45 protein-coding genes (1 of these 45 running past the window's edge) are annotated in these 57,671 nt (G+C 71.4%); 34 read left to right on the forward strand and 11 right to left on the reverse strand.

The genetic code is table 11. From position 1 onward, the window contains the following. The first annotated feature begins 136 nt into the window (after positions 1–136). Together ACGFZS_RS15535 and ACGFZS_RS15540 are read left to right on the forward strand one after the other, a co-directional pair. Positions 137–490, forward strand: coding sequence for a hypothetical protein (locus ACGFZS_RS15535; RefSeq protein WP_393795475.1), 354 nt, complete (start codon positions 137–139; stop codon positions 488–490). After that, positions 487–1,146 carry a nucleotidyl transferase AbiEii/AbiGii toxin family protein gene (locus tag ACGFZS_RS15540; RefSeq protein WP_393795476.1) on the forward strand — a complete coding sequence of 220 codons (660 nt, stop codon included), beginning with the start codon at positions 487–489 and terminating at the stop codon, positions 1,144–1,146. Before ACGFZS_RS15535 ends, ACGFZS_RS15540 begins: the two co-directional genes overlap by 4 nt. 144 nt (positions 1,147–1,290) lie before the next feature. On the opposite strand, the gene ACGFZS_RS15545 is transcribed toward ACGFZS_RS15540, so the two are convergent. Then, positions 1,291–1,620, reverse strand: a complete 330-nt coding sequence (locus ACGFZS_RS15545; RefSeq protein WP_393796010.1) for an integrase core domain-containing protein — start codon at positions 1,618–1,620, stop codon at positions 1,291–1,293. Positions 1,621–2,372: 752 nt separating this feature from the next. Between ACGFZS_RS15545 and ACGFZS_RS15550 the strand changes: the two genes are divergently transcribed. From ACGFZS_RS15550 to ACGFZS_RS15565, 4 genes are all read left to right on the forward strand, one after another. Then, positions 2,373–6,926, forward strand: a complete 4,554-nt coding sequence (locus tag ACGFZS_RS15550) for a sacsin N-terminal ATP-binding-like domain-containing protein (RefSeq protein ID WP_393795477.1) — start codon at positions 2,373–2,375, stop codon at positions 6,924–6,926. Between the two features lie 515 nt (positions 6,927–7,441). Beyond that, positions 7,442–7,861, forward strand: a complete 420-nt coding sequence (gene panD, locus ACGFZS_RS15555) for an aspartate 1-decarboxylase (protein WP_393795478.1) — start codon at positions 7,442–7,444, stop codon at positions 7,859–7,861. Between the two features lie 20 nt (positions 7,862–7,881). Then, positions 7,882–8,226, forward strand: a complete 345-nt coding sequence (locus tag ACGFZS_RS15560; protein ID WP_355711135.1) for a GNAT family N-acetyltransferase — start codon at positions 7,882–7,884, stop codon at positions 8,224–8,226. A gap of 10 nt (positions 8,227–8,236) precedes the next feature. Continuing rightward, positions 8,237–8,878, forward strand: a complete 642-nt coding sequence (locus tag ACGFZS_RS15565; protein ID WP_393795479.1) for an aspartate/glutamate racemase family protein — start codon at positions 8,237–8,239, stop codon at positions 8,876–8,878. A 492-nt stretch (positions 8,879–9,370) separates the two neighbouring features. Here ACGFZS_RS15565 and gndA read toward each other — a convergent pair whose 3' ends face one another. Then, on the reverse strand, positions 9,371–10,813 hold the full coding sequence (gene gndA, locus ACGFZS_RS15570; protein WP_393668930.1) for an NADP-dependent phosphogluconate dehydrogenase: 1,443 nt from the start codon (positions 10,811–10,813) through the stop codon (positions 9,371–9,373). A 386-nt stretch (positions 10,814–11,199) separates the two neighbouring features. Between gndA and ACGFZS_RS15575 the strand changes: the two genes are divergently transcribed. Then, positions 11,200–12,360, forward strand: a complete 1,161-nt coding sequence (locus ACGFZS_RS15575; protein WP_393795480.1) for a transglycosylase family protein — start codon at positions 11,200–11,202, stop codon at positions 12,358–12,360. Here ACGFZS_RS15575 and ACGFZS_RS15580 read toward each other — a convergent pair. Then, positions 12,350–13,537 (reverse strand): DMT family transporter, encoded by a 1,188-nt coding sequence (locus ACGFZS_RS15580; protein WP_393795481.1) that lies wholly within the window; start codon positions 13,535–13,537, stop codon positions 12,350–12,352. The genes ACGFZS_RS15575 and ACGFZS_RS15580 overlap by 11 nt on opposite strands. A gap of 228 nt (positions 13,538–13,765) precedes the next feature. On the opposite strand from ACGFZS_RS15580, the gene ACGFZS_RS15585 reads away from it, so the two are divergent. From ACGFZS_RS15585 to ACGFZS_RS15610, 6 genes are all read left to right on the forward strand, one after another. Beyond that, positions 13,766–14,533, forward strand: a complete 768-nt coding sequence (locus ACGFZS_RS15585; protein ID WP_393795482.1) for a (2Fe-2S)-binding protein — start codon at positions 13,766–13,768, stop codon at positions 14,531–14,533. A gap of 38 nt (positions 14,534–14,571) precedes the next feature. Further along, entirely contained in the window at positions 14,572–15,723 is a 1,152-nt protein-coding gene (gene glgA / locus ACGFZS_RS15590) for a glycogen synthase (RefSeq protein WP_355711160.1), read from the forward strand. A 104-nt stretch (positions 15,724–15,827) separates the two neighbouring features. Further along, positions 15,828–17,048 carry a glucose-1-phosphate adenylyltransferase gene (glgC, locus tag ACGFZS_RS15595; RefSeq protein WP_393795483.1) on the forward strand — a complete coding sequence of 407 codons (1,221 nt, stop codon included), beginning with the start codon at positions 15,828–15,830 and terminating at the stop codon, positions 17,046–17,048. Between the two features lie 153 nt (positions 17,049–17,201). After that, positions 17,202–19,523: a GH92 family glycosyl hydrolase gene (locus ACGFZS_RS15600; RefSeq protein ID WP_393795484.1), complete on the forward strand. Its 2,322-nt coding sequence runs from the start codon at positions 17,202–17,204 to the stop codon at positions 19,521–19,523. Between the two features lie 149 nt (positions 19,524–19,672). After that, a complete protein-coding gene (locus tag ACGFZS_RS15605) occupies positions 19,673–21,004 on the forward strand; it encodes a wax ester/triacylglycerol synthase family O-acyltransferase (RefSeq protein ID WP_393668942.1) in 1,332 nt (443 codons plus the stop codon). Between the two features lie 347 nt (positions 21,005–21,351). Then, the gene (locus tag ACGFZS_RS15610) at positions 21,352–22,854 is read left to right on the forward strand and encodes an SDR family NAD(P)-dependent oxidoreductase (protein ID WP_393795485.1); all 1,503 of its coding nucleotides are present in this window, start codon (positions 21,352–21,354) and stop codon (positions 22,852–22,854) included. A 179-nt stretch (positions 22,855–23,033) separates the two neighbouring features. Here the strand turns inward: ACGFZS_RS15610 and ACGFZS_RS15615 are convergent, their stop codons facing one another. Beyond that, positions 23,034–23,792, reverse strand: a complete 759-nt coding sequence (locus ACGFZS_RS15615) for an SDR family oxidoreductase (RefSeq protein WP_393795486.1) — start codon at positions 23,790–23,792, stop codon at positions 23,034–23,036. 25 nt (positions 23,793–23,817) lie between these two features. Beyond that, positions 23,818–24,195 (reverse strand): hypothetical protein, encoded by a 378-nt coding sequence (locus ACGFZS_RS15620; RefSeq protein ID WP_393795487.1) that lies wholly within the window; start codon positions 24,193–24,195, stop codon positions 23,818–23,820. A 485-nt stretch (positions 24,196–24,680) separates the two neighbouring features. On the opposite strand from ACGFZS_RS15620, the gene ACGFZS_RS15625 reads away from it, so the two are divergent. Then, positions 24,681–24,854: a hypothetical protein gene (locus ACGFZS_RS15625; protein WP_189267454.1), complete on the forward strand. Its 174-nt coding sequence runs from the start codon at positions 24,681–24,683 to the stop codon at positions 24,852–24,854. Between the two features lie 58 nt (positions 24,855–24,912). Continuing rightward, entirely contained in the window at positions 24,913–25,395 is a 483-nt protein-coding gene (locus ACGFZS_RS15630; protein ID WP_393795488.1) for a GNAT family N-acetyltransferase, read from the forward strand. Positions 25,396–25,415: 20 nt separating this feature from the next. On the opposite strand, the gene ACGFZS_RS15635 is transcribed toward ACGFZS_RS15630, so the two are convergent. Then, positions 25,416–26,759 carry an amidase gene (locus ACGFZS_RS15635; protein WP_393795489.1) on the reverse strand — a complete coding sequence of 448 codons (1,344 nt, stop codon included), beginning with the start codon at positions 26,757–26,759 and terminating at the stop codon, positions 25,416–25,418. A 253-nt stretch (positions 26,760–27,012) separates the two neighbouring features. Here ACGFZS_RS15635 and ACGFZS_RS15640 point away from each other — a divergent pair, with 253 nt between their 5' ends. Genes ACGFZS_RS15640 through ACGFZS_RS15650 form a run of 3 tightly spaced genes read left to right on the forward strand, consistent with a single transcriptional unit; the run spans position 27,013 to position 32,779 of the window. After that, a complete protein-coding gene (locus ACGFZS_RS15640) occupies positions 27,013–29,388 on the forward strand; it encodes an alpha-L-fucosidase (RefSeq protein WP_393796011.1) in 2,376 nt (791 codons plus the stop codon). Then, positions 29,381–31,225: a family 20 glycosylhydrolase gene (locus tag ACGFZS_RS15645; protein ID WP_393795490.1), complete on the forward strand. Its 1,845-nt coding sequence runs from the start codon at positions 29,381–29,383 to the stop codon at positions 31,223–31,225. The genes ACGFZS_RS15640 and ACGFZS_RS15645 overlap by 8 nt, the downstream gene beginning before the upstream one ends. Positions 31,226–31,243: 18 nt before the next feature. Continuing rightward, complete coding sequence (locus ACGFZS_RS15650) at positions 31,244–32,779, forward strand: alpha-L-fucosidase (RefSeq protein WP_393795491.1); 1,536 nt, start codon at positions 31,244–31,246, stop codon at positions 32,777–32,779. Here the strand turns inward: ACGFZS_RS15650 and ACGFZS_RS15655 are convergent. Continuing rightward, on the reverse strand, positions 32,776–33,822 hold the full coding sequence (locus ACGFZS_RS15655; RefSeq protein WP_355711120.1) for a LacI family DNA-binding transcriptional regulator: 1,047 nt from the start codon (positions 33,820–33,822) through the stop codon (positions 32,776–32,778). The two genes, ACGFZS_RS15650 and ACGFZS_RS15655, sit on opposite strands and share 4 nt — an antisense overlap. A gap of 241 nt (positions 33,823–34,063) precedes the next feature. On the opposite strand from ACGFZS_RS15655, the gene ACGFZS_RS15660 reads away from it, so the two are divergent. Genes ACGFZS_RS15660 through ACGFZS_RS15685 form a run of 6 tightly spaced genes read left to right on the forward strand, consistent with a single transcriptional unit; the run spans position 34,064 to position 43,421 of the window. Beyond that, positions 34,064–35,356 (forward strand): ABC transporter substrate-binding protein, encoded by a 1,293-nt coding sequence (locus ACGFZS_RS15660; protein WP_393795492.1) that lies wholly within the window; start codon positions 34,064–34,066, stop codon positions 35,354–35,356. Positions 35,357–35,361: 5 nt separating this feature from the next. Next, complete coding sequence (locus ACGFZS_RS15665; RefSeq protein ID WP_359225693.1) at positions 35,362–36,249, forward strand: sugar ABC transporter permease; 888 nt, start codon at positions 35,362–35,364, stop codon at positions 36,247–36,249. Then, entirely contained in the window at positions 36,246–37,097 is an 852-nt protein-coding gene (locus ACGFZS_RS15670) for a carbohydrate ABC transporter permease (protein ID WP_359225696.1), read from the forward strand. The genes ACGFZS_RS15665 and ACGFZS_RS15670 overlap by 4 nt, the downstream gene beginning before the upstream one ends. Before the next feature lie 27 nt (positions 37,098–37,124). Beyond that, a complete protein-coding gene (locus ACGFZS_RS15675) occupies positions 37,125–38,375 on the forward strand; it encodes a glycosyl hydrolase (protein WP_393795493.1) in 1,251 nt (416 codons plus the stop codon). Continuing rightward, positions 38,372–40,384 (forward strand): endo-beta-N-acetylglucosaminidase, encoded by a 2,013-nt coding sequence (locus tag ACGFZS_RS15680; protein ID WP_393795494.1) that lies wholly within the window; start codon positions 38,372–38,374, stop codon positions 40,382–40,384. Before ACGFZS_RS15675 ends, ACGFZS_RS15680 begins: the two co-directional genes overlap by 4 nt. A gap of 28 nt (positions 40,385–40,412) precedes the next feature. Further along, positions 40,413–43,421: an alpha-mannosidase gene (locus ACGFZS_RS15685; RefSeq protein WP_393795495.1), complete on the forward strand. Its 3,009-nt coding sequence runs from the start codon at positions 40,413–40,415 to the stop codon at positions 43,419–43,421. Positions 43,422–43,489: 68 nt separating this feature from the next. On the opposite strand, the gene ACGFZS_RS15690 is transcribed toward ACGFZS_RS15685, so the two are convergent. Beyond that, positions 43,490–44,194, reverse strand: coding sequence for a FadR/GntR family transcriptional regulator (locus tag ACGFZS_RS15690; protein WP_393796012.1), 705 nt, complete (start codon positions 44,192–44,194; stop codon positions 43,490–43,492). Positions 44,195–44,371: 177 nt separating this feature from the next. Here ACGFZS_RS15690 and ACGFZS_RS15695 point away from each other — a divergent pair, with 177 nt between their 5' ends. Genes ACGFZS_RS15695 through ACGFZS_RS15730 form a run of 8 tightly spaced genes read left to right on the forward strand, consistent with a single transcriptional unit; the run spans position 44,372 to position 52,207 of the window. Further along, on the forward strand, positions 44,372–45,442 hold the full coding sequence (locus ACGFZS_RS15695) for a sugar ABC transporter substrate-binding protein (RefSeq protein ID WP_393795496.1): 1,071 nt from the start codon (positions 44,372–44,374) through the stop codon (positions 45,440–45,442). After that, positions 45,439–46,932: a sugar ABC transporter ATP-binding protein gene (locus ACGFZS_RS15700; protein WP_393795497.1), complete on the forward strand. Its 1,494-nt coding sequence runs from the start codon at positions 45,439–45,441 to the stop codon at positions 46,930–46,932. Before ACGFZS_RS15695 ends, ACGFZS_RS15700 begins: the two co-directional genes overlap by 4 nt. After that, positions 46,925–47,950, forward strand: a complete 1,026-nt coding sequence (locus tag ACGFZS_RS15705; RefSeq protein ID WP_393795498.1) for an ABC transporter permease — start codon at positions 46,925–46,927, stop codon at positions 47,948–47,950. The genes ACGFZS_RS15700 and ACGFZS_RS15705 overlap by 8 nt, the downstream gene beginning before the upstream one ends. A 40-nt stretch (positions 47,951–47,990) precedes the next feature. After that, complete coding sequence (locus ACGFZS_RS15710) at positions 47,991–49,340, forward strand: L-fuconate dehydratase (RefSeq protein WP_393795499.1); 1,350 nt, start codon at positions 47,991–47,993, stop codon at positions 49,338–49,340. Then, entirely contained in the window at positions 49,337–50,092 is a 756-nt protein-coding gene (locus ACGFZS_RS15715) for an SDR family NAD(P)-dependent oxidoreductase (RefSeq protein ID WP_393795500.1), read from the forward strand. Before ACGFZS_RS15710 ends, ACGFZS_RS15715 begins: the two co-directional genes overlap by 4 nt. Beyond that, positions 50,089–51,075: an aldo/keto reductase gene (locus ACGFZS_RS15720; protein ID WP_393795501.1), complete on the forward strand. Its 987-nt coding sequence runs from the start codon at positions 50,089–50,091 to the stop codon at positions 51,073–51,075. The genes ACGFZS_RS15715 and ACGFZS_RS15720 overlap by 4 nt, the downstream gene beginning before the upstream one ends. Beyond that, positions 51,072–51,386, forward strand: coding sequence for an L-rhamnose mutarotase (locus ACGFZS_RS15725; RefSeq protein WP_393795502.1), 315 nt, complete (start codon positions 51,072–51,074; stop codon positions 51,384–51,386). The genes ACGFZS_RS15720 and ACGFZS_RS15725 overlap by 4 nt, the downstream gene beginning before the upstream one ends. Further along, positions 51,383–52,207, forward strand: a complete 825-nt coding sequence (locus ACGFZS_RS15730) for an amidohydrolase family protein (protein ID WP_393795503.1) — start codon at positions 51,383–51,385, stop codon at positions 52,205–52,207. The genes ACGFZS_RS15725 and ACGFZS_RS15730 overlap by 4 nt, the downstream gene beginning before the upstream one ends. Here the strand turns inward: ACGFZS_RS15730 and ACGFZS_RS15735 are convergent. Further along, complete coding sequence (locus tag ACGFZS_RS15735) at positions 52,195–53,622, reverse strand: lipase maturation factor family protein (RefSeq protein WP_393795504.1); 1,428 nt, start codon at positions 53,620–53,622, stop codon at positions 52,195–52,197. The two genes, ACGFZS_RS15730 and ACGFZS_RS15735, sit on opposite strands and share 13 nt — an antisense overlap. A gap of 156 nt (positions 53,623–53,778) precedes the next feature. Here ACGFZS_RS15735 and ACGFZS_RS15740 point away from each other — a divergent pair, with 156 nt between their 5' ends. Together ACGFZS_RS15740 and ACGFZS_RS15745 are read left to right on the forward strand one after the other, a co-directional pair. After that, positions 53,779–55,878 carry a SpoIIE family protein phosphatase gene (locus tag ACGFZS_RS15740; RefSeq protein WP_393795505.1) on the forward strand — a complete coding sequence of 700 codons (2,100 nt, stop codon included), beginning with the start codon at positions 53,779–53,781 and terminating at the stop codon, positions 55,876–55,878. A 31-nt stretch (positions 55,879–55,909) separates the two neighbouring features. Then, positions 55,910–56,773, forward strand: a complete 864-nt coding sequence (locus ACGFZS_RS15745) for an Fpg/Nei family DNA glycosylase (protein ID WP_393795506.1) — start codon at positions 55,910–55,912, stop codon at positions 56,771–56,773. Positions 56,774–56,780: 7 nt separating this feature from the next. Here the strand turns inward: ACGFZS_RS15745 and ACGFZS_RS15750 are convergent, their stop codons facing one another. Further along, positions 56,781–57,437: a zf-HC2 domain-containing protein gene (locus ACGFZS_RS15750; protein ID WP_393795507.1), complete on the reverse strand. Its 657-nt coding sequence runs from the start codon at positions 57,435–57,437 to the stop codon at positions 56,781–56,783. A 148-nt stretch (positions 57,438–57,585) separates the two neighbouring features. Then, a protein-coding gene (locus tag ACGFZS_RS15755; protein WP_355711101.1) for a hypothetical protein crosses the window boundary here: on the reverse strand, positions 57,586–57,671 show its 3' portion. It continues 430 nt past the right edge of the window; 86 of the gene's 516 nt are visible here — the last part of the coding sequence; its start codon lies beyond the right edge, outside the window; it ends in the stop codon at positions 57,586–57,588.

A 57,671-nucleotide genomic window follows, 5' to 3' on the forward strand; every position in this document is an offset into this window, starting at 1 on the left:
CCGCTACGAGCGCAAGCCGGAACACTTCCTCGCCTTCACCGCCATCGCCGCGACCCTCATATGTCACCGCCGACTCACCAAATGAAATGGCGTCTTATCCGCCATGCTGCCGCCTCCCAGCAGCGATACTGGATGCATGGACACGACGATCGCCGCCCCCCGCGCCGAGGTGCTGCGGCTCCGCTACCGCATCCGACTGCCCGAGCGGTTGCAGGAGCTGGTCGGCCCTGTCGAGGGCGATGTGGACCTGCCGCTGCACATTGTCTGGTCCGGGCGGACGAGCTACAGCCTGGACCGTCCGAAGTCCCGTATGACGCTCTACCGGACCGTCCTTGCTGAGGGACTGAGTGAGGATCTGGTGGCCCTCCTGCACCACCGGCTGCTCACCGAGCAGTGGCCCGTGCTGCGGCGCTTGATCAGTCCCTACATCCGCGAGGTCTGGGAGGACGCCTTCCCCGAGCTGCTCCGCACCGACACGACCGCCGCGTGAAGCTCACTCCGCTCCACGAGCGGCTCCTCGCCGACATCCTCGATCTCGGCTCCCCCTACCCTCTGGTCCTCACCGGCGGATACGCCGTGCAAGCCCACGGCCTGGTCGAACGCTTCAGCCGCGACCTCGACGTCGCCACCGAGAATCCCGCTCCGATGCAGGAGATCGTCGCCTCACTCACGACAGGTCTCAGCGCGCGCGGATGGCGGACCACGCACGTCCAGACCGATCCACTCAGCGGCCGGTTCCTCGTCACCGATCCGGACACCGGCGAGGAGTGCGAGGTCGACGTCCTAAAGGAGGCGTTCTGGGCTCCGCCCGCCCAGACCCCCTACGGCCCCGTTCTTTCCCTCGACGACGTGATCGGCACCAAGGTCCGTGCGCTCGCCGACCGCGGCACCGTCCGCGACCTCATCGACGTCCAGGCTGCCTCCCGCCACCGCTCCACCGCCGACCTCGAATCCCTGGGCCGCCGTCGCGCCCACGACGAGTTCAGCCTCGAAGATCTGCGGGACCGGCTCGTCGGCGCTGACTGGTACGAGGATGAGGACTACGCCGCGTACGGGCTCACCTCCCGGCAGATCGAAGAACTCAAGGCGTGGGCGCTGGAGTGGGCGGAGGATCTGGGGGCGCGGATTCATGACGAGAACGCCTGAGATACGGTCCCACGTCCATCCCCTCTACCGCCGTTGCAACGAGAGGATGCGGTGTAGCCAGCAGGTTCCAACCCGGAGCCGTCCACGGTGGGTGGCTGCCCTGCACGGCGGATGTGTCAATCCCCTCGAATCGTGGAGACCTTCCTATGCAGCCAGCTCCTCATCGAGGCTGGCCCAGTAGTCGTGTTCGTAGTCGATCGGGCTCTTGAAGCCGCACACGCTATGTAGCCGACGGTTGTTGTAGAGGTCGGTGATCCAAGTCGCGATCCGGATCCGGGCCGCGATGCGTGTGGCGAAGGCTTGCCGGTGGACGTACTCGACTTTCAGCACGCTGTTGAACGCCTCGCTGACGGCATTATCGAAGCAGGAGCCGACCCGGCCCATGGACTGGAAGACACCCAGCCGGCGACAGGCCCGGCGGAACCTTCGAGAGCCGTACTCGCTGCCGCGGTCCGTGTGGAGAGCAATGAGCAGCGAACTGGGGGACGTCGACGTCGTAGAGACCGAACAGTTGCGGCAAGGTCATTCCTGACACTGAGGCAGAAAAAGGTACTACGTGTCGCATCTTGCGTGCAGTCCGTGACAGCTGGGGATGTTGGTCGTTGTGGCGGAGAAGTGTTGAAAGTTCACGGTCAAGCGGTAGCGACCGGCCCCGTAGGCGGCGGTGGTGTGACTGGAGCGCACCGGGATCGGTGGAGGGTCTGATGTGCCCCTGCTGTGGCGCTGTGCCGCCCCTTCCAGTACGACGAGCCTGCGGAAGCTCCAGACGAACGGCCCCGGTTCCGTACCCTCGTCGGCTGCGATCAACTTGAGCACCTGGTCCACGCTGTCGATCTCGGGGAGCAGCGGGTAGTGCGGGCCGAGCTCGCCGATGTGCCTCCTCCCATGCCTTGAGCACATAAACCGGTCCGGCCGCGTCCAGCCATTACGACCAGGTATCGCGTAGCGGCGTCGGTCACGACGGCAGGCTCGATCAGCAACGGCCCGCCCGAGCCGGTACGCCGGGTCAAGATGAGAGGGACCCATTCGCGCTCCCGTGCTGCTGCCCTGTGGGGCACCTCGTGCAACGATCCTCGTACCCGTGCGAGCGGGCTGGTACGGCAGGCGAAACGAAGCGGCCGGACGCGGGAATCGACGGGTTCACGCCGACCGCCGTTTCCGCGCCTTCCTCTTCCTCGACGATCTACGATCGGTAACCGGGGGATCACACAGCAAGGGGGGCGGGGATGACCGCTGAGCGGGGCGGGTCGACGGCGGCCGAGGTGGAGCAGGCGATCCGGGCGGCCGAGGAACTTATGGACCGCGAAGGGCTGGCGGGCGGGGCGGAGGTGGCGGAACCGGTCGGGCCCGAGGCGACGTGTGCGGCCGTCGAGTGGCTCGGACGTCTGTTCGTGGAGCTGCCCGGACAGATGCGGTACGGGCTGCGCCGACAGCGGGACAACGGCGGGGACCTGTCGACCGACCCTCTGCAGGGGCTGTCCGAAATCGTGCAGAACGCCGACGACCTCGGGGCGAACAAGGTCAGGATTTTCGTACGTGACACGGAACTTCTGGTAGCGCACGACGGGCGTCCCGTACGGCTGACCGATGTGATGGCGCTGGCCATGCCGTCGCTGACAAGCAAGGACGACGACCCCGACGCCACCGGGCGGTTCGGCATCGGGCTCATGACCCTCCGGCGTCTGTCCCCAGTCCTGGAGATCTTCTGCGGCTTCTACCGCGTCCGGATCGGGGACCCTGAGGTGTCCCTCGCCGCCCCCTTTCCGGTCCCCTCCTGGTTCGCTCAGGACGGTTGGACAGTGCTGCGTATTCCGCTCGCGTCCCCCACCGACGTTCAGGGGCAGGATGTGGACGACTGGCTTGCCGCATGGGGTGACGAGGCGTTGCTCTTCCTCGACCACGTGCGCACGGTCGAGCATCGGCGTGAGGGCGGTGACGTACACACCCGGCTCGCCTTGGAGTGGGGCGAACCCGATGCCTATAAGGCCGTCATCGGCGGCCGGGACACCATGATCGACGTGCGCACAGCCCGGTCGCCCGGTGGCATGACCTGGCAGGTCAGCCATGCCACCGTGCCGAGCCCGCCGGACGTGCCGAGGATTCGGAAGGCCGCGGGGGAATCGACTGGCCTTACCGTCGCGATCCCGCTGCACGAGGGCGCGGGCGACGAGGTTGCCGGGCAGGTGCATGTCGGACTGCCCGTGACCGAGCTGGGACTTCCGTTCCGGGTCGGCGCCCAGTTCGATCCGAACCCGAGCCGTCAGCACCTTAACGACACCCCGTGGAACCAGGCGCTGCTTCCCCTGCTGGCCGACCTCTGGGCCGCCGCCATGGTGCGACAGCTTTGGCTGAACCCGACCGCGGCATGGCAGTGCCTGCCTCTGCCGCACGATGTCCGGTCGCCCAAGGGGCCTGTACACGACCTGGAGCTGCAGTTCCTGACCCTTGCGCGAGCAAGGGTGTCGTACGCACTGCGTCTGCGGACGCCGCTCCACGGTGACCTCGGACTCGCCGACCTCGCTGTCGGCGACGAGGCGCTTCTGCGAGCGCTCTCGGAGACGGAGATCGCCCAGGTGGCCGGGCGTACGGCCGTACTGCCTCCGGCGGCGCGGGATGCGGAGGGGCGGTGGCAGGACGTGCTCGCGGACTGGGCTGAACACGACGGTGCCGCGTCCGGGACCGTCACCCTCCCGATGGCTGTGGACGCGCTCCTCGGAGATGTGTCCCGGAGCCCGGAGGCGACGGTCGCACTCGCTTCCGTTGCCATTGCCGAGGGCGCGATCTCGAAGCTTCGATGGCATAACTGGCTGGTGGACGACTCCGGAGCACGGCACCGGGTGCCCTGGTTCGGCGCCGCGGAGTTCTTCACCGACAAGGCGCAGGGGCTCTCGAAGGTGCTTGGGCTCAGCCACGTCCTGCACCCGGCCTTCGTCGCCGAGACTGGGGCAGCGGCCCGAGTCCGTTCGTGGCTGAGTGAACAGAAGGTCTTCGTCACGGGCGCGGATCCAGTGCCCGCCATCCGTCAGCTTGCCGCCCGTGGCGCCCAAAAGGACACGGCACCTCTGGTCCTGGACGATGGTCAACTGGTGGCGCTGCGCGACGGGTTCCTGAGCGTCCCTGTGAAGGAGCGCCCACGGCTGGGCAAGGACGTGGGCCGCGCCGTATTGCTGCCCGGCCGCCGGTTCGGGCCGGGTGGCCGTCGGGAGGACGTTCAGGTCAGGCCCGTGGATGCATATCTGCCAGCAGGGTTGGACAGTGTGGACCGGGAGGACAGCTTCGAGACGGCCGCAGGTACCGCTACCGGCCTGACGTGGCTGCTGCCCCGCTATGCCCAGGTCCTGCCCGGGGCGGGGACGGGTCTGGGTGCTCGGGCCTTCTTCCACCTGCTCGGTGCCGAGAAGGGACCACGGCTCCGGCCCCACCCCGGAGTCGAGCACCGGTTCACCGCCTCGTCCCCGAGCGAGGGACTGCCGGCCCGGGTCTCTGGCGGCCCTGCGGAGAGGTCGCAGGACCTCCGTGACAAGTCGGCCACCTACACCCTGGAGGACTGCGACAGCCCTGATCTGATGGCCGTCGTCCATGACATCGCGGCGGAGAAGGACGGGCGGGTACGACGCCGACGAGCCGCCGCGCTACTGCGAGTGCTGGGACGCAACTGGGGCGCCTTGTCCGAGCACCGTAGGGTCCGCGCCGTCTTGGACTACCACACTTGGAATTCCCGCGGGGAGACGGACGGTTTTTGGCTGTGGCAGTTGAAGACCACGGCGTGGCTGGACAACCAGGATGGCGCACCGACCGCTCCCTGTGGCCTGCGTGAGCGCACGACCAGTACCGTCGCCGTCTACGGTGCGGACAGTGCCGGATTCCTGCACCCCGACCTCCAGCAGGCGGTGGGCCGACGAGGAGAGGTGCTCGTTGCTCTCGGCGTCACCGGCGAACCGGGTGTCGCCGACCTCCTGGAGGCGCTGCGTCGTCTGCGCGGCCGGGCAGCCGACGCCCCCGACCATCCGGCGGCGCAGCTCCTCTACCGAGCGCTCGCCGAGCGACTGGCCGCTCACCGGAGCAAGGACGCCACGCAGGTGACCGCCACCGTCGTGCGCGCGTTCGGGCAGGGCCGCGGGCTGGTTCTCACGTCATTGGGATGGCGTCGGCCGGGCGATTGCTTCCGCGGCCTCCCGGTCTTCGGCCGGTGGGCTGCTTTTGCGCCGTCGTTCAAGGGCAGTGACGCCCTCTGGGAGGCCCTCGGGGTTCCGAAGGCCGGTGTGGAGGACGTGGTCCGGGTTGTCAGGGACGTAGCCCGTGAGGCGAGGGAGCGGGGTGTGCGGGCGCCGGTCGACGCCGAAGCCGAGACCGTGGTGCTCGAGACATTGCAGATGCTCGCCAGAGCAGTTGGCGAGCGGCCCGAGAGGGTGACAGCCTCCATGGTGGGGAGACTGCCGTTGCGCACGAGCCGGGGTTGGACCAGTAAGCGCCCAGTCTACGCGGCCGACGCGACGTTGGCGGAGGCCCTGGGCTCACGGATCCCGGTGTGGCTGCCGGGCGCGGAACTCGAACAGTTTAGGGCGCTCCTCGGACCCCTGCGGGTGACCCAGCTGGGAGCGGCGGACATTACTTTCCGTCCCGCGGAGGAGGCGCCCGTCGACAAGGAAGCGACCGACCTGGTGCGTCATGCGCTGGATCTGCTCCGCGAGGACCTACAGCGCAACGCCGTCGCCGTCGCGGGATCCCTCGACTGCCCGTGGGAGGACTTGGCCGAGGTCGAGGTGCGGATCACCTCGTCGCTGGAGTGTCTGGTCTCCCTCCCCGGTGGGGAACCAGTGCGGGGGCCGGTGCGTACCGCCCTCGACTGGGACTCCCGCACGCTGTGGACGGTGGACCGCGAGCTGTTGGGGCGACCGTCGGAGGCGGGCCGGGCCATCGCGACTCGTTTCACGGAGGACCGGCGGCAGGTCGCCCACTCCTGGGCGGCCGCCTACGAGGAAGCGGAGCGCGGAAGAGAGGCGGTGCGGCTCGAGCTGGCCGAGGAGCGGGTCGCACAGGACCAGGCGGCGACGGATGCCAAGCGTGCCCAACGCCTTGCCGCGCTGGAGACCGAAGTCAAGACGGCTCAGAACAAGGCAGACAGCCGGCCGCCCGCGTCGGTACCCCTGCCCTCGGTCACTGTCCGCCCGGCCTCGGCCGTCCCATTGTCGGCACCGCGAGAATTCGTCGATCCGGCAGCTCTCCGCATCACTGGCATCCGCCCGACCACCCAGGCGTCGCCATCCGCTGGTGGTGTGCCCGGGGCTGGCGGAGGTGTATCCCCCAGGACCCGCCTCACCCCGCCCGCCTACGCACCGGCCGTGCCCGCACCGCGTCCGGTCCCCCCTGCCCCCAACATCGGCCGCCAGGAGAAAGTGGCTCTGGACCTCCTGCGCAAGGTTCTGGGCACTGAGCAGGAACCGGAGTGGCTGCGCGATCTACGGCACCAGCACGGCGTGGGGGCCGACGCCGTGGACGCGCTCGATCGGTTCTACGAGCTGAAGACGACCTATGGCCCCGAGCAGGACACGGTGACCCTCACCGCCAAGGAATGTGAACGGGCGGCCTCGGGAGCCGAGTTCTTCCTCGTCGTGGTATCCGGGCTTGCGGCGGACTCCGATCCTGTCCTGCGCATCGTCCCGGATCCGCTGCACCGACTGCGCATCCGCCCGAACGGAAACGTCATGCTCACCGGGATCAAACAGTCCGGAAGCCTCATCGTTGAATTCGGCGCAAGGGAAGAGCCGGAGCCTTCTTGACTTTCCTGCTGCGGGGTACAGCCCTCGCCCGTTACGGACTTGAGGCAGCCGAACGGGATGCACAAGGACTGGTCTCTCCCGCATTCGCCGGTTCGGTGCCCTGGGGCAGCGGGGACCAGGCCGAGGGCGTCGGTGCTCAGGTGCCGCTTGCGTCCTTCGGACTTGTTGCCGGCGACGACGGGCATGATTTGAGGCGGTACCGGTGTTCGCTTTTCACGCAGAGCTAGGTGCTACCGGCAAGCGACTCTTCCTGCCCCTCACTTATCTGATTTGCCGTCAGGTAAGTCAGCATCTGATCAGTATCAGTCCCTCACATTCCGAGACAGCTGTCCGAGCAGACGCCTCGCCGGCGGCGTCACAACAGCCTGGTTTGCGTGGAAGTGCAGGCAGTGAGCCTTCTCCCCAGACTGAAGCGATGTTCCTTACAATCATCGACTTCGACGAGTGCCCGTGTACAGTGAAGACCGCCCTTGACCTGCATAAAGCTGGCAGGGAGCCGTCTTCCAGGAGTCCAAATGCTGCGTACTCTGTTCAAGTCCAAGATCCATCGCGCCACCGTCACCCAAGCCGACCTGCACTACGTGGGATCGGTGACCATCGACGCGGACCTCCTCGACGCCGCCGACCTGCTCCCCGGCGAGCTGGTCCACATCGTCGACATCACCAACGGCGCCCGGCTGGAGACGTACGTCATCGAGGGGGAGCGGGGCTCGGGGGTCGTCGGGATCAACGGGGCGGCCGCCCATCTCGTCCACCCCGGCGACCTGGTGATCATCATCAGCTACGCTCAGGTCACCGACGCCGAGGCGCGTACGCTTCGGCCGCGGGTCGTGCACGTCGACCACGGCAACCGGGTCGTGGCCCTCGGCGCCGACCCGGCCGAGCCGGTACCGGGCTCGGACCAGCAGCGCAGCCCGCAGGCCGTGTCGGCCTGACCGAGGACCAGGAGGGCGACATGAGCGACATCGAGATCCGCGACGACCGGGCGGCCGGCCGTCTGGAAGCGGTCGTCGGCGACGAGGTCGTCGGTCACATCGAGTACTTCGTCCTGGAGTCGCCCTCCCGGGCCCTCGTCCCCGTCCACACGATCGTGGAACCGGAGCACGAGGGGAAGGGCATCGCGGGCTCCCTCGCCCGTGAGCTGTACGCGATCTCGGAACGCGAGGACACCCCGGTGGCCCCGCTCTGCCCGTACGTCGTCAGGTGGGCCGAGCGCCACCCCGACGTGGCGCCCACCCCGGACCCCGAGCTGCTGCGCGCGGCGAAGGAGTGGCTGGTCGCCCACCCCGGCCGCTTCTGAGGATCCACCCGTGCTCGCCCTTCTCCACACCTCGCCCCTCCACATCCCCGTCTTCGACGCCCTGCGCGACGAGGACCACCCGGGTCTGGAGCTACGACACCTCGTGGCACCCGAACTCCTGGCCCGGGCCCGCCGCGAGGGCCCCGAGGCGGTGGCCGGCGACGTCGCCGCGGCCCTCCGCCGGGCGGCGGCGAACGCCGATGTCCGGGCCGTGCTCTGCACCTGCTCGACGATCGGCGAGGTCGCCGAGCGGGCCGCCGCCGAGGTGGCCGTACCGGTCGTCCGCGGCGACCGCCCGATGGCCGCCGCCGCGGTGGCGGCGGGCCCCCGCGTCACCGTCCTCGCGACCGTCGAGAGCACCCTGGCCCCCACCCTCGCCCTGATCGAGGACGAGGCCCGCCGCGCGCACCGCCCGGTCCGCGCCCGCGCCCAGCTCGTCCCCGACGCCTGGACCCGCTTCGAGGCCGGCGACACCGAGGGCTGCGCCCGCCTGGTCGCGACCACCGCGGACACCGTCACCGACACCGACGTGATCGTCCTCGCCCAGGCCTCCATGACCCCGGCCACGGACCTCGCCACCACAACGGTCCCGATCCTGTCCAGCCCCCGCCCCGGCCTGGCCGCCGCGGCGAAGGCGGTCCGCCCGGCGTGAGTGCGTGGCCCGCCGGTCGGGTAGGTGGCACATAGACCCCCAGAGGCGAAATCCAGCCACTGGCCGGAGGCCACCATGACCACCCCACACCCCCCGGACCCCTACCCCACCCCGGTACCCACCCCCGAACCCTCCCCAGCCCCCGAACCAACCCCGGTCCCACCACCCCCCGCCCCACCGACCCCCTCACCCACCCCCATCCCCCCGGACCCCGAACCAGTCCCCACCCCCGAACCAGGACCACCTCTCACCTGAGCGAGCCCTCAGCAGAAATCACATAGCGGCACCCCAACAGCCGCACCGAGACAGCCCCGCACCGGACCGCCGTCATTAGCCCGGCACCACCCCCCCAGGGGCGCGGGGAACTGCGCAAAATCCCACCACGCACCCGCACCGGACCGCCGTCATCAGCCCGGCACCCCCCCAGGGGCGCGGGGAACTGCGCAGAGCCACAGCTCACCCGCACCCATCCGACGAGCGGAACCCCCGCTGCTACGCCGAGACCTCGCTCCGGTCCCCGCCCCACAGCGTGTGGAAGGAGCCCTCCCGGTCCACCCTCCGGTACGTGTGCGCCCCGAAGAAGTCCCGCTGCCCCTGCGTGAGCGCCGCAGGCAACCGCTCGGCCCGCAGGGCGTCGTAGTAGGCGAGCGCCGCGGAGAAGCCGGGTACCGCCACCCCCTGCCGGGTCGCCGCGATGATCACCTCGCGCCAGTCGTCCTGCGCCCCCGCGATCTCCCGCGCGAACGTCTCGTCGGACAGCAGGCTCGGCAGGTCGGCGCGGGCGTCGTACGCCGCGCGGATCCGGTCGAGGAAGGCCGCCCGGATGATGCAGCCGCCCCGCCAGATCGAGGAGACGGCCCCGAGGTCGATGTTCCAGTCGTACTCGTCGCTGCCCGCCTGGATCTCGTGGAAGCCCTGCGTGTACGACACGATCTTCGACGCGTACAGCGCCTGCTCCACCCGGTCGGCGAACGCCGCCGCCTCCGCCTCGGAGAGCGGTGCCGGCTTCGGCCCGGCCAGCCCGCGGGACGCGGCCCGCAGGTCGGCGTGGCCCGACAGGGACCGCGCGAAGACGGCCTCGGCGATGCCCGACACCGGCACGCCCAGGTCGAGCGCGATCTGGACGGTCCAGCGGCCGGTGCCCTTCTGCTCGGCCTGGTCCACCACCACGTCCACGAACGGCTTGCCGGTCGCCGCGTCCACGTGCGCCAGCACCTCGGCCGTGATCTCGATCAGGTACGAGTCGAGCCGGCCCGTGTTCCAGGTGCGGAAGATGTCCGCGATCTGCGCGGGGGAGTACCCGGCGACATCGCGCAGCAGCTGGTACGCCTCGCCGATCAGCTGCATGTCGGCGTACTCGATGCCGTTGTGCACCATCTTCACGAAGTGCCCGGCACCGTCGGGGCCGACGTGCGTCACGCAGGGCGCGCCGTCCGCCGCCGCCTTCGCCGAGATCTTCTCCAGCATCGGGCCGAGCGAGTCGTACGACTCCCTGGGGCCGCCCGGCATGATGCTCGGCCCGTGCAGCGCGCCCTCCTCGCCGCCGGACACGCCCATGCCGACGAAGTGGATGCCCTGCTCGCGCAGCGCCTGCTCACGGCGCCGGGTGTCCGCGAAGTGCGCGTTGCCACCGTCGATGATCATGTCGCCGGGTTCGAGGAGCGGCGCGAACTCCTCGATCACCGCGTCCGTCGGGCCGCCGGCCTTGACCATGATGACGAGACGGCGCGGCCGCTCCAGCGCCGCCACGAACTCCTTGGCGGTCTCGGCCGCGATGAAGTCGCCCTCGTCCCCGAAGTTCTCCACCAGCTCGTGTGTCTTGGACACCGTGCGGTTGTGCAACGCCACCGTGTAGCCGTTGCGCGCGAAGTTCCGGGCGAGGTTGCGGCCCATGACCGCCAGACCCGTGACGCCGATCTGCGCCGTAGTGCTCATACCGCCTGCTCCTCAAAGATCAAGTCGATCCCGTAGCACGTGCAAGAGATGCTGCCGTCGCTCGTGCCCGCCAGTATTGCCCAAAGGCCATCCTGACTCGCCGTTCGACCGGCCGCACTTGCAGATACGGACGGCAGCGGCCGACGCCTCAGTAGCCTCACCGAACGCTTCGGAGAGGTACGGAAGAGGTACGGAGGCGGTACGGGAGAGGCGCATGAGAACGCGGCGTGTTGAAGAGGCGTCAGTTCCGGTTCCCACCGCGTCCCTTCACCACGTGACGGCCGTTTCGCCAGGGGCGAGAGGCGGCTGATTGCCCTCTTGTCATGGCCTGTTCGGGGCGCTTACTTTTGGCCTTCCTGACGCGCGTGGCGAGGGGGGCTCCAGACATGGCCGAACGCGGCCGGCACCGCCGGTACCAGCCGAACCGGATCAACCGGGCCTCGCTCACCGTCACGGCGGGCGGCGCCGGTCTGGCGATCCCGCTGGCCGCCGCCGGGAGTGCCGACGCGGCCTCCGTGTCCACCTGGGACAAGGTCGCCGCCTGCGAGTCCAGCGGCGACTGGCACATCAACACCGGCAACGGCTATTACGGCGGGCTCCAGTTCACCCAGTCCACCTGGGAGGCGTTCGGCGGCACCAGATACGCGCCGCGCGCCGACCTCGCCACCAAGGACCAGCAGATAGCCGTGGCCGAGAAGGTCCTCGACGGGCAGGGGCCGGGTGCCTGGCCCGTCTGTTCGGTACGGGGCGGGCTCACGCGCGGCGGCGACGCGCCGGACGTGCACACCGAGAGCACCCGCACCCGTCCGGCCAAGAGTTCCGTACGGGACGTACAGCCGCAGACCACGCCCCAGTCCCGGGCCGGGAAGGCCGAGATGTACACCGTGGTGCGCGGTGACACGCTCTCCGGGATCGCCGAGGAACACGACGTCAACGGCGGCTGGCACCGGCTGTACGCGGCCAACCGGGCGACCGTCGGCTCCGACCCCGACCTGATCCTGCCGGGCCAGCGGCTCAGCCTGACCGGTGAGGCAGCGGCCAAGGCGAAGGCGGGGACGAAGGCCAAGCCGAAGGCCAAGCCGAAGGCAAAGACCGAGCCCAAGCCGGCCGCCGAGACCAAGAAGGCCGCCCCGCGCACCGGCCGCACCGTCGTCGCCCCGGTCGACGCCCCGATCGGCACGCCGTACCACGCGTCCGGCTCGCACTGGTCGAAGGGCTACCACACCGGCGTCGACTTCCTCGTGCCCACCGGAACCTCGGTGAAGGCCGTCGAGGCCGGGCAGGTCGTCACGGCGGGCTGGGGCGGCTCGTACGGCTACCAGGTGGTGATCCGGCACGCCGACGGCCGCTACTCGCAGTACGCCCATCTGTCGGCGATCTCCGTGCGGGCCGGGCAGAGCGTCTCCGCCGGCCAGCGGATCGGCCGCTCTGGTTCCACCGGGAACGCCACGGGCCCGCACCTGCACTTCGAGGTGCGGACGGGGCCCGGTTTCGGCTCGGACATCGACCCGGTCGCCTATCTCCGGGCCGGCGGCGTCAGTATTTGACCCGCGTCCGGTGCCGGTCGAGGAGCGGGCCGTGCACGTAGTCGGCGGCGGGCAGCAGGACGTCGGGCACCTCCGCCGGGGACGAGGTGCGCTGCTGCGGCATCTCGATCCGTGCCGGGCCTGCCGCCGGGCCCGCCGCGTCGCCGTCCGCCGCCGCGCCGACGGTGAGCACCGCGCCGCCCACCGGCTCCGGAGCCGGCTCGGCCGGACCTGACGACCTCGCCGGGCCCGCTGCCGCGAGTCCCGCTTCCGTGAGCCCGGCCTCCGCCAGTTCCACCAGTGCCTCGACCAGCGGCTCGGGGGACGCCTCGGGCAGCGGCTCCGGGACCGTCTCCGCCGGGTGCGGGGTGTGCTCCAGGCGCTCGGTCGTCAGCAGGATCAGGCCACCCGCGGCCACCACGCCGCAGCCGAGCGCCAGCAGGGTGCCCGTCGTGCCGTAGCGGAAGGCCTCGCCGAACATCGTGATGCCGACGGCGGCCGCCAGCACCGGGTTGACCACCGTCAGGGTGGCGAGCGGGGCGGCGAGGCCGCCGCCGCGGTAGGCGGACTGGGAGATCAGCACGCCCGCGACGGCGTAGACGCCGATCACGCCCAGCCAGAGCAGGTCGGAGACGGCGATCCCGCCGTCCCAGTCGATCGCCACGACCTTGGTGAACACCGAGGACATGCCGAAGGCTATGCCGGACGCGGTGGCGAGCAGCACGCTGCGCACCGCAGGGTGCCGGTGTGCGGCCCGGCCCGCGATCATCAGCGCGACCACCGCGCCGCCGGTGACCACGGAGACCCCGATCCGCCCGGCGGAGTCGAGGGTGTGCGAGTCGGAGGTGCCGACCAGGGAGAGCAGTCCGGCCAGACCCACGGTGGCCATGATCGCGCCCCGCCAGGCGGTCGCCCCGGCCCTGCGGCCGACGAACAGGGCCGCCATGGGGAGGGCGAACACGATGGTGAGCGCGCCCAGCGGCTGGACCAGGCTCAGCGGGCCGTAGGCCAACGCCACGACGTGCAGCAGGCCGCCGAGGCCGTTGAGCGCCATCGCGCCCCACCAGCTCGGGCGGCGCAGCGGCGCGTACTGCTCGTCGGGGGAGGAGACCGCGACCTGCTCCTGCACGATCGCGCCGCCGGCGTAGGCGACGGCGGAGACGAAGGAGAGCAGGACGGACAACGCGAGGGCGCTCATGTACGGCTCCTCTGCGTCAGGCACGGCCCTGGGGCCCCGCTCGGTGATCGGTCGGCTTCCATGAGCAACACTCTGCCGTCCCCGGTGCTTCCCGTCGTCGTACCTGAGCACCCAATGAGTCGTACTACCGATGGAGTAGGAGAGGGCCCTGATCATCCCCAGGGTGGGTGACGGCGGGTGGAGGAGCGGGCAGCCGGAATCCTAAGAACCCTGGTACTACTGCTGTTCGTGGACCTCGACCCTGATCTTGCCGCGCTCCGGCCGCTCGGCGGCTTCTTCGTGCTGCGGACGGTCCGATCGGCGGCCGGAGATCCGGGTGCGGCGCTGATCGACGAGCTGCCGACTCTCGCAAAGGCCTATAAAAATCTCAGGTCGGATGTTTACCGAGATGTCCTAACTTTCCGTGTCGAGGCTGTCGCGAGGGGTTTGCGGACCTCCGAGCTCCGGGTCGCGGCCTCCATCGCCCATCAGGCGCTGGCCGCGCGGCTCTGGTCCGTGGCCCTGGGCTGTGCCGTCCGGTACGGCGGCCTCCCGGATCTCGACCCCCGCCTGCTCCGCTGGGACACCGGGGCCGGCGCCCCCGACGACCTCTGGCTCACCGAGGTGCGCCCGCTGCCCGGCGGCGCCGATCCGGCCGTGCTCGCCGAGGCCGTCGTACACGGTCATCTCGAACCCCTGGGGGAGGCCGTGCGGGCCCGCTACGGCGTGGCCGCCGGCCTGCTATGGGGCAACGCGGGCTCCGCGCTGGCCGGGGCCGCACGGGAACTGGGCCGCTGGGCGCGTGCGAACAACCGTACGGATGTGGCCGTCCGGACCCGCGCCCTCACCGACGCCCTCTTCGCGCACCCCCGGCTGAGCGCCACCGGCACCCGCACCGGCCCGGCCTTCCGGCGGCGCAGCTGCTGCCTCTACTACCGGGTACCGGGCGGCGGGGTCTGCGGTGACTGTTGTTTCACACAACCACCGCGCTCTTCCCCGCGCGCCGCATCTGGGTGACCATGGACCAACCGGGCGTGGAGAGCGAGGGGTTGCGGGTGCGAGTCGGACTGCTGACCCGGGAGTACCCCCCGGACGTCTACGGCGGTGCGGGTGTTCATGTGGAGTTCCTCGCCCGGGAGTTGCGGCCCCTGGTCGACCTGGAGGTGCACTGCTGGGGCGAGGGCCGCGGGGTCGGCGTCGTCCGGCACCGCCCCTGGTCCGCCCTGGACACCGCCAACGACGCGCTGCGCACCTTCTCCGTGGACCTCGCCATGGCCGCGGGGCTCGAAGGCCGCGACCTGGTCCACTCCCACACCTGGTACGCCAACCTGGCCGGTCATGTCGCGAAGATGCTGTACGGCGTCCCGCACGTCGTGACCGCGCACTCGCTGGAGCCGCTGCGCCCCTGGAAGGCCGAGCAACTCGGCGGCGGATACGCCCTGTCCAGCTGGGCCGAGCGCAGCGCCGTAGAGGCCGCCGACGCCGTGATCGCCGTCTCCGGGGCCATGCGGGCCGACATCCTCGGCTGCTACCCCGCCCTGGACCCGGCCAGGGTCCACGTCGTGCACAACGGCATCGACACCGCCCTGTACCGGCCGGACCGCTCCACCGACGTGCTCGACCGGATCGGCATCGACCCAGGCCGCCCGTACGTGCTGTTCGTGGGCCGTATCACCCGGCAGAAGGGTGTGCCGCATCTGCTGCGCGCCGTACGGGACATCGACCCGGCCGCGCAGGTGGTGCTGTGCGCCGGGGCGCCGGACACACCCGAGATCGACCGGGAGTTCCGCGAGCTCTTCGAGGAGCTGAGCCGGGTCCGCGAGGGCGTGCACTGGATCCCCCAGATGCTGCCGCGCGCCGACGTCATCCAACTGCTCACGCACGCGGCCGTGTTCGCCTGCCCCTCGGTGTACGAACCGCTCGGCATCGTCAACCTGGAGGCGATGGCCTGCGGCACACCGGTCGTGGCGTCCCGGGTCGGCGGCATCCCCGAGGTCGTCGAGGACGGCAAGACGGGCCTGCTGGTCGATCTCGACGACGACTTCGAGGCGGGCCTGGCGCGGGCGCTGGACGCGATCGTCGGCGACCGGGAGACGGCCCGGCGGATGGGCGAGGCCGGACGCGAGCGGGCCGTCGGGGAGTTCGGCTGGGACGCGGTGGCCCGGCGCACGGTCCGGCTCTACGAGGAGATCCTCAAGCAGGCGTAACGACAGGCGTAACGAACAGGCCGCCTGTTCGACGCGATGCCGGTGCAGGCTTAGCGGGTGTGCTCCCAGGGCAAGCATGGAGCACCAGGGTGAGGGGAGCGGCCATGCGTCGTGGTGGACCTTCGGTACTCGGGATCGTGCTGGCCGGTGGGGAAGGCAAACGCCTGATGCCGCTGACCGCCGATCGCGCGAAACCAGCTGTCACCTTCGGCGGGACATACCGTCTGGTCGACTTCGTCCTGTCCAACCTGGTCAACGCGGACGTGCTGCGCATCTGCGTGCTGACCCAGTACAAGTCGCACTCGCTGGACCGGCACATCACCACCACCTGGCGGATGTCCAGCCTGCTCGGCAACTACGTCACACCGGTCCCGGCGCAGCAGCGGCTCGGCCCGCGCTGGTACCTGGGCAGCGCCGACGCGCTCCTGCAGTCCCTGAACCTCGTCAACGACGAACAGCCCGAGTACGTCGCGGTGTTCGGCGCGGACCACGTCTACCGCATGGACCCCCGGCAGATGCTCCAGCAGCACATCGAGGGCGGCGCCGGGGTCACGGTCGCGGGCATCCGGGTGCCGCGCACCGAGTCCTCGGCGTTCGGTGTGATCAAGCCCGGCTCGGACGGGCAGACCATAGAGACCTTCCTGGAGAAGCCCGCGGACCCGCCGGGGCTGCCGGACGCCCCGGACACCGTGTTCGCCTCCATGGGCAACTACATCTTCAGCACCAAGACCCTGATCGAGTCGCTGCACCGGGACGCGGAGGACGACGACTCGGTGCACGACATGGGCGGCTCGATCCTGCCCCAGCTCACCGCCCGCGGCGAGGCCCAACTCTACGACTTCGGCACCAACCACGTCCCCGGCGAGACCAGGAGCGACCGCGGCTACTGGCGGGACGTCGGCACGCTCGACGCGTACTACGACGCCCATATGGACCTGATCGCCGAGCGGCCGGCCTTCAACCTCTTCAACCGCAACTGGCCGATCTACACGCACTCCAACCAGCTCTCCCCGGCCCGCTTCAACGCCGGCGGCATGGCGAGCGAGTCCATCATCAGCGCGGGCTGCCTGATCCGCGGCCAGGTCACCCGGTCCGTGCTGTCACCGGGGGTGCGGGTCGACCCGGGCGCGGTGGTGCAGGGGTCGATCCTGCACGACAACGTCATCGTCGGGCGCGGCGCGGTGGTGCGGGGCGCGGTCCTCGACAAGAACGTGGAGGTCCCGCCGGGCGCGACGATAGGCGTCAACCCGGAACGGGACGGGGAGCTGTACACCGTCTCCAAGGGCGGGGTCATCGCCCTCGGGAAGGGCCAGCTGGTCACGTAAACCCCCTGCTCTGGCCATGGGCCCGGCGCCGACCGCGCGCCGGGCCCGTCACGTGCGCGACGCGCTGCGCGCGAAAACCCCTCCTTGCCGGGCTTTTCGGTCTTTCCCCCTCACGATGCAGACATCGATGTCGAGCTTCGGAGGTCATCCGACATGAGAGGGACCCGGCGCACACGGCTGTGCCTGGCCGGGGTGCTGACAGCGTCCGTGCTGTCCGGCGCCCCCGCCGCAGTGGCCGCCGAACCGGCCGAAGGCCGCCTCACCGACCTGGTGAACCCCTTCATCGGCACCCAGGACGAGGGCAACACCTTCCCCGGCGCGGCCGTCCCCTTCGGCATGGTGCAGCTCTCCCCGGACACCGGGCACAGCACCGGCTACGACTACTCCCAGCACCTGATCCGCGGCTTCTCCCTGGTCCACCTCTCGGGCGTGGGCTGCGCCATCGGCGGCGACCTGCCCGTCCTGCCCACCACCGGGGACGTGACCCGGACGGACTACGCCAAGTACGCCGCCGGGTTCAGTCACGGCGACGAGCAGGCGAGCCCCGGCTACTACCGCGTCGGCCTCGACTCCGGCATCCGGGCCGAGCTCACCGCGACCGCCCGCACCGGCGTCCAGCGCTACACCTTCCCGGCCACCGACAAGGCCAACGTCCTGCTCAACGCGGCCCAGTCGCTGCACAAGCCGGTGAGCGGCGAGGTCGAGATCCTTGACGACCACACCGTCCGCACCAGGATCACCGGCCACGGCTTCTGCCGGGACACCGCCCCCTACACCGTCTACACGGTCACCCGCTTCAACCGCCCCTTCACCGCGTACGGCACCTGGAACGGCACCGCGATCACCCCCGGCTCCCGCACCGGAGCCGGCGGCGCCTACGTCCGCTTCGACGCCACCCGGGACCGTACGGTCGAGGCGACCACCGCCCTGTCGTACGTCGACCCGCACGGCGCCGAGGTCAATCTGCGCGCCGAGGGCGGACGTTCGTTCGACACGGTACGACGGCAGGCCCGGGACGCCTGGGAGCGACGGCTCGCCGACGTGCGCGTCCAGGGCGGCGACCCGACCCTGCGCCGCACCTTCTACTCGTCCCTGTACCGCACCTTCCTCGCCCCCAACGTCGGTAGCGACGCCGACGGCCGCTACACCGGCTGGGACCGCCGGATCCACCGGGCCGAGGGGTTCACCTACTACCAGAACTGGTCCCTCTGGGACACCTACCGCACCCAGGCCCAGCTGCTCGCCCTGCTCGCGCCGCGCGAGGCCCGGGACATGGCGCTGTCGGTGCTGAAGGTCGACGAGGAGGGCGGCTGGCTGCCCCGGTGGGGCTACGGCACGGTCGAGACGAACATCATGACCGGCGACCCGGTCACCCCGTTCCTGACCACCGCCTACCAGATGGGCCTGCTCAAGGGGCACGAGGAGCGGGCCTACCGGGCGCTGAAGAAGAACGCCGACGGCGTGCCGCCCGCCGCCAACCCCGGGATCGGCCGGGAGGCCAACGCCGAGTACCTCGCCGACGGCTTCGCGCCCTACCTCAAGGGCCGCCCGCACACCAAGGTCGGCGACTCCGACTACGACCACGGCGCCTCCGTCACCCTGGAGTACGCCCTCGCCGACGCGATGCTCGCCCAGATGGCCCGGGACCTCGGCCACGGCGCGGACGCGGCCCGCTATGCCGGCCGGGCGCAGAACTACCGCAACATCTTCGACCCCTCCACCGGCTTCTTCCGCGCCCGCGACGCCGGCGGCGCCTTCACCGGCAACCCCGACCCGGCCCGCGGCATCGGCTTCCACGAGGGCACCGCCTGGCAGTACCAGTGGCTGGTCCCGCAGGACCTGCCCGGCGTGATCTCCCTGATCGGCGGCGAGCAGGCCACCAACCGGCGGCTCGACTCCTTCTTCGCGTACGACAGACTGCTCGCCGACCCCGCGAAGACCGCCCGCGAGGTCTGGGTGCACGGCAACGCGTACGCCTACTACAACGCGGCCGTCTACAACCCGATGAACGAGCCCGACCTCATCGCGCCGTACACCTACCTCTCCACCGGCCAGCCCTGGAAGACCACCGACGTGGTGCACGCGGCGCTGACCCTGTTCACCGACGGGCCGACCGGGATGACCGGCAACGACGACCTCGGCACCATGTCCGCGTGGAACGTGCTGTCGTCCATCGGCCTCTTCCCCGTCCAGCCGGGCTACAGCACCTGGGGCCTGTCCACCCCCGTGTTCGACCGGGTCGACGTCCGCCTCGACCGCCGTTACTGGCCGAGCGGCGGCTTCACGGTCACCGCGCCGGGCACCTCGGCCGCCGACCGCTACATCCAGCGGGCCCGCACCGACGGAACCGACTACCGCCGGACGTATCTGACGACCGGTTCGCTGCGCTCCCTGCGATCGCTGGCGTTCACGGTCGGCTCGCGCCCGTCAGAGTGGGGTACGTCATCCGAGGCGGCGCCACCGGCGCTGAGGTGACCTCAGGTGTCCCTTGAGTCCCGCCTCTTTCGGAGGGGGCGGGACTTAATCTGCTGTTAACTGAGCGTAGCGTGATCGTACTTGACCGTAATCATGAGTCGGCGTTTGACTGCTGATCCACCCTCCGTCGACACGAGGCACCCTCTTTGATGACTGCGACTGCTGATCTGCTCGCCCCTCTCGATCTGGCGTTCTGGAACATCGAGTCCGACCGGCACCCGATGCACCTCGGCGCGCTGGGCGTCTTCTCGGCGCACTCGCCGACCGCCGGCGCCCACGCCGCCGATCTGCTCGCGGCCCGCGCCGCCGCCGTGCCCGGACTGCGCATGCGCATCAGAGACGTCTGGCAGCCCCTGGCGTTCGGCGGCGCCGCCCGCGAGACCGACCCGGACTTCGACCCCCTGAACCACGTCCGGCTGCACGCCCCGACCGCCGACTTCCAGACCGTCGCCGGCCGGCTCATGGAACGCCCGCTGGAGCGCGGCCGGCCGCCGTGGGAGGCGCATGTGCTGCCCGGCGAGGACGGCGTCTCCTTCGCGGTGCTGTTCAAGTTCCACCACGCCCTCGCCGACGGGCTGCGCGCCCTCAAACTGGCCGCCGGGGTCATGGACCCCCTCGACCTGCCCGAGCGCACCGCCCGCGCGATCGAGCCGCCGCGCCCGATGATCGCCCTGCCCGACGTCCGCAAGGTGCCCGAGCTGGTGCGCGGCGCCCTCTCCGACGTGGGCCGGGCCCTCGACATCGGCGCCTCCGTCGCCCTGTCCGCGCTCGGGGTGAGCTCCTCGGCCGCCCTGAAGTCCGAACCCACCGGCACCCGCTCCATCGCCGGGGTCGACCTCGACATCGACGACGTGCACCGCGTCCGCAAGGCCGTCGGCGGCACCGTCAACGACGTCCTGATCGCCGTCGTCGCCGGCGCGCTGCGCCGCTGGCTCGAAGAGCGCGGCGAGGGCACCGAGGGCGTCGCCCCGCGCGCCCTCATCCCCGTCTCCAAGCGCCGCCCGCGCACCGTCGCCCCCCAGGGCAACCGGCTCTCCGGCTACCTGATACGGCTCCCGGTCGACGACCCCGACCCGCTCGCCCGCCTCGACCGCGTCCGCACGGCGATGGTCCGCAACAAGGACGCCGGCCCCAACCGGGGCGCCGGTGCCGTCGCCCTGCTCGCCGACCATGTGCCGGCGCTCGGGCACCGGCTCGGCGGGCCGCTCGTCGGCCAGGCCGCCCGGCTCTGGTTCGACATCCTCGTCACCAGCGTCCCGCTGCCCGGCCTCGGCCTGCGCCTGGGCGGCCACCCACTCACGGCCGTCTACCCCCTGGCCCCGCTCGCCCCCGGCCAGTCCCTCGCCGTCGCCGTCTCCACCTACCGCAACCAGGTCCACTACGGCCTCGTCGCCGACGCCACCGCCGTCCCCGACCTCGACGTCCTCGCCCGCGCCGTCACCGACGAGGTCGACTCCCTGATCGCGGTCTGCGACACCTGACGACCGGATTCGTGACGCCAGGGGTGGCGCGCGCGGCGGCGCACCACCCGCGGTTCGCAGGGGCGGTGCCGGCGGTCACCCACGGCGGCGAACGGAGCGCGCCCGCCGAAGACCGCCCACCGCGCACACCGAACGCGCTTCCGCTCATCCGAACGGTCAGCGGAATCACGAGCCGTCTCCCCGCGCACACGAACCACGGGCGCACGGGCGCACCCCGCAGCCGGGGGCCGTCCGTCATCCGTCATTCGGGCGGGTTTGGTCCTGGGGCCCGGTGCTCCGTAAAATTCCCCGTTCGAAAGCGGGCGCGAGTCGGAGCGCCGGTGGTGGATCAGGGAAGCGGCAGCGCGATGACGGTGACACAGGACGGCTCGACGGCCGAGGACGCGGTGGACGCGGTGGTCTACGGCCCCGGCATCGACCCCGAGCGGCTCGCGGTCTGCCTCGGCGTGCTCGAGGAACTGGACAAGCTGGACGTCGACCACCCGGACGCCATCACGGTGCGCCGGGCCACGGCCGGCATCTACCGCACGGTGAAGCAGCGCCGCCGCCAGGACCGCCGCGCCGCCAAGACCGCCCACGACAAGGCGGTCACCGAGGCCACCGCGACCGGCTCCGCCCAGCGCATCGACGACGAGACCGAGGGCCTGCTGCCCTCCTCGCAGACCCAGGAGGGCCGGGTCGCGGGGATACTCCAGCGCCCGCGCTCCTGCTACACCTGCAAGACCCGCTATGTCGAGGTCGACTACTTCTACCACCAGCTCTGTCCGGACTGCGCCCGGCTGAACCGCGCCAAGCGCGACGCCCGCGCCGACCTGACCGGCAAGCGCGCCCTGCTCACCGGCGGCCGGGCCAAGATCGGCATGTACATCGCGCTGCGGCTGCTGCGCGACGGCGCGCACACCACGATCACCACCCGCTTCCCCAAGGACGCCATCCGCCGCTTCACGGCGATGGACGACTCGGCGGACTGGCTGCACCGGCTGGAGGTCGTCGGCATCGACCTGCGCGACCCGGCGCAGGCCGTCGCCCTGGCCGAGCGGGTGGCCGAGGCGGGCCCGCTCGACATCCTGGTCAACAACGCGACCCAGACCGTACGCCGGCTGCCCGCCGCCTACGCCGCCCTGGTCGACGGCGAGAGCGCCCCGCTGCCCGCCGGTGAGCTCCCCGCCCACCATGTCATCGGCGCCTTCAACTCCGGCGCCGTCGACGGCATCGCCGCGCTGCCCATCGGCACCAGCGGCCTCGACGCCCAGAAGGTCGCCGACCTCGCGCTCGTCGCCGGCAACGCCAGCGTCGCCCGGCACCTCGACGGCACCGCCATCGACGCGGGCGGACTCGTCCCCGACGTCGTCGACAGCAACACCTGGGTGCAGACCATCGACCAGATCTCCCCGGTGGAGCTCCTGGAGACCCAGCTCTGCAACTACACCTCGCCGTTCATCCTGATCAGCGCGCTGCGCCCGGCCATGGCGGCGGCCGCGAAGAGGGCGGCGCGCGGCCGGTCGTACGTCGTGAACGTCTCGGCGATGGAGGGTGTCTTCGGCCGCGGCTACAAGGGCGCCGGGCACCCCAACACCAATGCGGCGAAGGCGGCCATGAACATGGTCACCCGGACCAGCGCGGTGGAGATGTTCGAGTCCGACGGGATCCTCATGACCTCCGTCGACACCGGCTGGATCACCGACGAGCGCCCGCACTTCGACAAGCTGCGGCTCGCCGAGGAGGGCTTCCACGCGCCCCTGGACCTGATCGACGGCGCGGCCAGGGTCTACGACCCGATCGTGCGCGGCGAGGACGGCGAGGACGTGTACGGCGTCTTCCTGAAGGACTACGCGCCGGGCAAGTGGTGACCCCCGCTTAATCGTTGGCGGCCTCCGGCACCGGCGCCCTACTGTTCAGACAGGCGCCGGTGTGCCCGGTGCGCAGGTCACGCGTACTTCGTGGTTCGATCCCATACGGGTCCACCCAGGGGCCCGTCGCCCGTCGGGGGCAGCCGCGTCGCCGACTCGATCTCGGGCACAGCCGGTCGCTACCGCGCCGTGTGCGCCGCTCTCACCCGGGTGCCGCCGTCGACCACCAGGTCGGCTCCGGTCACCCACGCCGCGGCGTCCGACGCCAGCCACAGCACGGCACCCGCCACGTCCCCGGGCTCACCGATCCGCCCCATCGGCAGCCCCCGGGCGATCTCCGCCTCCCGCGGCTCCCACATGAACCGCGCCATCTCCGTGCGCACCAGCCCCGGCGACACCGAGTTCACCCGCACCCGGGGCGCCAGTTCCCCCGCCAGCTGCTGGGTCAGATGCAGCAGCGCGGCCTTGCTGGTGCCGTACGCGCCGACGTCGGGGCCGACATGGGCCGCGCCCTCCGTGCAGATGTTGACCACCGAGCCGCCGTGTTCCCGCATCCAGCCCCGCCACGCGCACTGCGTCAGCCGCAACGGCGCCTCGACGTTGACGGTGAACGCCTCCCGCCACATCCCGAGGTCGGCGTCCATGAGCGGTCCGTACGGGCGGTTCGTCGCGGCGTTGTTGACGAGGATGTCCAGCCGCCCGAACCGGTCGAGCGCCAGCCGGGTCAGCTCCCGGGCGTGCTCCGGCTCCGCCACACTGCCGGCCAGGCCGATGCCGCCCAGCTCCGCGGCCGTACGCCGCACCTCGCCGGCGTCCCGCGCGCTCACGCACACCAGTGCCCCGGCCGCCGCCAGCGCCTCGGCGACCGCCCGCCCGATCCCGCGCGTGCCGCCGGTGACGACGGCCGCCCTGCCCCTGAGCCCGTACGACGACGTCATCGCCGTACCGTCTCATGACGGACCGTCAGTCGACAGCCCCGAGGCGGGAGTTGCGGGCCGCGACCAGTTCGAGCACGGTCCGCCAGTCCTCCAGGACGCCCGCGTCGAAGCCCGCGGTGCGGCTCTCCTCGTCGGCCTGGCGCAGCCGCAGGACGTCGTCGTCGGCGGGGACGCCGTCGCCGCGGACCAGGTGGTAGACGCGCTCCCCGAGCAGGTGCCGTACGGCGTGCGCGGCGCCGTCGGCGGGGCCCAGCAGTTCCTCGATGCCGTGCACCAGGCCCGCCACCTGGAGTTCCTTGTCGGCGGGGCGGCCGCGGCGCAGCAGGGCCGCGGTGCGCAGGGCGCGCTGGTGCCGGCAGGCGTACAGCAGATCCATCAGCTCCTCGACGCTGCGCAGCTCCATGCGTCAGTCCTTCCGCGAGACAGCCGTTGTCCTGCGCCATCGGATCATGTCGAGTTTTCGACCCGGCCAACGCAACCTGAACTGCACAGCCTGTGAAGGGAGCGGGGGCTCGTTATTTCGAAGATGTGTTCGTTCGGTTAGGCCGAGCGGGTGGACCACAAACGGGGCATGATGTTACGAACAGGTGCATTTCCGGTCCGCCGAAGTGCGGAGCGACTCGCGATAGTTACAGCTTGTTTGCACTCCCTATCGAGCGGACCTGCGCTCATTTGGTTAACCTAGGGGGGACGGACAGCAGTACGGGGTCCCACCCACACCCACGGTCCGTCCCGGGACAAGCCGGTAGACAACGGCCTGCTCTCTTCTGAGTTACCGGCGCCACCGCGTCCGAACTGGCCTTCCATCCAGACCCGCGCGGGCGCCCGGCACCGGTACGCAGACCGTCCGGTACGCCCCGAGGGTGACCGACACATAAGGAGTGCGCGGTGACACCGGAGAAGACGAATCGCGAGCAGCGCCCCAAGGAACGCACGGAGCGCGCCGGCAGCAGGCCCGGACAGCTCGGCAGCCTCGACGTGTGGGCCCGGTCCGCCCCGATCCGCCTCGCGGGTTACGAGGAGGACCTCGCCGAGCCCCACATCCTGCCCAGCGTGGACTGACCAGCCGGTCAGTTCCGTCGCGATCGCCGACGCGCATGGGCGTGCGAGACTCACGCCCATGCTGATCAGAGAAGCCACCGCGGCCGACTGGCCGCAGATCTGGCCCTTCTGGCACCGGATCGTCGCCGCCGCCGAGACGTACGGATGGGACCCCGACACCTCGGAGGAAGCGGCCCGCGCCCTGTGGATGAGCCCGGCGAAACGTGTCTACGTCGCCGCGGACCCCACCGGCGCCGTCGTCGGCTCCGCCTATCTCACCCCCAACTACGGGGGTCCCGCCGCCGGTGTCGCCAACGCCGGCTTCATGGTCGATCCGGACCGGGGCGGCCAGGGCATCGGGCGCGCGCTCGCCGAGCACGTCCTCGCCGAGGCCCGGGCGCACGGCTACCGGGCGATGGTCTTCAACGCCGTCGTCGAGACCAACCCCGCCGTGGCCCTGTGGACCTCCCTCGGCTTCACGATCCTCGGCACGGTCCCGCGGGCCTTCGACCACCCCCGGCACGGGCCGGTCGGCCTGCACATCATGTACCGCGCCCTGTGAGGCGCGTCGGCCGGCGAGGCTCAGTCGAGCGGCGCCGTCCGCTGCCACGGCCGCAGCGTCTCCAGCTGCCCGGCCACCTCCAGCAGCACGGCCTCGGAACCCGGCCGCCCCACCAGCTGTACGGCGCAGGGGGCGCCCGAGGGCAGCGTGCCGAACGGCACCGACATCGCCGGCCAGCCGGTGAGGTTCCAGGGCGGGGTCAGCGGCGAGTAGTTGGTGTTGACCAGCACGTTGCGCAGCCAGCCGCGCTCGTGCCAGGGGCCCGCCTTGGGGGAGCGGCGGGCCAGGGCCGGGGCGAGCACGACATCGTGCTCCGCGAAGAACGGGGTGAGCCGGGCCCGCAGCCGCTCACGCGAGTCGCCGCCCCGCACGCCGCCGAGGAAACGGCGTCCGAGGGCCGCGTGCACCCGGGTCCTCCGGGTCAGCAGCGCCGGATCCAGCGCCGCCGCGTCCACCGCCGTCCCCGCGGTCCAGTGCCGCAGCGAGGTGATGCTCAGCGACATCGGATACGGCGGCTCGGCGGGCCGTGGCCGGTGCCCGGTGCCGGCCAGCAGACCGGCCGCCTCGCGTACCGCGTTCGTATACGGCTTGGTCACGCTCACCCCGGCCAGCGGGCTGCGCACCGAGACGGCGATCTTGTACGACGGACGCTGCTCCGCGCTCTCGAACCCGTTCTCCGCCAGGACCGAGAGCATCAGCCGGGCGTCCTCGACGGTGGTCGCGAGCGGCCCGTTCTCCGACATGCCGAACCAGTCGCCGTTGCCGATCCCGGCCGGGACCACCCCGAACCCCGGCTTGATCGTGACCAGGCCGCAGTTGGCCGCCGGGATGCGCAGCGAGCCCATGCCGTCGTTGCCCAGCGCGATCGGCACCATCCCGGCGGCGACCGCGGCGGCGCTGCCGCCCGAGGAGCCACCGGCGTTGCGCGTGGTGTCCCACGGGTTGCGCGCGGTGCCGTGCACGCCCTCGGTGGTGCCGAAGACGCACAGTTCGGGCACGTTCGTCAGCCCGACGACCACCGCGCCCGCCGCCCGCAGCCGGGCCACGGTGACATGGTCGGCGTCGGCCGGGGTGTCCGGCGTGGCGGCGGAACCGTCCCGGTGCGCCTCGCCGCGCACCGCCAGGTTGTCCTTGACGGCCAACGGCACACCGGCAAGGGGGAGTTCGGCGAGATCGGCGCGCGCCGCGACCTCGTCCGCCTCCGCCAGCGCCGCGTCGGCCCGGACCTTCCGGAACGCGCCGATCCGCCCGTCCAGCCGGGCGATCCGCTCCAGATGCCCGGCCACCACCTCCCGGGGGGTGACCCGCTTCTCGCGGACGGCGGCGGCGATCTCGGCGGCGGTCCGGCCGGTCCAGCTGGTCACGGGTGCTCCTAGGGGTACGGAAAGAGGCCTACTAGTCGGTATGAAAGGGCACTCTGCCCCGTTACCGGCCCGGCGTCGAGAGCGGGAACCGCTAGGGCCGAGGTCGGACGTGGTGCCGGGCGGAACTCGGGCCGCGTACTTTCTTCGCAGATCATCCGATCACTGACTCAACTCCCGCACATGTACGCCCCATTGACAGGCCTCTGAGCCCGCTCAATCATCAGACATCCGATGAATGGAGCCGCGCATGAGCATGTCTCCTGTTCCAAGACGCCAGGTCCTCGGGGTCGCGGCCGGTGCCGCCGCGGCGAGCGCCCTCTCCCTCTCCGCGACGGCCGAGGCGCGGGCCGCCGAACCGGCCGGCGCGAGGAGCGGCGGGGGAGCGGACGGAGCGGCCGCAGCCTCCTGGGTTCCCGTCCCCGACCCGGTCCCCGTCCCGCTCGACTCCCTCTACGACAACGACGGCATCGACACCGCCGCCGCCCGGGGCGGTGACTTCGACGGCTCCGGCTACACGTTCCCCGGCGAGGAACTCCCGGCCGGCCGGGTCGAGGTCGACGGCATCCCCTTCGACTTCCCCGCCGCGACCGCGGGCGCCAGGAACAACGTTGTCGCGCGGGGCCAGCGCATCGATCTCCCGCCGGGCCACTACCTCTCGGCCGTCTTCCTGACCGCCGGCAGCTACGGCAACGCCTCCGGCACGGCCACCGTCCACTACGCCGACGGCACGACCACCACCGCGGGTCTGAGCGGCGGCGACTGGTACGCGGTGGGCGGCCCGCTGGCGGCGCCGTACCGCTACCGGCCGGACGGCTCCAAGGACGAGCACGGCGTCGGGATCGGCACCTCGGAGGTGTGGACCGACCCGGGGCGCGAGGCGGTCGCCCTGACCCTGCCGGTCACCGAACCGGCCGAGGCCGGCAGGACCGCCCTGCACGTCTTCGCGCTCTCCCTCCAACCCGTCGCGCAGGGCAGGGCGTTGGTCCTGCGCGACGCCCGCTCCACCAGCTCCCTGCTGGCCGCCACCGGCGCCCAGAGCGTGGAGGCCACCGTCGTCAACGCGGGCACCGTGCCGATCCTGGCTGGCGACGCGGTGTCCGTCCGGGTGGACGTCCCCGGCGCCCGCACCGTCGAGCCCGCCCGCGTCCGCCGCCTCGACCCCGGCGAACAGGCCCGCGTGCACGTCGGCATCCGCAACCGCACCGGCACCGCGCCCGGCACCGAGCAGGACGGCACGGTCGGCGTCCACGGCCGCGGCAGCCAAGTCACCTCGGCCCGGCGCACGTTGACGCTCGGCACCGCCGACTACCGGCCCACCGAGACCTCGTTGGCCGGCCACCGGGCGCCGTACTGGTTCAACGACGCCAAGTTCGGCATCTTCATCCACTGGGGCGTCTACTCGGTGCCCGCCTGGGCGCCGGTCGGGGTGCAGTACGCCGAGTGGTACTGGGACCAGATGCAGGACCCGAACAACCCCACCTACACCTACCACCGGAACACCTACGGCGAGGACTTCGCCTACGACGACTTCATCCCCCGGTTCACCGCCGAGAAGTTCGACCCGCGCGCCTGGGTGGAGCTGTTCCGGGACGCCGGCGCCCAGTACCACGTGCTGACGTCCAAGCACCACGAGGGCTTCGCCCTGTGGGACACCAAGGTCTCCGACCGCAACGCCGTGAAACTGGGCCCCCGACGGGACCTGGTCAAGGAGCTGTTCGCCGCGTCCCGCCGCCACACGCCCGAACTCCACCCCGGCCTCTACTTCTCCATGCCCGAGTGGTTCAACCCCGACAACCCCTGGATGGGCCACGCCCCGCGCAACCCGTACACGCTGGAGCCGCTGCCGTACACCGGGTACACGGCGGGCAAGGACTACGTGAAGGACCTCCAGGCCCCGCAGCTGCTCGAACTGATCCACGGCTACGACCCGGAGATCATCTGGTGCGACATCGGCGGCGCGAACGACAGCGTCGACGTCCTCGCCGAGTACTTCAACCACGCCAAGAACCGCGCCCGCCCGGTGGACGTGACCGTCAACGACCGTTCGGGCATCGGCTTCCACGACTACACGACCCCCGAGTACACGACGTACGCGGACACGGTCGTCGCCAAGTGGGAGGCCAGCCGCGGCCTGGACCCCCGCAGCTACGGCTACAACGGCGCGACCCCGGACGACGCCTACATGACCGCCGAGGAGGTCGTGCACAGCCTGGTCGACATCGTCTCCAAGAACGGCAACTTCCTGCTGGACATCGGCCCGCGCGCCGACGGCACCATCCCGGAGATCATGCAGACCCGGCTGCGCGAGACCGGCGCCTGGCTCGCGGTCAACGGCGAGGCGATCTACGGCACGACGTACTGGTCGCGCATGGCCGCACTCGGCGAGGACCTGCGGTTCACGGTCCGCACGAACGAGGCGTTCTACATCCACTCCCTGACCCGGCCGGGCGCCCGGCTCACCGTCGAGGCACCGGTGCCGGTCCGCAGTGGCGACAAGGTGACCATGCTCGGCCACGACCGGCCGCTGACCTGGACCGTCCGCGACGGAGCCCTGGTCGTCGACGTACCCGAGGCGGCCCGGCGGGCAGGCCGGCACGTCTGGGTGTTCAAGGTGGAATGGCATGGGTGAGCTGAGGAGGAGACTGCTGCGGCTGTTCGGGCTCGCGGCGGCGCTGACCCTGCTGACGACCCCGGTCCCGGCGGTCGCGCAGGAGCGACAGCAGACCCCGGTCACCGTGCCCGCGCTGACCGACTGGACCCCGGAGCAGGGGAGTTACACGTTCGGCTCCGGGACCCGGCTGGTCACCTCCGGCGCCGCCGGCCGCAGAGTCGCCGACACCCTCGCCGACGATCTCCGCACGGCCGGACACGGGGCGGTCCCGGTCGTCACGGGCGCCGCCCGCCCCGGCGACATCGTGATCGACGTCCGCCCCTCCGCCGGGCCCACGCTGGGCGCCGAGGGCTACGAACTCCGCTCCGGCCGCACACTGTCCCTCACCGGCGCGACCGGGACCGGTGCCTTCTACGGCACCCGCACCCTCCTCCAGCTCCTCGCCCAGGGCGACCGGATCCCGGCCGGACACACGGTCGACGTACCGCGCTACCGCGAACGGGGCGTCGGCGTCTGCGCCTGCTACATCCACGTCTCCCTGCCCTGGCTGGAGAACCTGGTCCGCGAGATGGCGTACCACAAGCTCAACCAGCTGCTCCTGGAGCTGAAGGTGAAGAGCGACGCCCATCCCGAGGCGAACACCTGGGGCTACTACACCAAGGACGAGATACGACGGCTGGTCGCCCTCGGCGACCGCTACCACGTCGAGATCATCCCCGAGATCAACTCCCCGGGCCACATGGACCCGTGGATCGAGAACCGCCCCGACCTGCAACTGACGGACTCCGACGGCGTGAAGCAGCCCGCCCGGCTCGACGTCACCCGGCCGGAGGCCTTCGACTACTACACCAGCCTCATGGACGAGTACGCCCAGGTCTTCACCGCGACGTCCTGGCACATGGGCGCCGACGAGTACATGCTCGGCTCGGACTACGCCAAGTACCCGCAGATGCTGCGGTACGCGCGGGACAAGTACGGCCCCGGCGCCACCCCGCAGGACGCGTACGTCGACTTCGTCAACCGCGTGCAGGCCTACGCGGCGAGCCAGGGCAGGCAGCTGCGCATCTGGAACGACGGCCTCACCGGAGCCAACACGGTCCCGGTGGCGGCCGGGACGACCGTGGAGCACTGGCTGGACGTGGCCGTGAAACCGAGCGCGCTCATCGCCCAGGGCTACGCCGTGATGAACGCGTCGTACTCCCTCTATCTCGTCCGCGGCGGCTTCCACAGCGACACCGAGGCGCTCTACGACCAGAGTTGGGACCCCCGCTCCTTCGAGGGCGAGAAACTCACCTCCGCCGCCGGCGTCACCGGCGCGAAGATCAGCCTCTGGCCCGACAACGGCCGCGGTGAGACCGAGAACGAGGTGGCCACCGAACTCCGGCCCGCCCTGCGCCACATCGCCCAGGCCACCTGGGGCGACCCGCATCCGGACGCCACCTACGCCGAGTTCACCGCGCGCGGTACGGCCGTCGGACACGCACCGGGGTGGCGGGACCTGACGACGGTACCGGTGGCCGACGGGACGTACACCTTCCGCGCGGACGGGCTGTCGTACACCCTGTCCGTGCTGCGCACGGCGGACGGCTACGCGACCCTGCGCGGAGCCGGCGGCTGCCTGGAGATGAGCGGGGGCAGGCTCACGCTCAACGTCCCGCTGCAGCCCGGCGTCGAGGCGACCTGGGCGCCCTGCGACAGCACGAACACCCTGCAGCGCTGGGAGTTGGAGCCCGCGGCCGACGGCTACCACCTGATCAACGCGATCACCCGCATGGCGCTGTCCGTGACCGACGACGGCCGACCGGTCCAGTACCCGCCGGACCAGCGCACCCCCGCCCTCTGGCACCTCTCCTGACCCGAGGAGCACCCCCCCATGGATCTCTCAAGGCGCGTCTTCGTCGCCTCGGCAGCCACCCTCGCGGTGACGGCAGGCCTCCCGGCCCTCCCGGCCACCGCCGCGGACCCCGACCTCTCCCGTATCCCCGTCACCCCCGACGACACCCCGGCCGACCTGGTCCGCAAGGCCTCCCAAGTCCGCCCCACCGCACGGCAGACCGCCTGGCAGGCACTGGAACGCACCGCCTTCCTGCACTTCGGCGTGAACACGTTCACCGGCCTGGAGTGGGGCACCGGCGACGAGGACCCGAACGTCTTCCAGCCGACCGGCCTCGACACCGACCAGTGGGCCCGGGCCCTGCGCGACGGCGGCTTCCGCCTCGCCATCCTCACCGTCAAGCACCACGACGGCTTCGTCCTCTACCCCTCCCGCTACACCAACCACACCGTGGGATCGAGCAGTTGGCGGGACGGCCACGGCGACGTCCTCCGCTCCTTCGCGGACTCCATGCGCCGCTACGGCCTGAAGGTCGGCGTCTACCTCTCCCCGGCCGACGAGAACCAGTACCTGCACGGCGTGTACGCCAACGGCAGCGCGCGCGGCACGCACACCGTCCCGACCCTGGTCGACGGCGACGACCGGACCCCCGACCGGTTCCTCACCCTCGACGCCACCGACTACGGCGCCCACATGCTCAACACCCTCTACGAGGTGCTCACCGAGTACGGCCCGGTCGACGAGGTCTGGTTCGACGGCGCCCAGGGCCACATCCCGCCGGACAAGGTGGAGAACTACGACTGGGACAGCTGGTACTCCCTGGTGCGCACCCTCGCCCCCGACGCGTCCATCGCCGTCACCGGGCCCGACGTCCGCTGGGTCGGCAACGAGGGCGGCCTCGCCCGTGAGGACGAGTGGAGCGTCCTCCCGGTCAAGGAGAACCAGTACGGCCGTACGGACTGGGCACTCTCCTACGACACCGCCGACGAGGGCAGCAGGGCGGCCCTGGTCACCGCCCAGCCGAAGACCGACTACCTGCAGTGGTGGCCGGCCGAGTGCGATGTGTCGATCCGCGACGGCTGGTTCTACCACGCCGACCAGCAACCCAAATCCGTCGACGACCTGACCGAGATCTACTTCGGCTCGGTCGGCCGCAACGCCGTCCTCCTGCTCAACGTCCCCCCGGACACCGACGGCCTGCTGCACGCCACGGACGTCGTCCGGCTCCGTGAGTTCCGGGAGCGGGTGGACCGGGAACTGCCCGAGGATCTCGCGCGGGGCACGCGGCGCTCCGTGACACCGGGCGGGGTGACCGTGGACCTCGGCCGCGAGCAGGAGGTGGACCGCATCCGGCTGGCCGAGGACATCCGGTTCGGGCAGCAGGTGGAGAGCGTCGTGGTCGAGGCGTACACGGCGGGCGCGTGGTCCCCTGTGGCCACCGCCGGCACGGTCGGCGCGAGCCGGATCCTGCGGCTGACGCGGCCGGTCCGCGCACGGCGCTGGCGGGTACGGGTCACGGCGGCGCGGGCGGGGGTGCGGATCGCGGAGTTCGGGCTGTACCGGTCGTCGGTCTAGGAGCGGGTGGCGGGTGCCGTGCTGCCCCGGAGCGCGAGGCGGGGCACCGGCACCCGCACCGCCCGCGCCGCACCCCCGTCCAGCAGGGACGTCAGTTCGCGGGCGGCCGTGCGGCCGAACTCGGCGCTGTCGCGGGAGAGCGCGGAGAGCCAGGGCTTGACCATGCGGCAGAGGGCGGAGTCCTCCCAGGAGACGACGGAGATGTCGTCGGGGACGGAGTAGCCGAGTTCGGCCGCCGCGGCGACGCCGGCGACCGCCATCACGTCGTTGTCGTAGATGAGGGCGGTCGGGGGCGGGGTGGTGCGCAGGACGCGGCGGGTGACGGCGGCGCCTTCGGCGTCGGAGTAGTCGGTGGTGACCGAGCGGACCTCGGACAGGCCCCGGCCCTCCGCCTCGGTGCGCAGGGTGCGGATCCGGCGCTGGGTGTGGGCGAGGCCGGGCAGGCCCGCGATGTGCACGATCCGGCGATGGCCGAGCGCGGTCAGCTCGTCGACCACGGAGGCCATCGCGGCCGCGTCGTCGGCCCAGACCGTGGACAGTCCGGGATGGCGTTCGTCGGGGGCACCGCCGATCACCACGGCGGGCAGGCCCAGTTCGTCGAGGAGGTCGGGGCGGGGGTCGTCGGCGCGGGGGTCCACCACCAGGATGCCGTCGACCCGGTGCTCGGCCCACCAGCGGCGGTAGACCGCGCACTCGTCGGCCACGTCCTCCGCCATCTGGAAGAGCAGGCCCAGATGGCGTTCGGCGAGCACCTCCTGGATGCCGGAGACCAGTTGGAGGAAGAAGGAGTCCACGCCCAGGGAGTGGGCGGGGCGGGCGAGGACGAAGCCGACGGTGGCCGCGCCCTCGCCGGACAGGGCGCGGGCGGCCGTGCTGGGCCGCCAGCCGAGCTGCTCGGCCACCCGGTGGACCCGGGCCCGGGTGGTCTCGGAGACCCCGGGGCGGCCGTTGAGCGCGAAGGAGACCGCGCTCTCGGAGACTCCGGCCCGGCGCGCGATGTCCTTCATCGTCGGCCGGCGCGCGGGGGTGCGTTTCTCCGCCAACTCACTTCCTCATTCGGTCGGGACCGCGAACCGCTAATGCGCTTGAGTGGTACCATCCTAAAGCGTATTAGTGATCGGCCGCAATGTGCTGCAAGCACCTTTCTGAGCAGGGATTTTGAGTCACTAATGACTTTAGCCGTGCCGAATCCATTGACGCGGTGCGGAAACGGCGTGCAAGGTCTGGCGCGGCACCTCAGGCCGCCGCCGCAAAGCCGACCCCGCCGCAAAGGAGCAACGGACCATGCGCATCTCCCGCAGAGCCTTCGCCCTCGCCGCTGCCGCCGTCCTCGCCCTGCCGCTGAGTGCCTGCGGTTCCGGGGAGGACGGCGGCGGATCCTCCGACGCCTCGGGCAAGGTCGAGGGCGACATCACCTTCCAGACCTGGAATCTGCGCGCGAACTTCAAGTCGTACTTCGAGGGCGTCATCGCGGACTTCGAGAAGAAGTACCCCGACACCCACGTCAAGTGGATCGACCAGCCGGCCGAGGGCTACGCCGACAAGATCAGCGCCGACGCGGCCGGGGGCACCCTCCCCGACGTCGTCAACGTCTCCCCGGACCTGGTCGCCCCGCTCGCCAAGGCGGGCCTCGCCCTCGACCTCGACAAGGCCGCGGCCAAGTACAAGGCCGAGTACCTGGACGGGGCCTGGGCCAGCCATCGGATACCGGGGACGACCGGGACGTACGCCTTCCCCTGGTACCTGAACACCGGGCCGCTCTTCTACAACAAGTCCCTGTTCGAGCAGGCCGGCCTCGACCCCGAGCAGCCGCCGAAGACGTACGACGACCTGTTCGCCGACGCGCTGAAGATGGCGCGGCAGAGCGACGGCAAGGTCGCCACCCTCGCCAACGTGCCGACGATCGAGGACTTCGGGCGCTACGGCGTGGAGCTGATGGACAAGGCGGGGACCGGGTTCGCCTTCAACGACACCAAGGGCGTCGAACTCCTCACCAAGTACAAGGAGTTGTACGACGCCAAGGCGCTCGACCCGCAGGCGCTGACCGCGACCCCGGAGTCCTCCGGCAAGAAGTTCCTCACCGGGGCCGTCGCCATGAACCCCGGCAGCGCCCTGGACCTGGACAACTTCAAGAAGCAGGCGCCGACCCTGTACAAGAACATCGGCATCACCGACCAGATCACCAGCACCGGGCACGTCAACATGTACGTGATGGGCGTGATGGTCAACACGAAGACCGAGCACACCCCGGCCGCCGTCGCCTTCGCGCACTTCGTGACCGACGCGCGGAACCAGATGTCCTTCGCCAAGCAGGTCGCCATCTTCCCCAGCACCGCAGGCTCCCTCGACGACCCGTACTTCACCAAGGAGGACGGCACCGATGAGACCCGGGTGCGGATCGCCGCCGCCAAGTCCCTGAAGAACGCGGTCAACTACACGCCGGTGCTGTTCAGCGACCAGATGAAGACCGCGCTGCGCAACGAGGTCGCCAAGGCCCTGCAGGGCAAGGAGAGTCCCAAGGCGGCCCTCGACAACGCTGTCAAGGCCTGCGACACCCTGCTTCAGCAGCAGGGGTGACCCGGATGGCCGGTGTCTCGCGGGTGCGGCGTCAACTGCCCACCAGTCCCTGGTTGTTCGCCGCCCCCGGGCTGCTGGTCGTCGGCGCCTTCGTGCTCTATCCGTTCGTCTCGACGGTCGTGAACTCCTTCACCGACCGCCGCACCCTGATCCCGGGCGAGTTCGTCGGTCTCGCCAACTTCCGCGAACTGATCCACGACGACATGTTCTGGACCGGACTGCGCAACAGCACCCTGTACGTCCTCGGGGTGGTGCCCGCCCTCGTCGTGCTGCCGCTGCTGCTCGCCCTGCTGGTGCAGAAGAACATCCCCGGCATCGCCTTCTTCCGGTCGGCGTTCTACACCCCGGTCGTCGCCTCGATCGTCGTGGTCGGGCTCATCTGGGTCTGGCTGCTCGACGAACGCGGGCTGGTCAACTCCCTGCTGGAGACCGTCGGGATCGGCCGGATCGGGTTCCTCAGCGACCAGTGGCTGCTCCTGCTGAGCGCGATGGCGGTCACCGTCTGGAAGGGCCTCGGCTACTACATGATCATCTATCTGGCGGCGCTCGCCAACGTCCCGCGCGAACTGCACGAGGCGGCCGCCGTGGACGGCGCCGGAGCGGTGCGCCGCTTCCTCGCCGTCACCGTGCCCGCCGTACGCTCCACGATGGTCCTGGTCGCCGCGCTCTCCTCGGTCGCCGCCTTCAAGGTGTTCTCCGAGGTGTACCTGATGGCGGGCCCGACCGGCGGCCCGGCCGGCGAGGACACCACCCTCGTGATGCTCGTCCAGCGCACCGGCACCGGACTCACCGGCCGGGTCGGCTACGCCTCGGCGCTCTCCGTCGTCGTCTTCGTGGTGACGGTGACCCTGATGCTCCTCGTGCTCCGCGCGGACCGCAGGGAGCGCCCATGAGCGTGACCGACGAGCACGGCCGCCGCGTCCGGGTCGGCGAACTGGTCCTGCGGTACGCGCTGCTCCTGCTCGTCCTCGCGGTCACCGTCGGCCCGTTCCTGTGGCAGCTGTCCACCTCGCTCAAGGGCCCGACCGAGGACATCTTCAGCTCGCCGCCCAGCTTCCTGCCCGAGCATCCCACCCTGCACAACTACCAGCGGGTCGCCGACACCATCCCCGTCTGGGACTACGTGCTCAACTCGCTGAAGGTCGCGAGCGCGAGCGTCGTCACCAACTGCGTCGGCTCGGCACTCGCCGGCTACGCCCTGGCCCGGCTGCGCTACCGGGGCCGCCGGATCACCACCCTGGTCTTCATCCTCGCGATGCTCGTGCCGGTGGAGGGCATCATCATCGCCCAGTTCACCACCATGCGCGAACTCGGCCTCAACAACACCCTGATCGGCGTCGTGCTGCCCGGCTCGGTCGGCGCCATGAACGTGCTGCTGATGCGCAACGCCTTCCTCAACCTGCCCTACGAGATCGAGGAGGCGGCCTACGTCGACGGCGCCAACGTCTGGCAGCGGTTCCTGCGGATCGCGCTGCCGGCCGTCAAGGGCACCGTCGCGGTCGTCGCGATCTTCGCCTTCATGGGTGCCTGGGACGACTTCCTGTGGCCGCTCATCGTGCTCAGCGATCCCTCCAAGTTCACCCTCACCATCGGCCTCAACTACCTGCACGGCACCTTCGCCAACGACGAACGGCTGGTCGCCGCCGGCACCGTGATCGCCGTGGCCCCGCTGATCGCCCTGTTCGCCTGCCTCCAGCGGTACTTCTTCCGCGGGGTCGGCGAAGGCGCCGTCAAGGGCTGAACCCCCGTTCCCGCAAGGAGACCGCACATGCCTCCTGCCCTGCCGCGCTTCGGCGTCAACTACACCCCCAGCGAAGGGTGGTTCCACCACTGGCTCGACTTCGACCTGGACTCGGTCCGCGCCGACCTCGACTCGATCGCCGCGCTCGGCCTGGACCACATCAGGGTCTTCCCGCTGTGGCCCTACTTCCAGCCCAACCGCACCCTGATCCGCCCGCGCGCCGTCGAACAGCTCCTCGCCCTCGCCGACGCGGCCGCCGAACGCGGCCTGGACGTCAACGTCGACGGCCTGCAGGGCCACCTGAGCAGCTTCGACTTCCTGCCCGCATGGACCCGCACCTGGCACCGGCGCAACCTCTTCACCGACCCGGACGCGGTCGACGCGGAGGCCGACTATCTGCGCACCCTCGCCGCCGCCCTCGCGGACCGGCCCAACTTCATCGGGATGACCGTCGGCAACGAGGTCAACCAGTTCGCCGCCGGCCCGCATCCGGATCCGGACCGGATCACCGAGCAGGAGGCGGAGCGTTGGCTGGTACGGCTGCTCGCCGCCTGCGCCGAGGGCGCCCCGGACAAGCTCCATCTGCACGCCTCCTACGACGCCGCCTGGTACCAGGACGACCAGCCCTTCACCCCCGACCACTCGGCCCGGCTCGGCGACCTCACCGCCGTGCACTCCTGGGTGTTCAACGGCACCGCCCAGCGCCACGGCCGCACCGCCTTGCAGACCGGTCAACACGGCGCGTACCTGGTGGAGTTGAGCAAGGCCTGGGCCCACCGGCCGGACCGGCCCGTCTGGCTCCAGGAGGTGGGCGCGCCCGCACCGCTGATCCCCGCCGAGCACGCGGCGGCCTTCGCCGAGGCGACGATCACCGCCGTACTGGACTGTCCCGACCTGTGGGGCATCACCTGGTGGTGCTCCCACGACGTCAGCCGCGCCCTCGCCGACTTCCCCGAACTCGAATACGGTCTGGGCCTGTTGACCAACGACCGCAAACCCAAGGACATCGCCCACGTCCTCGCGGCGGCCGAGCCCGCCACGGCGACGGTCCGCCGTACGGCTCTCGTCGTACCCGCCGACCCGGCCCTGCGCTCCCGGTGCGCACCCGGCGGACCCGTCTTCGACGCCTGGTTCCGGCTCGCCGCCGACGGCGCCCGCCCCACCACCGTCCTCGACACCCGCGCGGCCGACCGGGACCATCTCACCGCGCGCGGCATCACCGAAGTCGTCACTCCCGACCAGGTACTCCCCACCCCACAAGGAGGCACCCGCTCGTGAACCCCAGCAGACGCACCGTCCTGATCGCCGCCACCGCGGCGGCCTTTCTACCCACCCCCGCCACGGCCGCGGCCTCGAAGGCCACCGAGGCCGCCGCCACGGCCACCCCGCCGTACGCCGCCTACTTCTACCCGGACTCCTTCCCGTCCGGCAGCCCCGGCACCGGGATCACCTGGCGCAGCCTGAAGACCTGGACGGCGGCCGGCGACCCCGACCTCGCCTTCAACGCGTCCTCCGTGCCGCTCGCCGCCCGCTTCACCCCGACCCCCGCCAACACCACCGCCCGCTCCGGGCAGGCCCGCGTCCAGTCGCTGGTGTCCTTCGGCCCCACCTCCGGCAACCCCTCCCAGGGCTCGGCCACCGCCGACTACTACGCCCTCACCCACTGGGCCTACCTCGACGAACTGGTCTTCTGGGGCGGCTCGGCCGGCGAGGGGCTGATCCTCGCCCCGAACGCGCCGATCGTCGACGCCGCCCACCGGCACGGCGTGCCCGTCCTCGGCAACATCTTCCTGCCGCCCACCGCCTACGGCGGTCAGCTCCAGTGGACCCGCGACCTGGTCCAGAAGGACTCCGCCGGGCACTTTCCCCTCGCGGCTCAACTCGTCGCCCTGGCCGCCGCCTACGGCTTCGACGGCTGGTTCGTGAACGCCGAGACCGGCGGCGGCAACACCGCCCTCGGCACCGACATGCTCGGCTTCGTCACCGAGCTGAAGTCGCTCGCGGCCGCCCAGGGACAACGTGTGACCTGGTACGACGCGATGACCGTGAACGGCGCGGTCAGCTGGCAGGGTGCGCTGAACAGCCAGAACCAGGCCTTCTTCCAGGCCGCCGACGACATGTTCGTGGACTTCCGGTGGAGCACCTCGACCCTGGCCTCCTCGGGCACCAAGGCCGTCCAACTCGGCCGCACTCGCTACGAGTTGTGGGCCGGTGTCGACGTCGAGTCCAACGGCTCCAACACCTCCGTGAACTGGGACGCGATGGTGCCCAGCGGCTCGGCGCACATCACCTCGATCGGCTTCTACCGCCCCGAGTGGACCCGCAACCACCTCCCCGCGAGCCGCACCCCCGGCGACTTCCACGCCGCCGACGACCGCTTCTGGACCGGACGGTCACTCGACCCCGCCCGGCCCGACAGCACGGACCCCTGGCGGGCGCCGGCCGTGTCGGTGGCGGACCGGTCGACGGTGTCGGCGGTGCCGTTCGCCAGCGTCTTCAACACGGGCCACGGGCTGCGCTGGTACGAGGACGGGGAGGTCGCCTCGGACACGCCCTGGAACCACCTCGGGCTGCAGGACCGGCTGCCGTCCCGGCGGTGGGCGCTGCGCACGGCGGGTACCAGGCCGACGGTGACCCTCGACTTCTCCGCCGCCTGGCGGGGCGGCAGCAGCGTGCTGGTGAACGGCACCCTGGACCAGCCCGTGGTCCTGGACCTGTACGCGACCCGGCTGCCGATCTCGGCCGGGACGGTGGTCGAGCTGACGTACCGGACCGACGCCGGCGACGTGGACGTCGAACTCGCCGTCGCCACCGCCGAGCCGGACGGCGCCGGCGCGGCACCGCCGTACACCTATCTGCCGGTGGAATCGGGCGACGGCGGCTGGTCGACCGCGACCGTCCCGCTCACCGGCCTCTCCGGCACCGTCCACGCCCTCGGCGTCCGCCTCACGGCGAGCGCCGGACCCGTGCAGTGGCGGCTCGGCGGGATCGCCGTACGGGACGCGGTGAGTACGCCGTCCGCCCCCGCCGCCGCGCAGATCACCGCGGCCGACGGCGGTAGCCTGCGCCTCGCCTGGGACGCGGCCCCCGGCGCGGTGCGCCACTACACCCTGCACCGGCTGCTGCCCGACGGCTCCCGGCGCTTCCTCGGCGCCACCGGCCAGCGGGCCTTCTACCTCACCGGGCTCCAGCCGGAGCAGGGCGAGGAGACGGCACGGTTCGAAGTGCGCGCGGTAGGGGAGCTGTACACCTCGTCGGACCCCGTGACCGTCACGCACACCTGGTAACCGGTAACGAACAAACGGAGCACCCCACATGCATGACGACCGCAGCCTGGTCGAAGCCCGCCTGAGGCGCGTCCTCGACGAGCGCATCCGCCCCGCCGTGTACCCCGAGTCCGTGCCGCTCGACGTCGCCGTCTGGCACGCCCCCGGCGAACCCGTGCCGGTCGACGAGGGGCTCGCGGCCGAGCCCGAGCCGATCGCGGTGGGCGCCCGGTGGGGTGCTCCGTGGGGCACCAGCTGGTTCCGGGTGACCGGAACCGTCCCCGAGGAGTGGGCGGGCCGGACCGTGGAGGCCCTGCTCGACCTCGGCTTCGACGAGAACATGCCCGGCTTCCAGTGCGAGGGCCTGGTCTACCGGCCCGACGGCACCCCGGTGAAGGGCCTCAACCCACGCAACCAGTGGGTCCGCGTCGGCACCCCGGCCGAGGGCGGCGAGGAGGTACGGCTGCACATCGAGGCCGCCTCCAACCCCGTCATCCTCGACTACCACCCCTTCCGGCCCACCCCGCTCGGCGACAAGGACACCGCCGGCCAAGAGCCGCAGTACACGCTCACCCGGATGGACCTGGCCGTCTTCGACGAGACCGTGTGGAACCTGGTGATCGACCTGGAGGTGCTCGGCGAACTGATGGCCGAACTGCCGGCCGACGGGGCACGCCGCTACGAGATCCTGCGCGCGGTCGAACGCGCCCTGGACGCCGTCGACCTCCAGGACGTGGGCGGTACGGCGGCCCGCGCCCGTTCCCTCCTCGCCGACGTCCTCGCCGTGCCCGCCGCGCCCTCCGCCCACCGGATCAGCGCCGTCGGCCACGCCCACATCGACTCGGCCTGGCTGTGGCCGCTGCGCGAGACGGTCCGCAAGGTCGCCCGCACCACCGCCAACATGACCGCCCTCATCGAGGACGAGCCCGACTTCGTGTTCGCCATGTCCCAGGCCCAGCAGTGGGCGTGGGTGAAGGAGCACCGGCCCGAGGTGTGGGCGCGGGTGAAGAAGGCGGTCGCGGAGGGGCGGTTCGTGCCGGCCGGCGGGATGTGGGTGGAGTCGGACACCAACATGCCCGGCTCGGAGGCGATGGCCCGTCAGTTCGTGCACGGCAAGCGGTTCTTCCTCGACGAGTTCGGCATCGAGAACGACGAGGCCTGGCTGCCCGACACCTTCGGCTTCGCCGCCGGACTGCCCCAGATCATCCGGGCGGCGGGCTCGACCCGGCTCCTCACCCAGAAGATCTCCTGGTCCCAGACGAACAAGTTCCCGCACCACACCTTCCAGTGGGAGGGCATCGACGGCACCCGGATCTTCACCCACTTCCCGCCCGTCGACACCTACAACTGCTCGATGAAGGGCAGCGAACTCGCCCACGCGGCCCGCAACTTCAAGGACAAGGGCCGGGCCCGGCACTCCCTCGCACCGACCGGATGGGGCGACGGAGGCGGCGGCACGACCCGCGAGATGGTCGCCAGGGCGGCCCGGGTCCGCGACCTGGAGGGCGCGCCGACCGTCGTCTGGGAGACCCCCGAGGCGTTCTTCGACCAGGCGCAGGCCGAGTACCCGAACCCGCCCGTCTGGGTCGGCGAGCTCTACCTCGAACTGCACCGCGCCACCCTCACCAGCCAGGCACAGACCAAACAGGGCAACCGGCGCAGCGAACACCTCCTGCGGGAGGCCGAACTGTGGGCGGCCACCGCCGCCGTGCGCACCGGATTCCCCTACCCCTACGAGGACCTGGACCGCATCTGGAAGACGGTCCTGCTCCACCAGTTCCACGACATCCTGCCCGGCTCGTCGATCGCCTGGGTGCACCGCGAGGCCCGGGCGACCTACCGGCGGATCGCCGCCGAACTGAACGAGATCATCGACGCGGCCCAGCGGGCCCTGGCGGGGGAGGGGGACCGGCCCCTGGTCTTCAACTCGGCCCCGCACGGCAGGAACGGCGTGCCCGCCGCGGGCGCCGCCGTCGCCCAGCCCTCCGGCGGCGTGACCCGGTCGGAACGGCCCGAGGGCGGCCACGTCCTCGCCAACGGCCTCCTGCGCATCGAGATCGACGCCCGCGGCCTGGTCGTCTCCGCCTACGACCTCGACGCCGACCGCGAGACCGTCGCCCCCGGCACGGCCGCCAACCTCCTCCAACTCCACCCGGACTTCCCCAACATGTGGGACGCCTGGGACGTCGACGCCTTCTACCGCAACGCCGTCACCGACCTCACGGACACCGACGAGCTCACCGCCGACGACCAGGGCGTCCGGATCGTACGGTCCTTCGGCTCGTCCCGGGTCACCCAGGTGCTGTCACTGGCACCCGGCGAACGCCGGCTCCTCATCGACACGGAGGTGGACTGGCACGAGACGGAGAAGTTCCTGAAGCTGGCGTTCCCGCTGGACGTGCACGCCGAACGGTACGCGTCCGAGACCCAGTTCGGGCACTTCCACCGCCCCACCCACACCAACACCTCGTGGGAGGCCGCCAAGTTCGAGGCCTGCAACCACCGCTTCATCCAGCTGGCCGAACCCGGCTGGGGCGTGGCCGTCGTCAACGACTCGACCTACGGCCACGACGTGACGCGCAGCGTCCGTACGGACACCGACCGGTCCACGACGACCACCGTCCGCGTCTCCCTCCTCCGCGCCCCCCGCTTCCCCGACCCCGAGACCGACCAGGGCATCCACCGCTTCCGGCACGCCCTGGTCCCGGGCGCCGACATCGCCGACGCGGTCCGGGAGGGCTGGCGGATCAACCTGCCGGAGCGCGCACTGACGGGCGGGCAGGACGTGCCCCCGCTCGTGACGGTGGACAACGAGGCCGTGGTCATCACGGCCGTGAAGCTCGCCGACGACGGCACCGGCGACGTGGTGGTCCGCTTCCACGAGGCCCACGGCGGCAGGGCGCGAGCGACCCTCACGGCGGGCTTCGAGGTCGCGGACGTAAAGACGACGGATCTCTTGGAGCGAGCGTTGACGGATGCGCCGGAGCGTTCTGGCAACAGCGTCAAACTGCGCCTGCGCCCGTTCGAGTTGGTGACCCTACGACTGAGTCGAGCATGAGCGCCCCATAGGGGCGCGGGGAACTGCGCGCTCAGCCCCCACCCACCCGCACCCGACATCACAACGGTCTAACCCCCTATCCGCTGTGCGCGCAACCACTCCTCCACCTCACCCACATGCGCAGCCGCCGCAGCCCTCGCCGCCTCCGGATCCCGGGCGACGAGGGCCCGGTGGATCGCCGCATGCTCCCGCCGCGTCCGCGCGAACGCCCCCTCCTCCTGGTACCCCCGCCACACCCGGGCCCGGAACGTCCGGGACGACAGCCCCTCCAGAATCGCGGCCATCGTGTCGTTCCCGGCCGCCCCCGCGATCACCCGGTGGAACGCGAGATCGTGGGCGAGGATCTCCTCGGGATCGTCCGTCGCGTTCATCGCGGCAAGATGCTTCTCCACCTCGGCCAGCTGATCGGCGCTGATCCGCGCGGCGGCCAGCGCCGTCGCCGTCGACTCAAGGACCCGCCGCACCTCAAGCAGCTCCACCAGCCGGGGCCCGCGGGACAGGTCGGCGACCACCCCGAACGTCTCCAGCAGGTCACCCGCCTCCAGCTGGGTGACGTAGATCCCGGAGCCGTGCCGGGCCTCCAGCACGCCCAGGACCGTCAGCGCGCGGATCGCCTCGCGCATCGAGCTGCGGGAGATGCCCAGCTGGGCGGCGAGATCCCGTTCCGTCGGCAGCCGCTGGCCCGGCTCCAGGCGGCCCTCCCCGATCATCGCCTTGATCTGCTCGATGGCGCGCTGCGTCACCGTGCCCTTCTGCGGGGCCGCCTCGTCCACACCGCGCTCGTCCACACCGCTCCTCCTGTCGCCGTGGGCCGCAGTCTAGCCAGCGAGGTGGTCGGACCACTATGGCTCTTTCGACGGGAAAATCGCGTCCGCAGGGTGTTGAAAGCGCCGAGTGGTCTGATAAGTATGCGGGCATCTGCTCGAACACGCTCGATGAGGAGCTGCCAGATGCCCGGCAGAACACTGAGGAAGCGGAACAGGTACCGGATCACCGGCGCGGCGGCCCTGGCCGTCGGTGCCTCGCTGATGCTCGCCGCGTGCGGCAGCACCAAGGACACCGGCAGCGGCAGCGCCGGTGGCGGCGGCACCGGCAAGGTCGGGGTGATCCTGCCCCTGCTGACCTCGCCGTTCTGGCAGTCGTACAACGACTACGTGCCGAAGATGGCGAAGTCCGAGGGGGTCGACGCGCTGAAGACGGTCAACTCCAACAGCGACCCCTCGCAGCAGATCACCGACATCAACAACGAGCTGAACCAGGGCGTGAAGGGGCTGGTCGTCGCCCCGCTGGACAGCGCCGCCATCGAGGCCGGCCTCGACCAGGCCGAGCGCAAGGGCGTGCCCGTGGTCGCCGTGGACGTGGCGCCCGACAAGGGCAAGGTCGCCATGGTCGTACGCGCCGACAACGTCGCCTACGGCGAGAAGGCCTGCGAGTACCTCGGCGCGCACATCACCAGCGGCAAGGTCGTGCAGATCATGGGCGACCTGGCCTCGGTCAACGGCCGGGACCGCTCCGAGGCGTTCCGCTCCTGTGTGAAGCAGAAGTACCCGAAGCTCAAGGTCCTGGAGATCCCCGCCAAGTGGGAGTCCGACACGGCCGCCTCCCAGCTGGGCACCCTGCTCAACGCCAACCCCGACATCAAGGGCATCTACATGCAGGCTGGCGGTGTCTACCTCGCCCCGACCCTGCAGACCCTGAAGTCCAAGGGCATGCTCAAGACGGCCGGGCAGAGCGGGCACATAGTGATCGTCTCCAACGACGGCATCCCGCAGGAGTTCGACGCCATCCGCAAGGGCCAGATCGACGCGACCGTCTCCCAGCCCGCCGACGCCTACGCCAAGTACGGCATGTACTACATCAAGGCGGCGATGGAGGGGAAGACCTTCAAGCCGGGTCCGACCGACCACGACTCGACGATCGTCAAGCTGTCCAGCGGGATCCTGGAGGACCAGCTGCCGGCGCCCCTGGTCACCAAGGACAACGTGGACGACCCGAAGCTGTGGGGCAACACGGTCAAATGATCACGCCACTCGTTGAGGCCCGGGACATCGTCAAGCGGTACGGCCCCACCGTCGCCCTCGCCGACGGCCGGCTCACCGTGCTGCCCGGCGAGTCCCACGCCCTCGTCGGCCGCAACGGCGCCGGCAAGTCCACCCTGGTCAACGTCCTCACCGGCCTGCAGGCCCCGGACGAGGGCACGGTCCGCTTCGACGGCGAACCCGCGCCCGCGCTCGCCGACCGGGACGCCTGGCGGCGCAAGGTGGCCTGCGTCTACCAGAAGCCGACCGTCGTACCGGAACTGACGGTCGCCGAGAACCTCTTCATCAACCGGCAGCCGCTGCAGCGGGGATTCATCAGCTGGCGGCGGCTGCGCGGGGAGGCCGCCGCGCTGCTCGACACCTGGGACGTGCACGTCGACCCCGAGGCCCGCACCGCCGACCTCAAGGTCGAGGACCGGCAGATGGTCGAGATCGCCCGGGCGCTGAGCTTCGGCGCCCGGTTCATCGTCCTCGACGAACCGACCGCGCAGCTCGACAACCGGGAGATCGAGCGGCTGTTCGGCCGGATGCGGGCGCTGCAGGACTCGGGCGTGACCTTCCTGTTCATCTCGCACCACCTCCAGGAGGTCTACGAGGTCTGCCAGACCGTCACCGTCCTCCGCGACGCCCGCTGGATCACCACCGCCCCCGTCGCCGACCTGCCCAGGGCCGCCCTGGTGGAGGCGATGGCGGGGGAGGCGGTGACCGGGCAGGAGCAGCGGGCGCGGGACGCGGTGCCCGCCGGGGCGCCCGTCGTCCTCAGCACCAGCGGGCTCACGTCGGAGGCGTACGACGGCATCGATCTCACCGTCCGCGGCGGCGAGGTCGTCGGTCTGGCCGGCACCAGCGGCAGCGGCAAGATCGAACTCGCCGAGACCATCGCCGGGCTGCGCACCCCGACCGGCGGGACCGCGCGGCTGCGGGACCAGCGGCTGCCGTTCGGCGACGTACGGGCCGCGCTGAGGGCCGGTGTCGGCTTCGTGCCCCGCGACCGGCACGACCAGGGCCTGGTCCCCGGCATGAGCATCGGCGACAACGCCACCATGACCGTGCTCGACCGGCTGGGCCGGCACGGGTTCGTCGGCACCGACCGCAAGCGCGGGTTCGCCACCGGACTGATCGAACGCCTCGACATCCACGCCGAGGGCCCCGAACAGCCCGTCTCCGACCTGTCCGGCGGCAACGCGCAGAAGGTCGTCATGGCCCGCGCCCTGGCCTCCGACCCCCGGCTGCTCGTCCTGGTCAACCCCACCGCGGGCGTGGACGTGAAGTCCAAGGAGTCCCTGCTGGCCCGGGTGGACAGCGCCCGCGAGGACGGCACCGCCGTGCTGGTCGTCTCCGACGAACTCGACGACCTGCGGCGCTGCGACCGCGTCCTCGTCCTCTTCCACGGCCGGATCGTCGCCGAACACCCGGCCGGCTGGCACGACCACGAGCTGATCGCCTCCATAGAAGGAGTGGACCATGGCTGAGACCAAGGCTCCGCCGCTCACCCCGGTACGCTCCCCGGACCCGCGCGCGGCCCGTACCGTCCTGCTGCGCCGGGCCCGTGAACTCGCCCTCGTCCCCGCCCTGTTGCTGCTCATGGTGCTCGGCGCGGTGGTCAACGACTCGTTCCTCACCGAGCGCAACCTGATCTCCATCCTCGGTGCCTCCGCGGCCCTCGCGATGGTGGTGCTCGCCGAGTCGCTGGTGCTGATCACCGGCAAGTTCGACCTCTCCCTGGAGTCGGTCGTCGGCATCGCGCCCGCCGTCGGCGCGCTGCTCGTGCTGCCCTCCGCGGAGTCCGGCTGGGGCACGGAGCTCCCGGCGCCCCTCGCCCTGCTGGCGATCCTGGTGGTCGGCGCGGCCGTCGGCGCCTTCAACGGCATCCTGGTCGTGAAGTTCAAGCTCAACGCGTTCATCGTGACGCTGGCGATGCTGATCGTGCTGCGCGGTGTGCTGGTCGGCGCCACCAAGGGCAAGACGCTGTTCGGGATGCCCGACAGCTTCTTCACCCTGGCCACCACCACCTTCCTCAACGTCCCGATGTCGGTGTGGCTGGCCGCGGTCGCCTTCGCGGTCACCGGGCTCGTCCTCAGGTACCACCGCGTCGGCCGCGCCCTCTACGCCATCGGCGGCAACGCCGACGCGGCCCGCGCCGCCGGCATCCGCGTCGACCGGGTGATGCTCGGGGTCTTCGTGGTGGCCGGGGTGCTCGCCTCGGTCGGCGGGATCATGCAGACCGGGTACGTGGGCGCGATCAGCGCCAACCAGGGCAACAACATGATCTTCACGGTGTTCGCGGCGGCGGTGATCGGCGGCATCAGCCTGGACGGCGGCAAGGGCACCATGTTCGGCGCGCTGACCGGCGTACTCCTCCTGGGTGTCGTACAGAACCTGCTCACCCTGGCGCAGGTGCCGTCGTTCTGGATCCAGGCCATCTACGGCGGCATCATCCTGGTCGCCCTCATGATCGCCCGTGTCACCACGGGACGGGCGCAGGACTGAACCCCCGCGCCCCGAACTCCCCCCGACGGAAAGGCAGTCCGTGTCCCCGAGCCCCGGTTCCTCTGGTCGCGTCACCGCGGTCGACACCTATGACATCCGCTTCCCCACCTCGCGCGAGCTGGACGGCTCCGACGCGATGAACCCGGACCCCGACTACTCGGCGGCCTATGTCGTGCTGCGCACCGACGCGGGCGACGGGCACGAGGGGCACGGGTTCACGTTCACCATCGGGCGGGGCAACGACGTCCAGGTCGCCGCGATCGACGCGCTGCGGAACCATGTGCTCGGGCGCCCGGTCGACGAGATCTGCGACGACCCCGGATCGCTCTTCCAGGACCTGATCGGGGACAGTCAGCTGCGCTGGCTCGGCCCCGAGAAGGGCGTGATGCACATGGCGATCGGCGCGGTGATCAACGCCGTCTGGGACCTCGCCGCCCGCCGTGCCGGAAAGCCGCTGTGGCAGCTGCTCGCCGACGCCGAACCCGAGTGGATCGTCCGCCAGATCGACTTCCGCTACCTCACCGACGCCCTCACCCCCGAGGAGGCCCTCGACCTCCTGCGCCGGGGCCGCGAGGGCGCCGGGGAGCGCCGGGCCCGCCTCCTGGAGCGCGGCTTCCCCGCCTACACCACCTCCGCGGGCTGGCTCGGCTACGACGACGAGAAGCTCACCCGGCTGGCCGCCGAGGCGGTCGCCGACGGCTTCCGGCAGATCAAGCTGAAGGTCGGCGCCGACCTGGCGGACGACATCCGGCGCTGCCGGGTGGCCCGCGCGGTCGTCGGCCCGGACATCCGGATGGCCATCGACGCCAACCAGCGCTGGGACGTCGACGAGGCGATCCGCTGGACCAGGGCCCTCGCCGAGTTCGACCCGTACTGGATCGAGGAGCCCACCAGCCCCGACGACATCCTCGGCCACGCCGCGATCCGCCGGGCGGTCGCCCCGGTGAAGGTCGCCACCGGCGAACACGTCCAGAACCGGATCGTCTTCAAGCAGATGCTCCAGGCCGGTGCCCTCGACGTCGTCCAGATCGACGCGGCCCGGGTCGGCGGCGTCAACGAGAACCTCGCCATCCTGCTGCTGGCCGCCAAGTTCGGCGTCCCGGTCTGCCCGCACGCGGGCGGGGTCGGCCTGTGCGAACTCGTCCAGCACCTCTCGATGTTCGACTACCTGGCGGTCTCCGGCACCACCGAGGACCGGGTCATCGAGTACGTCGACCATCTGCACGACCACTTCCTCGATCCGGTGGTGATCCGCGAAGGTCACTACGCGGCACCCACCGCACCGGGCTTCTCGGCCGCCCTGCGACCGGAGTCCGTCGCGGAGTACACCTACCCCGGCGGCACCTTCTGGGCCGCCGACCCCGAGACTCAGAAGGGACAGGCGGCATGACCGACTTCGAGGGCCTCAGGGCCCTGGTCACCGGCGGCGCCTCCGGCATCGGGCGGGCCACCGCCGAACTCCTCGCCGAGCGCGGCGCCCAGGTCGCCGTCCTCGACCTCGACCCGTCCTCCGTGGAGAAGCCGCTGCTCGGCTTCCGGGCCGACGTCACCGACGACACCTCCGTGCGGACGGCCGTGGCGAGCGCCGTGGACGCACTGGGCGGCCTCGACGTGCTGATCAACAACGCGGGCATCGGCGCCCAGGGCACCGTCGAGGACAACGACGACGCCGAATGGCACCGCGTCTTCGACGTCAACGTCCTCGGCATGGTCCGCACCGCGCGCGCCGCCCTCCCGCACCTGCGCCGCTCCGCGCACGCGGCCGTCGTCAACACCTGCTCCATCGCCGCCACCGCAGGGCTGCCCCAGCGCGCCCTGTACAGCGCCACCAAGGGCGCGGTCTACTCGCTCACCCTGGCCATGGCCGCCGACCACGTTCGCGAGGGCGTCCGCGTCAACTGCGTCAACCCCGGCACGGTCGACACCCCGTGGATCGGCCGGCTGCTCGGCAAGGCCGCCGACCCGGCCGCCGAACGCGCCGCCCTGGAGGCCCGCCAGCCCACCGGCCGCCTGGTCTCCGCCCCCGAAGTGGCCCTCGCCATCGCCTACCTGGCGAGCCCCCTGTCCGGCGCCACCACAGGCACCTCCCTCGCCGTCGACGGCGGTATGCAGGGCCTGCGGCTGCGCCCGGCGGGCCGGTGAACGCCCTCGGCCGCAGCGGCGTCCGGGTCAGCCCCCTGGGCCTCGGCGCCGCCGTCATCGGCAACCTGTACACCGAGGTCCCGGACGAGCAGGCGCACGCCACCGTCGGCGCCGCCTGGCAGCAGGGCATCCGCTACTTCGACACCGCCCCGCACTACGGCCTCGGCCTGTCCGAACGGCGGCTGGGCGAGGCGCTGCGGGAGTACGACCGTACGGCCTACACGCTCTCCACCAAGGTCGGCCGGCGCCTGGAGCCCGGGCCCGGAGACGGCGACGACCTCGCCAACGGCTTCGCCGTGCCCGACACCCTCCGCCGGGTCTGGGACTTCACCGCCGACGGCATCCGCCGCACCCTGGAGGCCAGCCTGGAGCGGCTCGGCCTCGACCGGGTCGACGTCGTCTACCTCCACGACCCCGACGACCACGCCGAACAGGCCTTCCGCGAGGGCTACCCGGCCCTGGAGAAGCTCCGCTCCGAGGGGGTCGTGGGCGCGATCGGCGCCGGCATGAACCAGACCGCCATGCTCACCCGGTTCGTCCGCGACACCGACGTCGACGTGGTGCTGTGCGCGGGCCGCTACACCCTCCTCGACCAGAGCGCCCTCGCCGACCTGCTGCCGGCCGCCGGGGAACGCGGCGCCTCGGTGGTGATCGGCGGCGCCTTCAACTCCGGCCTGCTGGCGAACCCGACGCCGGACGCGACCTACAACTACACCCAGGCACCGCACGAGTTGCTCTCCCGCGCGCTGCGCCTCAAGTCGCTCGCCGAACAGCACGGCACCACCCTGCGCGCCGCCGCCCTCGCCTTCTGCGCCGCCCACCCGGCCGTGGCGAGCGTCCTGGTAGGCGCCCGCTCGGCGGCCGAGATCGAGGACGGCGCACGGCAGTTCGCCACGCCCGTGCCCGCCGCCTTCTGGCAGGAACTGCGCGCCACCGGCCTGCTGCCCGCCGACGCCCCCCTGCCGACGGAGGGTCCGGCATGAGAATCGCCCTGCACACCAGGGTCAGGGCGGACCGCGTCGCCGCCTACGAGGCCGCGCACCGTGAGGTCCCCGCCGAACTCACCGACGCCATCCGGGCGGCCGGTGTCACCTCCTGGACCATCTGGCGCAGCGGCACCGACCTCTTCCACGTCATCGACTGCGCGGACTACGGCCGCCTCCTCGGCGAACTGGAGAAGCTCCCGGTCAACATCGCCTGGCAGGCCCGGATGGCCGAACTCCTCGACGTCGTCCACGACTACTCCGAGGCGGGCGCGGACGCCGGCCTGCCCGTCGTATGGGAGCTGCCGTGACCATCGACGCCCACCACCACGTCTGGGACCTCTCGGTACGGGACCAGGACTGGATCCCCGAAGACAGCCCGCTCAGAAGAGGCTTCGGTCTCGCCGACCTCGAACCCGAGGCGCACGCGGCCGGTGTCACCCGCACCGTCCTCGTCCAGACGATCACCGTCCCCGAGGAGACCCCCGAGTTCCTCGCCCTCGCCGACGCCCACGACCTGATCGCCGGGGTCGTCGGCTGGACCGACCTGACCCGCCCCGGTGTCGCCGACGAACTCGCCCGGCTGCGCGAACTCCCCGGCGGCTCCTACCTGAAGGGCATCCGCCACCAGGTCCAGGGCGAGCCCGACCCCCGGTGGCTGCTGCGCCCGGACGTCGGCCGGGGGCTGAGCGCGCTCGCCGACGCGGGCCTGGTCTACGACCTGATCGTCCAGGCCCACCAGCTCCCCGCCGCCGTGCGGGCCGCCGAGTCCCATCCGCACCTCACCTTCGTCCTGGACCACCTGGGCAAGCCGCCCATCGCCTCCGGCGGCCTCGAACCCTGGGCCACCGCCGTCCGCGCCCTCGCCGCCCTCCCGAACACCTTCTGCAAACTCTCCGGCATGGTCACCGAGGCCGATCCCGCCTCCTGGACGGTCGGGGACCTCCGCCCGTACGCCGACACGGTCCTGGACGCCTTCGGTCCCGATCGCCTGATGTTCGGCTCGGACTGGCCGGTGTGCACCGCGGTCGCGACGTACGGCGAAGTCCTCGACGCGGCCACCCGGCTGATCGCACCAACCGACCGCACCGCCGTCCTCGAGACCACCGCCACCCGCGTCTACGGACTCTGAGACCGGCCGTCGTCCGCCAGCCGCGTCGGCGGCAGGAACTCCCGTACGTACGTCCGCTCCCAGCACGCGCCCGTCTCCCTCAGCTCCCGCCAACTGGTGTAGCGGTAGCGGAAGAGGCGGGCGCGGACGAAGTGCGGGGGCCGGTCCGGCGGGAAGGGGGAGCGGCGCAGCAGCCGCAGGGTGTCGCGGTCGTTCGCCAGGAGGCGTTCCACCAGGCCGCCGAACCACTCCCCGGCGTACGCGGGGGAGAGGGCCGCGAACCACATCAGCCAGTCCAGGCGGAGGTGGTAGGGGGCGAACTGGCGCGGCCAGTGCCGGGGATCGCCCGGCTTGCCCTTGAACTCGTACTCCCGCCACTGCGCGTCCTCGCGCGGGGTCCGGTCCAGGGTGCCCTCGACCACCACCTCGTAGCGGATCCGGCTGACGCTGCCGAACGCGCCGTAGGTGTTGACCAGGTGGAGCGGGTCGAAGGAGCGGTTCATGACCTGCCGGCGGGAGATCATGTTCCGCACCGGGTGGTAGCTCAGGAAGAGCAGCAGGGCGGTCACGGCGAGGACGGCCACCTCGTACCAGAGCGGGGCGGGCGGCGCCGCGCGGTGGCCGGCGGGCAGCCGGACGGCCGACAGGGCCAGCACGATGGTGATCCAGTTCAGCCAGGAGAAGTTGCCGGAGACCACCAGCCACAGCTGGGTGAGGATCATCAGGGACGCGGCCGCCGTCGCGACCGGCTGGGGGGTGAACAGCAGGACCGGGACGACGAGCTGGGTGACGTGGTTCGCGGCCACCTCGGCCTTGTGCACCGGCCCGGGCAGATGGTGGAAGAACCAGCTCAGCGGGCCCGGCATCGGCTGGGTCTCGTGGTGGTAGTGGAGGCAGGTCAGCTTCCGCCAGCAGGCGTCCCCGCGCATCTTGATCAGGCCCGCCCCGAACTCCACCCGGAACAGGATCCAGCGCAGCAGGAACAGCACGACGACCGGCGGGGCCACCTCGTCGTTGCCCAGGAAGACGGCGAGGAAGCCGGTCTCCAGGAGCAGGGACTCCCAGCCGAACGCGTACCAGGTCTGGCCGACGTTGACGATCGAGAGGTACAGGGCCCAGGGGAGCAGCCACAGCAGCATCCCGGCCCACAGGGGGAGCAGCGAGTCCGCGCCCGCCAGCAGGGCCGCCGACACCGCGCAGCCCGCCCAGGCGCAGGCCGCGAAGAACCGGTCCGAGTAGTACAGGTGGAACAGGCTCGGCGCCCGGCGGAACGGGATCCGTTCGACGTACCGGGGGATCGGCAGCATCCCGCGCTCGCCCAGCAGCGCCCGGAACTGCAGTGCCGCCACCAGGAACGCGCACAGGTACACCCCGGCCAGGGCCCGCTGGAAGACCAGCCAGCTCAGCCAGTACCCGGGTGCGGTGAACCAGTCCACGGCCGTGCGCTCCTGCCTTCTCCATGGTGCGGCCCCGGAGTCCGGACGGGCCTGTCACCCTGTGTACCGCGCCTCCCCGCTTGCGTAACCCGAGCGAGTGATGTGGACAATAGGGGAGGAATTGCCCATAGGGGGTTCCCCTGGCATGGTGGCCCCATGGCTGATCGGGGAGCGCGCGCTCCGTCTCTCCCGGACGACTGGCCCGCCCATCCGGACCACCCGATCCTGGCGCTCAACCACATGGGGACCTTCGACTGGGACCTGGACACCGGTCTGTTCCACATGGACGCCCAGGCGCACGAGGTGTTCGACCTGACCCCCGAGGAGTACGACGGGCGCCCCGAGAGCCTCGCCGTCCGGGTGCCCTCGGCGGAGTCCAGCAGGCTGGACGCGGTGGTGTCCCGGGCCATCAAGGACGGCAGCGAGAACTACGGGGCGTACTTCCGCATCCGCCGCCGCGACGGCACGCCGCGCTGGACCCACACCCAGGGCTACATCCGGCGCGACGCGACCGGCCGCCCGCGCCGGGTCGTCGGGATCGTCCGGGACGCCACCCAGGAGCTGGAGGACAGCGAGGCGCGCACGCTGCGGGCCGCCCAGGACGAGGCGCTGCGCCAGCAGACCGGCGTCGTCCAGGTGGTCACCGCCGCCCTCGCGCACGCCCGCAGCGTCCAGGAGGTCATCGACGTCCTCAAGGACACCCACGGCATCCCCAACCTGGGCGCGACCAGCCTGGTGATGGGCCTGGTCGAGGCCGGCCGGATCCGGCTGGTCGCCGAGGGGCCGGTGGGCAGCTTCGTGCCGGGCACCCGGATCACCCGGATAGACGAGCCCTACCCGATGGGCGAGGTGGTGCGGACCCTCAGCCCGCGCTTCATCGAGTCCCCCGAGGAGTTCGCCGACGGCTACCCCATACTGTGGCCGCACATCACGGAACTGCGGATCACCTCGGCCGCCTATCTGCCGCTGATCGCGCAGGCCCGCCCGATCGGCGCCATGGGCCTGCTCTACAACGACCGGCTGGGCTTCTCCGCCGAGGAACGCGCCGTGCTGGTCGCCCTCGGCAGCAGCATCGCCCAGAGCCTGCAGCGGGCCATGCTCTTCGAGCAGGAGAAGGACCTGGCCCAGGGCCTGCAGCAGGCGATGCTGCCGCGCACCATCCCCAGCGTGCGCGGCGCCGACGTCGCCGTCCGCTACCGCTCCGCGGCCGCCGGCGGCTCCCTGGGCCGGGACATCGGCGGCGACTGGTACGACCTGATCCCGCTGCCCGGCGGCCGGGTCGGCGCGGTCATCGGCGACGTCCAGGGCCACGACACCCACGCGGCGGCCGTCATGGGCCAGCTGCGCATCGTGCTGCGCGCCTACGCCGCCGAGGGGCATGCCCCGGCCACCGTGATGGCCCGCGCCTCCGTCTTCCTGGACGAGCTGGACACCGACCGGTTCGCCACCTGTCTGTACGCCGAGGCCGACCTCGCCACGGGGGTCGTCCAGGTGGTCCGTGCCGGGCACATCGACCCGCTGCTGCGGGCCGCCGACGGCGGCTGCCGCCGGGTCCCGGTGGAGGGCGGGCTGCCGCTCGGCCTGTCCGCCGAGTTCCGCAGCCTCGAATACCCCGTGTCCACCCTGGAACTCGACCCCGGCGAGACCCTGCTGCTGTGCACCGACGGGCTGGTCGAGCAGCCCGGCACCGACCTGGGCGAGGGGATGCGGGCCCTGACCGAGCAGGTCGCCGGGGGTCCGGAGGACGTACGGGACCTGGCCGACCTGCTGATCGACATCGCCGAGGACCGGGGCGGCGACGACGACGTGGCCCTGCTCCTGCTGCGCCGCCGCGGCCTGGACAGCGCGCAGGCCGTCGGGCGCCTCCAGCAGCACGTGGCCTCCGGCGACCCCGAGGCGCTCGCGCTGGCCCGGCACATGGTCCGCGCCGCCGTCCGCGCCTGGGGCGCCGAGGACCGGGCCGACGAGATCGAGCTGGTCGCCGACGAACTGATCACCAACGCGCTCATGCACACCGAGGGCTCGGCGATCGTCACGCTCCGGGTCCTCGGCGGCAGCGACCGCCGGCTCCGGGTCGAGGTCGAGGACTCCTCCAGCGCCCTGCCGCGCCGGCGCGAGGCCGGGGAGGACGGGGTGTCCGGGCGCGGGCTGCTCCTCGTCGACCAGCTCGCCGACGTGTGGGGCGTGGAGGCGCGCGGCGGCGGCAAGGCGGTGTGGTGCGAGTTCCGGATGCCGGAGAAGGGCGACGGGGACTGACCCCGCGAGCCCCGGGTGGCACTCTGGACGCATGCCCGAACTGCCCGAGGTCGAAGCGCTCAAGGACTTCCTGACCGAGAACCTGGTCGGCCACGAGGTCGTGCGCGTCCTGCCGGTCGCCATCAGTGTCCTGAAGACGTACGACCCCCCGGTCACCGCCTTCGAGGGCCGCGAGGTCGTCGCCGTGCACCGGCACGGCAAGTTCCTGGACGTCGAGGCCGACGGCGGGCTGCGGTTCGTCACCCATCTGGCCCGCGCGGGCTGGCTCCAGTGGAAGGACCGGCTGCCGGACGGTCCGCCCCGGCCCGGAAAGGGCCCGCTGGCGCTACGGGTGGCGCTGGAGACCGGTGCGGGCTTCGACCTCACCGAGGCCGGCACCCAGAAGAAGCTCGCCGTGTACGTCGTACGGGATCCGCGGGAGGTCCCGGGCATCGCCCGGCTCGGTCCCGACCCGCTCGCCGCCGACTTCGACGAGGCCCGGCTCGCCGCCCTGCTGAAGGACGAGCGGCGGCAGCTCAAGGGCGCCCTGCGCGACCAGAGCCTGATCGCCGGGGTGGGCAACGCCTACAGCGACGAGATCCTGCACGCGGCGAGGATGTCCCCGTTCAAGCTGGCGGCGTCGCTGACGCCCGAGGAGGTCCACGGGCTGTACGAGGCGCTGCGCACCACCCTCACGGAGGCGGTGGAGCGCTCCCACGGCCTGGCGGCGGGCCGGCTCAAGGCGGAGAAGAAGAGCGGGCTGCGGGTCCACGGCCGGACCGGCGAGCCCTGCCCGGTCTGCGGCGACACCATCCGCGAGGTGTCCTTCAGCGACTCCTCGCTCCAGTACTGCCCGACCTGCCAGACCGGTGGCAAGCCGCTCGCGGACCGCCGGATGTCCCGGCTGCTCAAGTAGCCGGCGGTCATTTGGGGTCGATGCTCACGAGGCGCTGCCCGTCGGCGTTGCGCACCTCGTAGTGGTCGATCTCGTCGGGGTGCATCGAGGAGCCGCCCGTCATGGTGCTCACCCGGTCGTCGTGGTCCCGCTCGGCCCAGGTGGTCACGATCTGCTCGGAGCCGTCCCGGCCGATCGCGATCAGCCGGCAGGAGCGCGGCCCGTCCGCGTCCTTCACCTGCAGTTCGATGTCGGTGCCCGAGTCGGTGTCCGCCGCCCTCACCTGCGCCCACACGCCCGACTGCGCGTCGGTGGTCGCCGCGACCTGCACGGTCGGGGCGGCGTCGTGGCCGACGTAGCTCACGATGCCGGGCCCGGCGACCGCGAACACCACCGAGGCGGCGAGGCCGTAGAGCAGCCTGCGGCGCTTGGCGCGGTGCCGGGTCGCGACCTCGGCCAGCAGCCGGTCCAGCAGTCGGGGCCCCGGCTGGGCCATGGGGTGCACGAAGCGCGGCGTGGCCCGGCGGTACAGCATCAACTGCCGTGCCGCGGGGCCGAATTCAGTCACGTGTGCCGCGCAACGAGGGCACTCCATGAGGTGGTCCTCGAAGCGGAAGGCCTCCGCCTCGTCCAGCACGCCGAGCGCGTACGCGCCGACGTCGCGATGCCTTTCCAGGGACCTCATGACGAATCCTCGTGCCGAAGGGTGGGGGTGGGGTTACTCGTTGTTCCTTGCCCCCACCCGTACGCAGTCGGCAGCCGTTTCACTCAAGCCACGTACAGAATCGTAATCAACGGATTCGGAGCGGCCGGGCCCGCGGATTGGTCCTGAATCAAAAAAGATGGATGGCGAGATGCCCGAGGGGCAGACCGAGCCGCCAGGCGGGGGTCCACACCTTCGGTCCGTCGTCCTCGCCGA

This window comes from Streptomyces sp. NPDC048288, from assembly GCF_043201555.1.
In the GTDB taxonomy this organism is placed as follows: Bacteria; Actinomycetota; Actinomycetes; order Streptomycetales; family Streptomycetaceae; genus Streptomyces.

Coding starts and splice junctions, on each gene's coding strand:
- ACGFZS_RS15605 (WP_393668942.1), top strand. CDS start 19,673: ATGACTGCGACTGCTGATCTGCTCGCCCCTCTCGATCTGGCGTTCTGG.
- ACGFZS_RS15705 (WP_393795498.1), top strand. CDS start 46,925: ATGGCTGAGACCAAGGCTCCGCCGCTCACCCCGGTACGCTCCCCGGAC.
- ACGFZS_RS15645 (WP_393795490.1), top strand. CDS start 29,381: ATGGGTGAGCTGAGGAGGAGACTGCTGCGGCTGTTCGGGCTCGCGGCG.
- ACGFZS_RS15640 (WP_393796011.1), top strand. CDS start 27,013: ATGTCTCCTGTTCCAAGACGCCAGGTCCTCGGGGTCGCGGCCGGTGCC.
- gndA (WP_393668930.1), bottom strand. CDS start 10,813: ATGAGCACTACGGCGCAGATCGGCGTCACGGGTCTGGCGGTCATGGGC.
- ACGFZS_RS15620 (WP_393795487.1), bottom strand. CDS start 24,195: ATGGAGCTGCGCAGCGTCGAGGAGCTGATGGATCTGCTGTACGCCTGC.
- ACGFZS_RS15675 (WP_393795493.1), top strand. CDS start 37,125: ATGCCTCCTGCCCTGCCGCGCTTCGGCGTCAACTACACCCCCAGCGAA.
- ACGFZS_RS15600 (WP_393795484.1), top strand. CDS start 17,202: ATGAGAGGGACCCGGCGCACACGGCTGTGCCTGGCCGGGGTGCTGACA.
- panD (WP_393795478.1), top strand. CDS start 7,442: ATGCTGCGTACTCTGTTCAAGTCCAAGATCCATCGCGCCACCGTCACC.
- ACGFZS_RS15745 (WP_393795506.1), top strand. CDS start 55,910: ATGCCCGAACTGCCCGAGGTCGAAGCGCTCAAGGACTTCCTGACCGAG.
- ACGFZS_RS15665 (WP_359225693.1), top strand. CDS start 35,362: ATGGCCGGTGTCTCGCGGGTGCGGCGTCAACTGCCCACCAGTCCCTGG.
- ACGFZS_RS15750 (WP_393795507.1), bottom strand. CDS start 57,437: ATGAGGTCCCTGGAAAGGCATCGCGACGTCGGCGCGTACGCGCTCGGC.
- ACGFZS_RS15700 (WP_393795497.1), top strand. CDS start 45,439: ATGATCACGCCACTCGTTGAGGCCCGGGACATCGTCAAGCGGTACGGC.
- ACGFZS_RS15715 (WP_393795500.1), top strand. CDS start 49,337: ATGACCGACTTCGAGGGCCTCAGGGCCCTGGTCACCGGCGGCGCCTCC.
- ACGFZS_RS15575 (WP_393795480.1), top strand. CDS start 11,200: ATGGCCGAACGCGGCCGGCACCGCCGGTACCAGCCGAACCGGATCAAC.
- ACGFZS_RS15650 (WP_393795491.1), top strand. CDS start 31,244: ATGGATCTCTCAAGGCGCGTCTTCGTCGCCTCGGCAGCCACCCTCGCG.
- ACGFZS_RS15535 (WP_393795475.1), top strand. CDS start 137: ATGGACACGACGATCGCCGCCCCCCGCGCCGAGGTGCTGCGGCTCCGC.
- ACGFZS_RS15695 (WP_393795496.1), top strand. CDS start 44,372: ATGCCCGGCAGAACACTGAGGAAGCGGAACAGGTACCGGATCACCGGC.
- ACGFZS_RS15580 (WP_393795481.1), bottom strand. CDS start 13,537: ATGAGCGCCCTCGCGTTGTCCGTCCTGCTCTCCTTCGTCTCCGCCGTC.
- ACGFZS_RS15630 (WP_393795488.1), top strand. CDS start 24,913: ATGCTGATCAGAGAAGCCACCGCGGCCGACTGGCCGCAGATCTGGCCC.
- ACGFZS_RS15670 (WP_359225696.1), top strand. CDS start 36,246: ATGAGCGTGACCGACGAGCACGGCCGCCGCGTCCGGGTCGGCGAACTG.
- glgC (WP_393795483.1), top strand. CDS start 15,828: ATGCGTCGTGGTGGACCTTCGGTACTCGGGATCGTGCTGGCCGGTGGG.
- ACGFZS_RS15610 (WP_393795485.1), top strand. CDS start 21,352: ATGACGGTGACACAGGACGGCTCGACGGCCGAGGACGCGGTGGACGCG.
- ACGFZS_RS15660 (WP_393795492.1), top strand. CDS start 34,064: ATGCGCATCTCCCGCAGAGCCTTCGCCCTCGCCGCTGCCGCCGTCCTC.
- ACGFZS_RS15560 (WP_355711135.1), top strand. CDS start 7,882: ATGAGCGACATCGAGATCCGCGACGACCGGGCGGCCGGCCGTCTGGAA.
- ACGFZS_RS15615 (WP_393795486.1), bottom strand. CDS start 23,792: ATGACGTCGTCGTACGGGCTCAGGGGCAGGGCGGCCGTCGTCACCGGC.
- ACGFZS_RS15550 (WP_393795477.1), top strand. CDS start 2,373: ATGACCGCTGAGCGGGGCGGGTCGACGGCGGCCGAGGTGGAGCAGGCG.
- ACGFZS_RS15725 (WP_393795502.1), top strand. CDS start 51,072: ATGAGAATCGCCCTGCACACCAGGGTCAGGGCGGACCGCGTCGCCGCC.
- ACGFZS_RS15740 (WP_393795505.1), top strand. CDS start 53,779: ATGGCTGATCGGGGAGCGCGCGCTCCGTCTCTCCCGGACGACTGGCCC.
- ACGFZS_RS15685 (WP_393795495.1), top strand. CDS start 40,413: ATGCATGACGACCGCAGCCTGGTCGAAGCCCGCCTGAGGCGCGTCCTC.